The organism is Micromonospora sp. NPDC007230 (assembly GCF_042869115.1).
In the GTDB taxonomy this organism is placed as follows: Bacteria; Actinomycetota; Actinomycetes; order Mycobacteriales; family Micromonosporaceae; genus Micromonospora.
Genome location: NZ_JBIAFE010000013.1, coordinates 173,015 through 229,664 on the forward strand (window position 1 = coordinate 173,015; position 56,650 = coordinate 229,664).

General features: G+C 70.5%; 57 protein-coding genes (2 of these 57 cut by a window edge). 27 read left to right on the top strand and 30 right to left on the bottom strand.

Annotated features, from left to right (window positions below):
- The 11 genes from ACFYML_RS20090 to ACFYML_RS20140 all read left to right on the top strand — a co-directional run.
- On the top strand, positions 1 to 150 hold the 3' end of the coding sequence (locus tag ACFYML_RS20090; RefSeq protein ID WP_387422063.1) for an ABC transporter permease. 912 nt of this gene lie to the left of the window's left edge; only the last 150 of its 1,062 coding nucleotides appear in the window; its start codon lies beyond the left edge, outside the window; it ends in the stop codon at positions 148 to 150.
- Complete coding sequence (locus tag ACFYML_RS20095; protein WP_387422064.1) at positions 140 to 1,201, top strand: ABC transporter permease; 1,062 nt, start codon at positions 140 to 142, stop codon at positions 1,199 to 1,201. Before ACFYML_RS20090 ends, ACFYML_RS20095 begins: the two co-directional genes overlap by 11 nt.
- 35 nt (positions 1,202 to 1,236) lie before the next feature.
- Entirely contained in the window at positions 1,237 to 2,319 is a 1,083-nt protein-coding gene (gene rhaS / locus ACFYML_RS20100; RefSeq protein WP_073838427.1) for a rhamnose ABC transporter substrate-binding protein, read from the top strand.
- Between the two features lie 64 nt (positions 2,320 to 2,383).
- Positions 2,384 to 2,737, top strand: a complete 354-nt coding sequence (locus tag ACFYML_RS20105; protein ID WP_387422065.1) for an L-rhamnose mutarotase — start codon at positions 2,384 to 2,386, stop codon at positions 2,735 to 2,737.
- Complete coding sequence (gene rhaI / locus ACFYML_RS20110; RefSeq protein WP_387422066.1) at positions 2,734 to 3,915, top strand: L-rhamnose isomerase; 1,182 nt, start codon at positions 2,734 to 2,736, stop codon at positions 3,913 to 3,915. The genes ACFYML_RS20105 and rhaI overlap by 4 nt, the downstream gene beginning before the upstream one ends.
- A 27-nt stretch (positions 3,916 to 3,942) precedes the next feature.
- Complete coding sequence (locus ACFYML_RS20115) at positions 3,943 to 5,985, top strand: bifunctional aldolase/short-chain dehydrogenase (RefSeq protein ID WP_387422067.1); 2,043 nt, start codon at positions 3,943 to 3,945, stop codon at positions 5,983 to 5,985.
- A gap of 17 nt (positions 5,986 to 6,002) precedes the next feature.
- Positions 6,003 to 6,221, top strand: a complete 219-nt coding sequence (locus ACFYML_RS20120; RefSeq protein ID WP_083673034.1) for a helix-turn-helix domain-containing protein — start codon at positions 6,003 to 6,005, stop codon at positions 6,219 to 6,221.
- Positions 6,218 to 7,648: a rhamnulokinase family protein gene (locus tag ACFYML_RS20125; protein ID WP_387422068.1), complete on the top strand. Its 1,431-nt coding sequence runs from the start codon at positions 6,218 to 6,220 to the stop codon at positions 7,646 to 7,648. The genes ACFYML_RS20120 and ACFYML_RS20125 overlap by 4 nt, the downstream gene beginning before the upstream one ends.
- Before the next feature lie 2 nt (positions 7,649 to 7,650).
- Positions 7,651 to 8,424, top strand: coding sequence for a (Fe-S)-binding protein (locus ACFYML_RS20130; protein ID WP_387422135.1), 774 nt, complete (start codon positions 7,651 to 7,653; stop codon positions 8,422 to 8,424).
- Between the two features lie 17 nt (positions 8,425 to 8,441).
- Positions 8,442 to 9,842, top strand: coding sequence for a lactate utilization protein B (locus tag ACFYML_RS20135; RefSeq protein WP_387422136.1), 1,401 nt, complete (start codon positions 8,442 to 8,444; stop codon positions 9,840 to 9,842).
- Positions 9,839 to 10,462, top strand: coding sequence for a lactate utilization protein C (locus ACFYML_RS20140; protein ID WP_387422069.1), 624 nt, complete (start codon positions 9,839 to 9,841; stop codon positions 10,460 to 10,462). The genes ACFYML_RS20135 and ACFYML_RS20140 overlap by 4 nt, the downstream gene beginning before the upstream one ends.
- A 13-nt stretch (positions 10,463 to 10,475) precedes the next feature.
- Here ACFYML_RS20140 and ACFYML_RS20145 read toward each other — a convergent pair whose 3' ends face one another.
- The 6 genes from ACFYML_RS20145 to ACFYML_RS20170 all read right to left on the bottom strand — a co-directional run bounded on the left by ACFYML_RS20145 (position 10,476) and on the right by ACFYML_RS20170 (position 14,653).
- Positions 10,476 to 11,405 (bottom strand): ion transporter, encoded by a 930-nt coding sequence (locus tag ACFYML_RS20145; protein WP_387422070.1) that lies wholly within the window; start codon positions 11,403 to 11,405, stop codon positions 10,476 to 10,478.
- Positions 11,406 to 11,624: 219 nt separating this feature from the next.
- Positions 11,625 to 12,599, bottom strand: coding sequence for an ABC transporter permease (locus tag ACFYML_RS20150; protein ID WP_387422071.1), 975 nt, complete (start codon positions 12,597 to 12,599; stop codon positions 11,625 to 11,627).
- Between the two features lie 319 nt (positions 12,600 to 12,918).
- On the bottom strand, positions 12,919 to 13,227 hold the full coding sequence (locus tag ACFYML_RS20155; RefSeq protein ID WP_387279684.1) for a BON domain-containing protein: 309 nt from the start codon (positions 13,225 to 13,227) through the stop codon (positions 12,919 to 12,921).
- Positions 13,221 to 13,844: an STAS domain-containing protein gene (locus ACFYML_RS20160; RefSeq protein WP_387422072.1), complete on the bottom strand. Its 624-nt coding sequence runs from the start codon at positions 13,842 to 13,844 to the stop codon at positions 13,221 to 13,223. The genes ACFYML_RS20155 and ACFYML_RS20160 overlap by 7 nt, the downstream gene beginning before the upstream one ends.
- Entirely contained in the window at positions 13,841 to 14,200 is a 360-nt protein-coding gene (locus tag ACFYML_RS20165; RefSeq protein WP_387422073.1) for a GlsB/YeaQ/YmgE family stress response membrane protein, read from the bottom strand. The genes ACFYML_RS20160 and ACFYML_RS20165 overlap by 4 nt, the downstream gene beginning before the upstream one ends.
- A 30-nt stretch (positions 14,201 to 14,230) precedes the next feature.
- Complete coding sequence (locus ACFYML_RS20170) at positions 14,231 to 14,653, bottom strand: STAS domain-containing protein (RefSeq protein WP_387422074.1); 423 nt, start codon at positions 14,651 to 14,653, stop codon at positions 14,231 to 14,233.
- 152 nt (positions 14,654 to 14,805) lie between these two features.
- Here ACFYML_RS20170 and ACFYML_RS20175 point away from each other — a divergent pair, with 152 nt between their 5' ends.
- From ACFYML_RS20175 to ACFYML_RS20190, 4 genes are all read left to right on the top strand, one after another.
- A complete protein-coding gene (locus ACFYML_RS20175; protein WP_073838441.1) occupies positions 14,806 to 15,480 on the top strand; it encodes a response regulator transcription factor in 675 nt (224 codons plus the stop codon).
- Positions 15,477 to 16,829 (top strand): sensor histidine kinase, encoded by a 1,353-nt coding sequence (locus ACFYML_RS20180; protein WP_387422075.1) that lies wholly within the window; start codon positions 15,477 to 15,479, stop codon positions 16,827 to 16,829. The genes ACFYML_RS20175 and ACFYML_RS20180 overlap by 4 nt, the downstream gene beginning before the upstream one ends.
- Positions 16,826 to 17,389, top strand: coding sequence for a GerMN domain-containing protein (locus ACFYML_RS20185; protein ID WP_357436373.1), 564 nt, complete (start codon positions 16,826 to 16,828; stop codon positions 17,387 to 17,389). Before ACFYML_RS20180 ends, ACFYML_RS20185 begins: the two co-directional genes overlap by 4 nt.
- Before the next feature lie 689 nt (positions 17,390 to 18,078).
- Positions 18,079 to 19,665, top strand: coding sequence for a DHA2 family efflux MFS transporter permease subunit (locus tag ACFYML_RS20190; protein WP_387422076.1), 1,587 nt, complete (start codon positions 18,079 to 18,081; stop codon positions 19,663 to 19,665).
- 268 nt (positions 19,666 to 19,933) lie between these two features.
- Here ACFYML_RS20190 and ACFYML_RS20195 read toward each other — a convergent pair whose 3' ends face one another.
- Together ACFYML_RS20195 and ACFYML_RS20200 are read right to left on the bottom strand one after the other, a co-directional pair.
- Entirely contained in the window at positions 19,934 to 20,584 is a 651-nt protein-coding gene (locus tag ACFYML_RS20195) for a TMEM175 family protein (RefSeq protein WP_387422077.1), read from the bottom strand.
- Positions 20,585 to 20,746: 162 nt separating this feature from the next.
- Positions 20,747 to 21,118 carry a DinB family protein gene (locus ACFYML_RS20200; RefSeq protein WP_387422078.1) on the bottom strand — a complete coding sequence of 124 codons (372 nt, stop codon included), beginning with the start codon at positions 21,116 to 21,118 and terminating at the stop codon, positions 20,747 to 20,749.
- A 375-nt stretch (positions 21,119 to 21,493) separates the two neighbouring features.
- Between ACFYML_RS20200 and ACFYML_RS20205 the strand changes: the two genes are divergently transcribed.
- Positions 21,494 to 22,327, top strand: coding sequence for an alpha/beta fold hydrolase (locus tag ACFYML_RS20205; RefSeq protein ID WP_387422079.1), 834 nt, complete (start codon positions 21,494 to 21,496; stop codon positions 22,325 to 22,327).
- A gap of 160 nt (positions 22,328 to 22,487) precedes the next feature.
- Here the strand turns inward: ACFYML_RS20205 and ACFYML_RS20210 are convergent, their stop codons facing one another.
- Together ACFYML_RS20210 and ACFYML_RS20215 are read right to left on the bottom strand one after the other, a co-directional pair.
- On the bottom strand, positions 22,488 to 23,264 hold the full coding sequence (locus ACFYML_RS20210; RefSeq protein WP_387422080.1) for a Stf0 family sulfotransferase: 777 nt from the start codon (positions 23,262 to 23,264) through the stop codon (positions 22,488 to 22,490).
- 56 nt (positions 23,265 to 23,320) lie between these two features.
- The gene (locus ACFYML_RS20215) at positions 23,321 to 24,427 is read right to left on the bottom strand and encodes a GNAT family N-acetyltransferase (RefSeq protein WP_387422081.1); all 1,107 of its coding nucleotides are present in this window, start codon (positions 24,425 to 24,427) and stop codon (positions 23,321 to 23,323) included.
- A 153-nt stretch (positions 24,428 to 24,580) separates the two neighbouring features.
- On the opposite strand from ACFYML_RS20215, the gene ACFYML_RS20220 reads away from it, so the two are divergent.
- From ACFYML_RS20220 to ACFYML_RS20230, 3 genes are read left to right on the top strand one after another with little or no spacing between them, the layout of a single operon-like run.
- On the top strand, positions 24,581 to 24,997 hold the full coding sequence (locus tag ACFYML_RS20220; RefSeq protein ID WP_387422082.1) for a GntR family transcriptional regulator: 417 nt from the start codon (positions 24,581 to 24,583) through the stop codon (positions 24,995 to 24,997).
- Positions 24,998 to 25,007: 10 nt separating this feature from the next.
- Positions 25,008 to 25,898, top strand: coding sequence for an ABC transporter ATP-binding protein (locus ACFYML_RS20225; RefSeq protein ID WP_387422083.1), 891 nt, complete (start codon positions 25,008 to 25,010; stop codon positions 25,896 to 25,898).
- On the top strand, positions 25,895 to 26,884 hold the full coding sequence (locus tag ACFYML_RS20230) for a transporter (protein WP_387422084.1): 990 nt from the start codon (positions 25,895 to 25,897) through the stop codon (positions 26,882 to 26,884). Before ACFYML_RS20225 ends, ACFYML_RS20230 begins: the two co-directional genes overlap by 4 nt.
- An 86-nt stretch (positions 26,885 to 26,970) precedes the next feature.
- Here the strand turns inward: ACFYML_RS20230 and ACFYML_RS20235 are convergent, their stop codons facing one another.
- Positions 26,971 to 28,113: a YncE family protein gene (locus tag ACFYML_RS20235; protein WP_387422085.1), complete on the bottom strand. Its 1,143-nt coding sequence runs from the start codon at positions 28,111 to 28,113 to the stop codon at positions 26,971 to 26,973.
- A 203-nt stretch (positions 28,114 to 28,316) separates the two neighbouring features.
- On the opposite strand from ACFYML_RS20235, the gene ACFYML_RS20240 reads away from it, so the two are divergent.
- Complete coding sequence (locus ACFYML_RS20240; RefSeq protein ID WP_387422086.1) at positions 28,317 to 28,877, top strand: RNA polymerase sigma factor; 561 nt, start codon at positions 28,317 to 28,319, stop codon at positions 28,875 to 28,877.
- Positions 28,870 to 29,589 (top strand): hypothetical protein, encoded by a 720-nt coding sequence (locus ACFYML_RS20245; RefSeq protein ID WP_387422087.1) that lies wholly within the window; start codon positions 28,870 to 28,872, stop codon positions 29,587 to 29,589. Before ACFYML_RS20240 ends, ACFYML_RS20245 begins: the two co-directional genes overlap by 8 nt.
- Before the next feature lie 369 nt (positions 29,590 to 29,958).
- Here the strand turns inward: ACFYML_RS20245 and ACFYML_RS20250 are convergent, their stop codons facing one another.
- Together ACFYML_RS20250 and ACFYML_RS20255 are read right to left on the bottom strand one after the other, a co-directional pair.
- The gene (locus ACFYML_RS20250) at positions 29,959 to 30,195 is read right to left on the bottom strand and encodes a hypothetical protein (protein ID WP_387279749.1); all 237 of its coding nucleotides are present in this window, start codon (positions 30,193 to 30,195) and stop codon (positions 29,959 to 29,961) included.
- 598 nt (positions 30,196 to 30,793) lie between these two features.
- Complete coding sequence (locus ACFYML_RS20255; protein WP_387422088.1) at positions 30,794 to 31,237, bottom strand: hypothetical protein; 444 nt, start codon at positions 31,235 to 31,237, stop codon at positions 30,794 to 30,796.
- A gap of 288 nt (positions 31,238 to 31,525) precedes the next feature.
- Between ACFYML_RS20255 and ACFYML_RS20260 the strand changes: the two genes are divergently transcribed.
- Positions 31,526 to 33,907 (top strand): hypothetical protein, encoded by a 2,382-nt coding sequence (locus ACFYML_RS20260; RefSeq protein WP_387422090.1) that lies wholly within the window; start codon positions 31,526 to 31,528, stop codon positions 33,905 to 33,907.
- Here ACFYML_RS20260 and ACFYML_RS20265 read toward each other — a convergent pair.
- Positions 33,860 to 34,852, bottom strand: coding sequence for a helix-turn-helix domain-containing protein (locus ACFYML_RS20265; protein ID WP_387422091.1), 993 nt, complete (start codon positions 34,850 to 34,852; stop codon positions 33,860 to 33,862). The genes ACFYML_RS20260 and ACFYML_RS20265 overlap by 48 nt on opposite strands.
- Positions 34,853 to 34,914: 62 nt before the next feature.
- Positions 34,915 to 35,871, bottom strand: coding sequence for a LysR family transcriptional regulator (locus tag ACFYML_RS20270; protein ID WP_387422092.1), 957 nt, complete (start codon positions 35,869 to 35,871; stop codon positions 34,915 to 34,917).
- A 122-nt stretch (positions 35,872 to 35,993) separates the two neighbouring features.
- On the opposite strand from ACFYML_RS20270, the gene ACFYML_RS20275 reads away from it, so the two are divergent.
- Positions 35,994 to 37,241, top strand: a complete 1,248-nt coding sequence (locus tag ACFYML_RS20275) for an MFS transporter (RefSeq protein WP_387422093.1) — start codon at positions 35,994 to 35,996, stop codon at positions 37,239 to 37,241.
- A gap of 527 nt (positions 37,242 to 37,768) precedes the next feature.
- Here ACFYML_RS20275 and ACFYML_RS20280 read toward each other — a convergent pair.
- On the bottom strand, positions 37,769 to 37,927 hold the full coding sequence (locus ACFYML_RS20280; protein WP_387422094.1) for a hypothetical protein: 159 nt from the start codon (positions 37,925 to 37,927) through the stop codon (positions 37,769 to 37,771).
- A 65-nt stretch (positions 37,928 to 37,992) separates the two neighbouring features.
- On the bottom strand, positions 37,993 to 38,298 hold the full coding sequence (locus ACFYML_RS20285) for a hypothetical protein (protein WP_387279767.1): 306 nt from the start codon (positions 38,296 to 38,298) through the stop codon (positions 37,993 to 37,995).
- A gap of 150 nt (positions 38,299 to 38,448) precedes the next feature.
- Here ACFYML_RS20285 and ACFYML_RS20290 point away from each other — a divergent pair, with 150 nt between their 5' ends.
- The 3 genes from ACFYML_RS20290 to ACFYML_RS20300 are packed head-to-tail and all read left to right on the top strand — an operon-like array spanning position 38,449 to position 41,050.
- A complete protein-coding gene (locus ACFYML_RS20290; protein WP_387422137.1) occupies positions 38,449 to 39,393 on the top strand; it encodes an ATP-binding cassette domain-containing protein in 945 nt (314 codons plus the stop codon).
- Positions 39,393 to 40,133 carry an ABC transporter permease gene (locus ACFYML_RS20295; protein WP_387422095.1) on the top strand — a complete coding sequence of 247 codons (741 nt, stop codon included), beginning with the start codon at positions 39,393 to 39,395 and terminating at the stop codon, positions 40,131 to 40,133. Before ACFYML_RS20290 ends, ACFYML_RS20295 begins: the two co-directional genes overlap by 1 nt.
- Complete coding sequence (locus ACFYML_RS20300; protein ID WP_387422096.1) at positions 40,100 to 41,050, top strand: DUF4097 domain-containing protein; 951 nt, start codon at positions 40,100 to 40,102, stop codon at positions 41,048 to 41,050. The genes ACFYML_RS20295 and ACFYML_RS20300 overlap by 34 nt, the downstream gene beginning before the upstream one ends.
- On the opposite strand, the gene ACFYML_RS20305 is transcribed toward ACFYML_RS20300, so the two are convergent.
- The 13 genes from ACFYML_RS20305 to ACFYML_RS20365 all read right to left on the bottom strand — a co-directional run bounded on the left by ACFYML_RS20305 (position 41,020) and on the right by ACFYML_RS20365 (position 56,016).
- Positions 41,020 to 44,154, bottom strand: a complete 3,135-nt coding sequence (locus ACFYML_RS20305) for a BTAD domain-containing putative transcriptional regulator (RefSeq protein WP_387422138.1) — start codon at positions 44,152 to 44,154, stop codon at positions 41,020 to 41,022. The genes ACFYML_RS20300 and ACFYML_RS20305 overlap by 31 nt on opposite strands.
- 187 nt (positions 44,155 to 44,341) lie before the next feature.
- Complete coding sequence (locus ACFYML_RS20310) at positions 44,342 to 44,656, bottom strand: hypothetical protein (protein WP_387422097.1); 315 nt, start codon at positions 44,654 to 44,656, stop codon at positions 44,342 to 44,344.
- A 442-nt stretch (positions 44,657 to 45,098) separates the two neighbouring features.
- A complete protein-coding gene (locus tag ACFYML_RS20315) occupies positions 45,099 to 45,422 on the bottom strand; it encodes a hypothetical protein (protein ID WP_387422098.1) in 324 nt (107 codons plus the stop codon).
- Positions 45,423 to 45,615: 193 nt separating this feature from the next.
- The gene (locus ACFYML_RS20320; protein ID WP_387422099.1) at positions 45,616 to 46,380 is read right to left on the bottom strand and encodes a phosphotransferase family protein; all 765 of its coding nucleotides are present in this window, start codon (positions 46,378 to 46,380) and stop codon (positions 45,616 to 45,618) included.
- A 181-nt stretch (positions 46,381 to 46,561) separates the two neighbouring features.
- Positions 46,562 to 47,170: a class I SAM-dependent methyltransferase gene (locus ACFYML_RS20325; protein ID WP_387422100.1), complete on the bottom strand. Its 609-nt coding sequence runs from the start codon at positions 47,168 to 47,170 to the stop codon at positions 46,562 to 46,564.
- Between the two features lie 142 nt (positions 47,171 to 47,312).
- The gene (locus ACFYML_RS20330; protein WP_387422101.1) at positions 47,313 to 48,170 is read right to left on the bottom strand and encodes a hypothetical protein; all 858 of its coding nucleotides are present in this window, start codon (positions 48,168 to 48,170) and stop codon (positions 47,313 to 47,315) included.
- A gap of 349 nt (positions 48,171 to 48,519) precedes the next feature.
- Entirely contained in the window at positions 48,520 to 49,398 is an 879-nt protein-coding gene (locus tag ACFYML_RS20335) for an alpha/beta fold hydrolase (RefSeq protein WP_387422102.1), read from the bottom strand.
- Between the two features lie 91 nt (positions 49,399 to 49,489).
- The gene (locus ACFYML_RS20340) at positions 49,490 to 50,080 is read right to left on the bottom strand and encodes a DinB family protein (protein ID WP_387422103.1); all 591 of its coding nucleotides are present in this window, start codon (positions 50,078 to 50,080) and stop codon (positions 49,490 to 49,492) included.
- Positions 50,081 to 50,188: 108 nt separating this feature from the next.
- Complete coding sequence (locus ACFYML_RS20345; RefSeq protein ID WP_387422104.1) at positions 50,189 to 51,178, bottom strand: BtrH N-terminal domain-containing protein; 990 nt, start codon at positions 51,176 to 51,178, stop codon at positions 50,189 to 50,191.
- A 16-nt stretch (positions 51,179 to 51,194) separates the two neighbouring features.
- A complete protein-coding gene (locus ACFYML_RS20350; RefSeq protein ID WP_387422105.1) occupies positions 51,195 to 52,019 on the bottom strand; it encodes a MerR family transcriptional regulator in 825 nt (274 codons plus the stop codon).
- Between the two features lie 25 nt (positions 52,020 to 52,044).
- A complete protein-coding gene (locus ACFYML_RS20355) occupies positions 52,045 to 54,018 on the bottom strand; it encodes a zinc ribbon domain-containing protein (RefSeq protein WP_387422106.1) in 1,974 nt (657 codons plus the stop codon).
- 388 nt (positions 54,019 to 54,406) lie between these two features.
- Positions 54,407 to 55,147, bottom strand: a complete 741-nt coding sequence (gene pepE / locus ACFYML_RS20360) for a dipeptidase PepE (RefSeq protein WP_387422107.1) — start codon at positions 55,145 to 55,147, stop codon at positions 54,407 to 54,409.
- Positions 55,148 to 55,191: 44 nt separating this feature from the next.
- Positions 55,192 to 56,016: an IclR family transcriptional regulator gene (locus tag ACFYML_RS20365; protein ID WP_073838485.1), complete on the bottom strand. Its 825-nt coding sequence runs from the start codon at positions 56,014 to 56,016 to the stop codon at positions 55,192 to 55,194.
- A gap of 163 nt (positions 56,017 to 56,179) precedes the next feature.
- Here ACFYML_RS20365 and ACFYML_RS20370 point away from each other — a divergent pair, with 163 nt between their 5' ends.
- Positions 56,180 to 56,650, top strand: the 5' portion of a protein-coding gene (locus tag ACFYML_RS20370; protein WP_387422108.1) for an ABC transporter permease. It continues 537 nt past the right edge of the window; the window shows 471 of its 1,008 coding nt (coding positions 1-471); it begins with the start codon at positions 56,180 to 56,182; the stop codon falls past the right edge of the window.

Below are 56,650 nucleotides of genomic sequence, written 5' to 3' on the forward strand. Positions count from 1 at the left end.
ATCGGCAGCTCGCTGGCCGTCCTGCGCATCGACCCGTTCTGGCAGCAGGCCGTGGTCGGCGCGCTCATCCTCGCCGCCATCGGCCTGGACCGGCTCCTGGCCCTCCGGATGGCGGCCCGGCTCCGAGGGAGAAGCGCCCATGGCGCATGACAGCCTGTACGCCGCACCGCCGTCCGCCGCGGACACCGAGCGGGAGGCGGGCCGCCTGGCGGGCCTGCGCGGCGCGCTCGGTTCCTGGGACGCGGCGATCGTGGCCGCCCTGGTGGCGGCCGTACTGCTGGCCGGCCTGTCGGTGCCGAACTTCGCCACCGGCCGCAACGCCCAGTTCCTGCTGCTCGACCTGGTGCCGCTGGCCCTGCTCGCGCTGCCCATGACGCTGATCGTCATCACCGGCGAGATCGACCTGTCGGTGGCCAGCATGGTCGGCCTGGGCAGCACGCTGATGGGGCAGCTGTGGCTGTCCAGCGGCCTGTCGCTGGAGCTGATCTGCGTGCTGGTGGTGCTGCTCGGCGCCGCGCTCGGCGCGGTCAACGGCCTGTTCGTGACCGGGTTCGGCCTGCCGTCGCTGGCGGTGACCATCGGCACCCTCGCCCTGTACCGGGGACTGTCCTTCGTCGTGCTCGGCGACCAGGCGGTGGCCGACTTCCCGGCCAGCTGGACCGCTGCCGCGGTGCAGACCATCCCCGGCACGTCGATCCCGGCCGCGGTCGTCCCGGTGCTGCTGCTGGCGCTGGTGTTCGGCGTCGTGCTGCACGCCACCGCGGCCGGCCGGGCGCTGTACGCCATGGGCAACAACGACGAGGCCGCCACGTTCGCCGGCGTGTCAGTGGCCCGGACCAAGTTCTGGCTGTTCGTGGTCTCCGGCGCGGTCTGCGGGCTGGCCGGGGTCTTCTGGACCCTGCGCTACGCCAGCGCCCGCGGCGACAACGCCACCGGCCTGGAGCTGACCGTGGTGACCGCGGTGCTGCTCGGCGGGGTGTCCATCTTCGGCGGCCGCGGCGGGCTGCTCGGCGTGGTGGCCGGTGTCCTGCTCCTCGGGGTCCTGCGCAACGCCCTGCAGCTCGCCGACGTGGACGCCAACGCGCTGACCATCGTCACCGGAACCCTGCTGATCGTCTCCGTGGTACTGCCCAACGCGGTCGCGGAACTCCGCGCCCGGCTGCACCGCCGACGGCAACGCGCGCACCTCACCGCGTCGTGACCGTCTCCGCACCCCACCTCCCTGGAAGGATAACGATGTCCACGTACAGACGGCTCCGCGTCGGGGCCACCGCCGTCACCCTCGCCGCGCTGCTGCTCGGCTCCGCCGCCTGTGGCGGCACCACCCGGGAGAACTCCGGCAACGACACCGGCGGCGGCGCGCAGGCCAGCGGCGCCGCCAACCCGGACGCCAAGCTCAAGGAAGGGCTCAAGATCGCCTTCCTGCCGAAGCAGGTGAACAACCCCTACTTCACCACCAGCGACAACGGTGGCAAGGAGGCGATCACCGAGATCAAGGGCGAGTACAAGGAGGTCGGCCCCTCCGAGGCCAGCGCCTCGTCCCAGGTCAGCTACATCAACACCCTGTCGCAGCAGGGCATGGACGTGATCGTCACCTCGGCCAACGACCCCAACGCGATCTGCGGCGCGCTGAACCAGGCGAAGGCGGCCGGCGCCAAGATCGTCACCTTCGACTCCGACACCAAGCCGGAGTGCCGCCAGATCTTCGTCAACCAGGTGACCGCCGAGGGCATCGCGGAGAACCAGGTCAAGCTCATCTCCGAGCAGATCGGCGGCGCGGGCGAGATCGCCATCCTGTCCGCCACCGCCAACGCGACCAACCAGAACGCCTGGATCGCGCTGATGAAGGAGGAGCTGAAGAAGCCCGAGTACAGCAAGCTCAAGCTGGTCACCGTGGCCTACGGCAACGACGACGACCAGAAGTCCTTCCAGGAGACCCAGGGCCTGCTGCAGTCCTACCCCAACCTGAAGGGCATCATCTCGCCGACCACCGTCGGCGTGGCCGCCGCCGCCCGCTACCTCAGCGGGTCGCAGTACAAGGGCAAGGTCAAGCTGACCGGCCTGGGCACTCCGAACCAGATGCGCGAGTACGTCAAGGACGGCACCGTCGACGGGTTCGCCCTGTGGAACCCCGCCGACCTGGGCTACCTCGCCGCGTACGCCGGCGCGGCCCTCGCCTCGGGCCAGATCACCGGCGCCGAGGGCGACAAGTTCAAGGCCGGCAAGCTCGGCGAGTTCACCGTCGGCAAGGACGGGGTGGTCGTCCTCGGCCCGCCCACCGTGTTCGACAAGAACAACATCGACCAGTTCCAGTTCTGACCGCCCTGGCGGTGCCGGCGCCGGTCGCGCCGGCACCGCCCCGGGGGCGCCCGACGGGAGAACCATGCCCCGCATCTGCTTCACCCTGCAGGTCGACCCGGCCCGCCTCGACGAGTACCGCGCCCGGCACGAGCGGGTCTGGCCGGAGATGCTCGCCGCCCTTGCCGAGTGCGGCTGGCACGACTATTCGCTGTTCCTGCGCGAGGACGGCCTGCTCGTGGGGTTCCTGGTGACCGACGACTTCGCGGCGGCCCAGGCCGCCATGCAGGCCCGTGACGTCAACGCCCGCTGGCAGGCGGAGATGGCGTCCTACTTCCTCGACCTCGACCAGCGCACGGCCGACCGGGCCATGCGGCCGCTGGACGAGGTCTTCAACCTCGAGGCGCAGCTCGCCGCCCAGACGGGAGAGTCACGATGACCCAGTCCGACGCGCAGACCCACGACCGGGTCAAGCAGGCCCTGCGCACCCAGCGCATCGAGACCCCGTCCTGGGCGTACGCGAACTCCGGCACCCGGTTCAAGGTCTTCCCGCAGGAGGGCGTGCCGCGCAACCCGTACGAGAAGATCGCCGACGCGGCGGTGGTGCACCGGCTCACCGGGGTGGCGCCCACGGTCGCCCTGCACATCCCGTGGGACCGGGTCGACGACTACTCCGACCTGGCGAAGTACGCCGCCGACCAGGGCGTCGCCCTCGGCGCGATCAACGCCAACGTGTTCCAGGACAACGACTACAAGCTCGGCAGCGTCACCAACCCGGACCCGGGCGTGCGCCGCAAGGCGATCGACCACCTGCTCGAGTGCGTGGACATCATGGACCGCACCGGCTCCCGCGACCTCAAGCTCTGGTTCTCCGACGGCACCAACTATCCCGGGCAGGACGACATCCGCGCCCGGCAGGACCGGCTCGCCGCCGCGCTGCGCGAGACGTACGACCGGCTCGGCGACCACCAGCGGCTGCTGCTGGAGTACAAGCTGTTCGAGCCGGCCTTCTACGCCACCGACGTGCCGGACTGGGGCACCGCGTACGCGCACTGCCTCGAACTCGGGCCGAAGGCGCAGGTCGTCATCGACACCGGGCACCACGCGCCCGGCACCAACATCGAGTTCATCGTGGCGTTCCTGCTACGGGCCGGGAGGCTTGGAGCCTTCGACTTCAACTCCCGCTTCTACGCCGACGACGACCTGATGGTCGGCGCCGCGGACCCGTTCCAGCTGTTCCGCATCATGTACGAGATCGTCCGCGCCGACGCGCTGCGCCCGGCGGCCGGGATCGCGTTCATGCTCGACCAGTGTCACAACATCGAGCCGAAGATCCCCGCGATCATCCGCTCCGTGCTGAACGTGCAGGAGGCCACCGCCAAGGCACTGCTCGTCGACGCCGCCGCGCTGGCCGCCGCGCAGCAGGCCGGTGACGTGCTCGGCGCCAACGCGGTGCTGATGGACGCCTACCACACCGACGTGCGGCCGCTGCTCGCCGAGCTGCGCGCCGAGCTGGGCCTGGACCCCGATCCGATGGCCGCGTACGCCCGCTCCGGCTACTTCGACAAGATCCGCGCCGAACGCGTCGGCGGCCAGCAGGCCGGCTGGGGCGCCTGACCACCACCGAGAACGCAGACAGGGGACATGAGGACGATGCATTCCGAGGTTCAGGCGCTCATCGCCCGCAGCAACCGGCTCGGCGCCGACCCGACCACCACCAACTACGCCGGCGGCAACACCTCGGCCAAGGGCGAGGCCACCGACCCGGTGACCGGCGGCCCCGTCGAGCTGCTCTGGGTCAAGGGCTCCGGCGGCGACCTCGGCACCCTCACCGAGGCCGGCCTGGCCGTGCTCCGGCTCGACCGGCTGCGCGCCCTCGTCGACGTCTACCCCGGCGTCGAGCGGGAGGACGAGATGGTGGCCGCCTTCGACTACTGCCGGCACGGCCTCGGCGGTGCCGCCCCCTCGATCGACACCGCCATGCACGGTCTGGTCGACGCCGCCCACGTCGACCACCTGCACCCCGACGCCGGCATCGCGATCGCCACCGCCGCCGACGGGCCCGAACTGACCAAGGAGATCTTCGGCGACCGGGTGCTGTGGGTGCCGTGGCGGCGCCCCGGCTTCCAGCTCGGGCTCGACATCGCCGCCGCCGCGTTGGCCAACCCGCAGGCGATCGGCGTCATCCTCGGCGGGCACGGCATCACCGCCTGGGGAGCGACCAGCGAGGAGTGCGAACGCCACTCGCGGGAGATCATCCGCACCGCCCAGGCGTACCTCGACGAGCACGGCCGGCCCGAGCCGTTCGGCCCGGTGATCCCCGGCCACGAGCCGCTGCCCCCGGACGAACGGCGCGCCCGCGCGGCGGCCCTGGCGCCGGTCATCCGGGGCCTGGCCTCCACCGACCGCCCCCAGGTGGGGCACTTCACCGACAGCGACGTGGTGCTCGACTTCGTCACCCGCGAGCGGCACCCCGCGCTCGCCGCGCTCGGCACCTCCTGCCCGGACCACTTCCTGCGCACCAAGGTCCGCCCGCTGGTGCTCGACCTGCCACCGACCGCCCCGCTGGCCGACACGGTCGCCCGGCTCCGGGAACTGCACGCCGCCTACCGCGAGGACTACCGCGCCTACTACGAGCGGCACGCCACCGCGGACAGCCCCCCGATGCGCGGCGCCGACCCGGCCATCGTCCTGGTGCCAGGCGTGGGCATGTTCAGCTTCGGGGCCAACAAGCAGACCGCCCGGGTCGCCGGGGAGTTCTACGTCAACGCCATCAACGTCATGCGCGGCGCCGAAGCCGTGTCCCGGTACGCCCCGATCGACGAGGCCGAGAAGTTCCGCATCGAGTACTGGGCCCTCGAAGAGGCCAAGCTGGCCCGGATGCCCAAGCCGAAGCCCCTCGCCACCCGGATCGCCCTGGTCACCGGCGCCGGCTCGGGCATCGGCCGGGCCATCGCCCACCGGCTGGCCGCCGAGGGCGCCTGCGTGGTCGTCACCGACCGGGACACCGCCGCCGCCGAGACGGTCGCCGCTGAGCTGGGCGGCCCGGACGTCGCGGTGGCCGTACCGGTGGACGTCACCGACGCCGACGCGGTGGCCGACGCCGTCCGCGCGGCGGTCCTCGCCTACGGCGGCCTGGACCTGGTGGTCAACAACGCCGGACTGTCGCTGTCGAAGTCGCTGTTGGAGACCACCGAGGCGGACTGGGACGTGCAGCACGACGTGATGGCCAAGGGCTCCTTCCTGGTCTCCCGGGAGGCCGCCCGGGTCCTCATCGACCAGCAGATGGGCGGCGACATCGTCTACATCGCCAGCAAGAACTCCCTGTTCGCCGGACCGAACAACGTCGCCTACGGCGCGGCCAAGGCCGACCAGGCGCACCAGGTCCGCCTGCTCGCCGCCGAACTGGGCGGCCACGGCATCCGGGTCAACGGCGTCAACCCCGACGGGGTCGTACGCGGCTCCGGCATCTTCGCCGCCGGCTGGGGCGCCCAGCGCGCCGCCGTCTACGGCGTGCCCGAGGAGAAGCTGGGCGAGTTCTACGCCCAGCGCACCCTGCTCAAGCGGGAGGTGCTGCCCGAGCACGTCGCCAACGCCGTCTTCGTGCTCACCGGCGGCGACCTGTCACACACGACGGGTCTGCACATCCCGGTGGACGCCGGCGTCGCCGCGGCCTTCCTCCGCTGATCCGGCCCGGTGCGGGAATGAGGACCAAGATGCTCGTGGAGAATCCGGTGCTCGACGAGGAGGACCTGCGTCTGCTGCGGTTGCTGGCCACGGGGGTGCCGCTGGAGACGGTGGCGCGGCGGTCCGGGCTGTCCGAGCGGACCGTGCGCCGCCGGATCCGGGCGATCTGCGACCGGCTCGGCGTCACCGCCCCGATCCAGGCGGTGGTGTGGGCGGCCCGGCGGGGGATGTTGTGACCGACCTGCACCTCGCCGCCGTGGACCTGGGCGCGTCCAGCGGCCGGGTCATGCTTGGCCGCGTCGCACCAGGCCGACTGGACCTGACCGAGGTGCACCGGTTCCCCAACGAACCGGTACGCCTCGGCGACACCCTGCACTGGGACGTCCTCGCGCTGCACCGGGGCGTCCTCGACGGCCTGCGCGCCGCCGGCCCGGTGACCAGCATCGGCATCGACTCCTGGGCCGTCGACTACGGGCTGCTCGACGACACCGGGGCGCTGCTCGGCAACCCGGTGCACTACCGTGACGCCCGCACCGACGGCGTCGCCGAGCGGGTCGTCAAGCAGTTCGGTGCGGAGCGGCTCTACCGCACCACCGGGCTGCAGCAGTTGCCGTTCAACACCCTCTACCAGCTCGTCGCGGCGGCCGGCACGCCGCAGCTGACCGCGGCGCGGTGGCTGCTGCTGATCCCCGACCTCATCGCGTACTGGCTCACCGGCGAGGTCGCCGCCGAGGTCACCAACGCCTCCACCACCCAGCTGTACGACCTGCGCCGCCGGGCCTGGGCCACCGACCTGATGGCCGACGCGGGCATCCGCGCCGACCTGTTCCCGCCGCTGCGCGAGCCAGGCGCCCGGATCGGCCCGGTCCGGCCCGGCCTCGGCCTACCCGGCACCCCCGACGTGGTGGCGGTCGGCTCCCACGACACCGCCTCGGCGGTGGTGGGCGTGCCGGCGGCGGGGGAGCACTTCGCCTACGTCTCCTGCGGCACCTGGTCGCTGGTCGGCGTCGAGCTCGACGCCCCGGTGCTCACCGAGGCGAGCCGGCAGGCCAACTTCACCAACGAATCCGGCGTCAACGGGACGATCCGCTACCTGCGCAACGTCATGGGCCTGTGGCTGCTGCAGGAATCGCTGCGCACCTGGGGCGCCACCGATCTGCCCGACCTGCTGCGCCGGGCGGCCCGGGAGCCGGCCTTCCGCTCGGTCGTGGACCCCGACGACCCGCGGTTCCTGCCGCCCGGCGACATGCCCACCCGCATCGCCGACGCCTGCGGCCACGCCGGCGAACCGGTACCCGCCACCCCCGCCGCGACCGTCCGCTGCATCGTCGACAGCCTGGCCCTGGCTCACCGCCGCGCCGTACGCCAGGCGCAGCAGCTGTCCGGCCGGCACGTCGACGCCGTGCACGTCGTCGGCGGCGGCGCCCGCAACGAACTGCTGTGCCAGTTGACCGCGGACGCCTGCGGACTACCGGTGTTCGCCGGGCCGGTCGAGGCCACCGCGCTCGGTAACATCCTGGTGCAGGCCCGTGCCGCCGGCGCCGTCAGCGGCGATCTGGCGGCCCTGCGGTCCGTGCTGCGCGACACTCAGCGCATCGTGCGGTACGAACCGCGCGGCGACGAGGCGGCCTGGCGGGCCGCCGAGGACCGGATGGGCGGTTGAGGATGCGGATCGCGCTGTTCGTCACCTGCCTCGCCGACACGCTCTTTCCCGAGGCGGCGAAGGCGACGGTGCGGCTGTTGGAGCGCCTCGGCCACGAGGTGGTCTTCCCGGCGGACCAGACCTGTTGCGGGCAGATGCACGTCAACACCGGTTACCCGGACGACGCGCTGCGGCTGGTCCGCCGGCACGTCCGGGTCTTCGCCCCGTACGACGTGGTGGTCGCCCCCTCCGGTTCCTGCGTCGGCTCGGTCCGGCACCAGCACGCGATGGTGGCCCGCCGGGCGGGGGACGAGCGGCTGGCCAGCCGGGCGGAAGAGGTCGCCCGGCGCACGTACGAGCTGTCGGAGCTGCTGGTGGACGTGCTCGGGGTGGCCGACGTGGGGGCGTACTTCCCGCACCGGGTGACCTACCACCCGACGTGCCATTCGCTGCGGATGCTCCGGGTGGCGGACAAGCCGCTGCGCCTGCTGCGGGAGGTCCGTGGCCTGGAGCTGGTGGAGCTGCCGCAGGCGGAGCAGTGCTGCGGGTTCGGTGGCACGTTCGCGGTGAAGAACGCGGACACCTCCACGGCGATGCTGGCGGACAAGATGCGCAACGTCCTCGCCACCCGTGCGGAGATGTGCACGGCGGGGGACTCGTCGTGTCTGATGCACATCGGCGGTGGGCTGTCCCGGCTCAGGGCCGGCGTGCGGACCGTGCACCTGGCGGAGATCCTGGCCAGCACCGAGGGGGCCGAGACCGCGGGGGAGCGGGACCGGTTGGAGGTGGGGTCGTGACGCGGACGTTCCTGGGTATGCCGGCCACCGCCCCGCGCGGGGTGGGCAATCTGCGCGGTGAGGAGTCCTTCCCGGCGGCGGCCCGCCGGGCGCTGGGGGACGCGCAGTTGCGCCGGAACCTGCGGCATGCCACCACCACGATCCGCGCCAAGTCGGCAGCGGTGATCGGCGAGCTGCCCGACTGGGCGCAGCTGCGCGCCGCCGGCTCCGCGATCAAGACCGACGTCATGGCCCGCCTGCCGGAACTGCTCGAGCAGCTCGAAGCCGCGGTCACCGCGGCCGGCGGCACCGTGCACTGGGCCGCCGACGCGTTGGAAGCCAACCGCATCGTGACCGGCCTGGTCCGGGCCACCGGCGCGCAGCGGGTCATGAAGGTCAAGTCGATGGCCACCCAGGAGATCGGCCTGAACGAGGCCCTCGAGGCCGCCGGGATCGAACCGGTGGAGACCGACCTGGCGGAGCTGATCGTGCAGCTCGGCCGGGACCGGCCCAGCCACATCCTGGTCCCGGCGATCCACCGCAACCGGGCGGAGATCCGGGAGATCTTCCTGCGCGAGATGCCCGGCGTCGACCCCGCCCTCACCGACGAGCCGGCCGTCCTGGCCGCCGCGGCGCGCCGGCACCTGCGCGAGACCTTCCTCAGCACCCGGGTGGCCGTCTCCGGGGCGAACTTCGCCGTCGCGGAGACCGGCACCCTGGCGGTGGTCGAGTCGGAGGGCAACGGCCGGATGTGCCTCACCCTGCCGGAGACCCTGATCACCGTGATGGGCGTCGAGAAGGTCATCCCCACCTGGGCGGACCTAGAGGTGTTCCTGCAGTTGCTGCCCCGGGCGTCGACCGGGGAGCGGATGAACCCGTACACGTCGATGTGGACCGGGGTCACCCCCGGGGACGGGCCGCAGCAGGTGCACCTGGTGCTGCTGGACAACGGCCGCAGCGCGGTGCTCGCCGACGCCGTCGGCCGGCAGGCGCTGCACTGCATCCGCTGCTCCGCCTGCCTCAATGTGTGCCCCGTGTACGAGCGCACCGGCGGGCACGCCTACGGGTCGGTCTATCCGGGGCCGATCGGGGCGGTGCTGTCCCCGCAGCTCACCGGGGTGCCGGACAACGCCTCCCTGCCGTACGCGTCGTCGCTCTGCGGCGCCTGCTACGACGCCTGCCCCGTGATGATCAACATTCCGGAGCTGCTGGTGCACCTGCGCGGCCAAGCCCCCCACCCGGCCGGCGAGAAGGCCGCGATGGGCGCCGCCGCGTACACCATGGACCATCCCCGGCTGTACGCGGCCGCGCAGCTCGCCGCGGGCCTGGCCCGGCTCGCCGGCCCCGCCCTGCCCCCGCCGCTGAACGGCTGGACCGCCAGCCGTGACCTGCCGGCTGCGCCACCGCAGACCTTCCGCCAGTGGTGGGCCGAGCGGTGACCGCACGTGACCTCATCCTCGGCCGGCTCCGGGTCGCCCGCGGTGAGCCGCCGGCGGACCCGGCCGCGGTACCCCGGGACTACCGGCCGGCCGGCGCCGTCGCCGTCGACCTCGACCTGCTGGTGCACCGGCTCACCGACTACCGGGCCACCGTGCACCGGTGCGCGGACGCCGACGTCGCGCAGGTCGTCGACGAGGTGCTCGGTGGCCGGCGCGTCGTGGTCCCGCCCGGGCTGCCCCGGCACTGGCTGCCCGCCACCGTCGCCGCGGTGACCGACGAGAACCTCACCGCGGCGCAGATCGCCGCCGTGGACGGGGTGGTCACCGCCGCGGCCGTGGCCGTCGCCGAAACCGGCACCATCGTGCTCGACGGCGCCCCGGATCAGGGCCGGCGGGTCATCAGCCTGCTGCCCGACGTGCACGTGTGTGTGCTGCGGGCCGACCAGGTCGTCGCCACGGTGCCGGACGCCGTGGCCCGGGTCGACCCGCGTCGCCCGCTGACCTGGATCAGCGGACCCTCGGCCACCAGCGACATCGAACTCAACCGGGTGGAGGGCGTCCATGGCCCTCGACATCTGCACGTGGTCGTCGTCTCGGCTGGTGCGGCGCAACACGGGTGACGGGGCCGCCGCGTCACCGGTCCCGGCTACCCGCCCTGGGCTGCCCGGCGTCGCGGTCGATCCGCAGTTCCCGCTCCAGGTCGGCCACCAGCGCCCGTAGGTCGTCGAGCCGCTGGCTGATCATGATCCGGTCGATCTCGTCCGGTACGCCGTCGCGGTCCTCGTCCACCGCCATCCGTTCGGTCATCTCCAGCCGGCGAGCCTCCTCCATCGAGTTGACGATCACCGCGATGAGGATGTTCACCAGCAGGTTGACGGTGATGAGCACGAAGCTGACGTAGTAGACGAGGGTCCACGGCGACAGCGCCATGCCCTGCTCGATCAGGTCGGGCAGCGTCTCCAGGGACAGCAGCACGAACAGGGTCAGCGCGGCCCGCCCGATCGTGCCGTAGTCGTCGGGATACGCCTCTTTGAAGATGAGCCACCCGGCCATGCCGTACACGTACAGGGTCACCAGGGCGAGGGCGAGGAACCCACCGACCCCGGGAAGGCTGCGCAGCAGCGCCGTCACGATGGTGCGCAGCCCCGGCGAGAAGCGCACCAGCCGCACCACCCGGGCGATGCGGATCACCCGCAGCCCAGCCGACTCGCCGTGCAGGCCGGGGATGAACGCCGCCGCGGTCACCACGAAGTCGAAGACGTTCCACCCGCGCCGGAAGAAGTCCTGGGGCCGACGACCGTGCGCCAGCAGCCGGATGGCGATCTCGACGATGAACACCGTGCGGAAGAACCACTCCAATGCCCGCAGCAGTGTCCCGAGCGACCCCGGGTGCGGGTAGGTCTCGACGCCGAGTACCACCGCGTTCGCCCCGATGACGACGACGATCGCCACCTCGAACCAGCGTGAACCCTCGACGCGGGCACACCACCGGGCCAGCCGCGACCGGCGCGACGCGGACGCCGGCGGGACAGCCCGCTGCCCGGGTACGGGCAGCCCGCTCACCACGGCGCCCTCGCCGCGCCCGCTCCGGCCGCTGCCACGACGGACCGCCAGGCGGCCGCACTGCCCTTCCTTTCGGACGGCACGTCGGGCGACCGGCGACGTGCCGCGGTGTCGGCGAGGCGCGGCGTAAAGATCACCGACCCAGCGTACGAGGACCGACGCCGCGCCTCGACCCGGCTACGGTCCGCCCAGACCGAAGCCGACGCCGATCGCCTGCGGTCACCGCAGTTTCGGGTCGAGGGCTTCGCGGACCGTCTCGCCGAGCATCACGAAGCTGAGTACGGCGGTGACGAGGAACGCGGCGGGGAAGAGGAGCAGGTAGGGCGAGACCCGGATGTAGTTCTGCGCCTCACTGATCATGATGCCCCAGGACACGACCGGGGTCTTCAGGCCGATGCCCAGGAAGGACAGGGTCGCCTCGGCGCCGATGAAGGAGCCGATCATGATCGTCCCGTACACCAGCAGCGGTGCGACGCAGTTCGGCAGCAGGTGCTTGAGGACGATTCGGCCGGTGCCGGCACCCAGGGCCCGCGCGGCCAGGATGTAGTCGGCCTCCTTGGTGGCCAGCACGGAGGAGCGCATCAACCGCATCACCACCGGCCACAACAGGACCACGAGCGAGACGATGACCAGGCCCATGATCTGCGCCTCGCTGTTGTCCGTGCCCGAGCCGTTGAAGGTGGTCAGGATGACGATGGCGCCGAGCATGAACGGCAGGCCGAAGAAGACGTCCGCGATGCGGGAGAGCAGACTGTCGACCCAGCCGCCGCGGTAACCGGCGACCATGCCCATCGCGCCGCCGATGAGTAGCGTGCCGATGGTGGAGAGCAGTGCCACCAGGATGGAGGCCCGGGCGCCATAGATGGTGCGGGCGTAGACGTCGCGCCCCTGTACGTCGTAGCCGAACCAGGCGGACGCCGAGGGTTCGACGCGGCTGTGTGCCAGGTCGCCGTTGACCGGGTCGCCGGAGGTGAACAGCCAGGGGAAGGCCGCCATCAGCACGAAGACCAGGATCAACGTGGCGGAGATCCAGAACAGTGGCTTGCGGCGCAGGTCCCGCCACGCGTCACCCAGCAGGCCACGTGGCTGCTGCTGTCGCGCGGATTCCGGCGGGCCGGCGGCGGTCGGTGTCCCGGTCTCGCTCGGCTGCTCGGGACGCGGGGTGCTGACCAGCGAGGCACTCGGGTCACTCATCGCGAATCCTCCGGTCCAGGCCGGTGGCGTGCCGCTACACCGGCAGGTCGTCGAGAACAGCCGAGCCTCAGGAATCGACCACGATGCCCACACGGTAACGGCGTAGTGGACGCTGCGCATCGGACGAACGTTTGACAACCATCAGCAGTGGGCAGCGGCGAGTCGGGCAGCGCGTTCATCACCGCCACCGCCATCGGTGGACCGGCCCGCCCCCGCCGACTTCGCCGCCCGCAACACGGGCGCGTTCAGCCCGGCACCGGTCAACCAGTCCGCCGGGACCGTTTCCTATCCGCGGCGCGACGGTTGACCGGCCGACCGGTCAGCGGCGGCTTCGCCGCTGACCGTACAGCTGCAGCGCGTTGCAGACGTCGACGACGCCGGGAACCTCCCACGCCAGCTCGCCGGCCGCCCGGCGGGTCTCCACGTTGGCCACCATCCCGGCAAGGATCACCACCCGGTTCTGCACCGTGATGGTGATCTGCTGGCGCCGGGTGATCCAGTCGATGCTCAGCCGCTGCGCCACCAGAGCCGCGAGGCGGAGATCCTCGCTCTCCTGCGCCGACTCCTCGTTCGTCGGCCGGGACGGGTTGTCGTCGGGGAACGGCGGAAATGCCCAGGGCATCACCATGGCGACTCCTTGACTGTCGATGGCGCAACTGCCTCGCGGCCCACCGGCGCCGTGCCGGCCGACGCGGGGTCGGCCAGGTCGCGCAGGGCGGCCGCCCGGCTCTCGTAGAGCGGAAAGACGTCGTCCAGCCGCATGGTGTGCAGCACCGTGAGGACGAACCGGGTGGGCGCCACCAGACACAGCACCGCGGCCCGCTGCCTGGCCTCCTGGTGCGCCCGGACCAGCAGACCGAGCCCGGCCGGGTCGACCACCTCCACCTCGCTGAGGTCCACGAGGACGTGGTCACCGAGGTGGATCGCCTCCGCCAGCGCCCGGCGCACCGCCTCGGCCGGATCGGCGTCCCGTGCAGCGGGTGCGGCAGCGACCTCGTCGAGGTAGTCGATGCCCAGGCCGGCCGTCGACCTGCCGGCACCGTTCGCGCCGCCCAGCTCGGCAGCGAGGGTGCAGCGGGGGCAGTGGTGCGGGCCGGAGGCGAAGGGCGAGCCGACCCAGCCGTTGTCGAACACCAGCGTCCAGACGACCTCCGCGTCGGGCAGGACACTTGCCGCCGCGGTGACGGTGTCACCGCAGCCGTCGCAGATCAGAGTCATCAGGTGATCGGCCGGTACGACCGTCATAACCCATCCTCTCGTTCTCTCCGCTCGCCGGCGGCGCTGGAGGGCGGCGGCGCCGGAGCGGACGTGCGGAACAGCGGTGCGTACCCGTCACGCCGCGACTGCCGCTCGGCCGTGACCACGGCGAGGACCACCGCGACACCTGCGAAGCCCGACTGCGCGACCAGCCGCAGGACCGTGAGTTCGGCCAGGTCGGCGCCGAGGAGGCGGATGACGACCGAACCGAGCAGCGCGGCGGCCACGCCGAGTGCGACCGTCAGCCAGACCGGCGCCACCTTGCGCCCCGGCACGAGCAGGCGACCGGCCAGGCCGACGGCGAGCCCGATGGTGAGTGCGCTGATGAGCGCGCTGCCACTCACTGCTGCCTCCTCGCCGGGCGCACGCCGGCCTCAGGAACGTACGGTGACCGTCGCTCGTCCTTGAGCGCCCGGAACCCCCGCCGGACGCTGCGCGGGCGGGGCCTGGTCGACCACACCCGAGCGGGACCGCCCGGGCGGATCCAGGATCGGCAGGACCTGGTCCAGCCGGGCCGTTTCCAGGATTCGACGGATGCGCGGGTTGGGGCTGCGCAGCTTGACCGCGCCCTGTCGACGGAGCATGCGCCGGTGCACGTCGAGCAGCAGTCCGATGCCCGCGGCGTCGATGTGCCGGCACCCCGACAGGTGGATCACCACCTCGGCGGGTCGCAGGGACAGGATTCGATCGAGGACGTGACTGACCTCGGAGAGGCGCGCCAGATCCAGTTCCTCGGTGATCTCCACCTCGACCAGCGGCACGGCGCATTCCGGCGGAGGCGGTTGCGGCCCGGTCATGTCTCCTGCTTTCGTGCGCGTTGTCCGGCTGGTTCACCAGCCTGTGCGGCGACCTTGGAGGGGAGCCCGCAGTTTCATGACAGTTGTGTGACAAAACCCGGGAACGGCTGACACGGTTGGGCCACGGCCACCGGTCCATGGATGATGCCCGTATGACGGCCGTACTGGTGATCGAGGACGACGACCGGATCCGGCTCGCGCTGCTGCTCGCCCTGGAGGAGGAGGGCTACACCGCGCACGGCGCGGCGACCGCGGAGGAGGGACTGCGGCGGCAGCGGGAGAACCCGGCCGACAACGTGCTCGTGGACCTGATGCTGCCGGGGCTCGACGGCTTCGAGTGCATCCGGCAGATGCGCCGCGACGACGACGTGCCCATCGTGGTCGTGAGCGCCCGGGACGACACCCACGACATCGTCGCCGCGCTGGAGGCAGGCGCCGACGACTACCTGGTGAAGCCGGTGGCGATCAAGGAACTGTCGGCCCGGCTGCGGGCGCTGCGGCGGCGGGGACGGGCGCTCGTGGCGCCGGTCCCCGCGCAGGTCTTCGGTGACCTGGAGATCAGCCCGGACGCCGGCGAGGTACGCCGGGCCGGCCAGCGGGTGGCGGTGACCCGCACCGAGTTCCGGTTGCTCTGCGAACTGGCCGAGCACGCCGGTCGGGTGTTGTCCCGGCAGCAGTTGCTGCAACGGGTCTGGGGATACGACACGGGCGACGAGCGGCTGGTCGACGTGCACGTGGGTCGGCTACGGCAGAAGATCGAGGCCGACCCGGCGAACCCGCGGCACCTGGTCACGCTGCGTGGCCTTGGCTACAAACTTCAGCGATGACCCGGCTCGGACTCCGCGCCCGGGTCACCGCCGCCTTCGCGGTCGGCGCGTCGCTGCTCGCGGCGTCGATGGCGTTGTTCTCCTACGACCTGACCCGCCGGTCGCTGCTGGACGAGCGGGAACGGGCGGCGGTGCGGGCGGCCTACTTCGACGCGGCCGTGGTGCGGACCGGGCTGGACACCGACGCCCCCGACGTGGTGGAGGTGCTGCGCTCCCTGGACACCGGCAGCATCCGCCGCCCGCTGCTGCACTTCAACGGCCGCTGGTACGGCCGCTCGGCGGACATCGGCGCGAGTTCGGTCCCCGGCGAGTTGCAGCAGCTGGTCCGCTCCGGGGAGGCGGGCGTGCAGCGGGTACGCCTCGACGGGCAGCCCACCCTGCTCGTCGGAGTTCCCTTGTCGGCGTCCACCGGCTACTACGAGCTCACGTCGCTGCGCGAGGTGGAGCAGACCTTCCAGGTGATGGCGTTGACCCTCACCGCGGTCGGCATCATGGTCGCCGGCGCCGGCGCCGCCCTCGGCTGGTACGCCACCCGCCACAGCGTGCGCCCGTTGACCGCCGTCGCGGACGTCGCCGAGCGGATCGCCGCCGGTGACTTCACCACCCGCCTCGACCCCACCACCGACCCGGACCTGACCCGGCTCTCCACCTCGTTCAACGACATGGTCGACCAGCTGGTCCGGCGGATCGAGCGGGACCGCCGGTTCGCCGCCGACGTGAGCCACGAACTGCGGTCGCCGCTGCAGACCCTGGCCGCCGCCGCGGACGTGCTCACCCGCCGCCGCGACCACCACGACGAGCGCACCGCCACCGCGGCCGGCCTGGTCGCCGACGAGGTCGCGCGCTTCCAGCGCCTGGTGGACGACCTGATGCAGCTGGCCCGCACCGAACGGCCCGCGCAGCGCGAGACCGTCGACCTGGCGGCCCTGGCCGGGGAGGCGTGCCGCAGCCGCTCCCTGCCCGGCGACCTGGTCCGCATCCCGCCCGGCACACCGAGCCGCTGGCTGGTCGATCGGCGCCGGGTTGAGCAGATCCTGCTGAACCTGCTGGACAACGCTGTCCGCTACGGGGGCGGCCCGGTCGCCGTGCACCTGCGGGTGCAGGACGGCGCCGGGGTCATCGAGGTCGACGACGAAGGCCCCGGCGTGCCGGTGCAGGACCGCGAGATCATCTTTGACCGCTTCGTCCGCGGCCGCGCCGCCCACGCCCGGGCGGACACCAACGGCACGGGTCTCGGCCTGGCACTTGTCGCCCAGCACACCGCCGCGCACGGCGGCCGGGCGAGCGTGACGGACCGGCCGGGCGGCGGCGCCCGGTTCCGGGTGGAGCTGCCCGGGAGCCTGCCGTGAGCCGGGCGTCGCGAGCCCTGCTGCTCGTCGTGGTCCTGCTCGCCGGGTGCGGGGTGCCCATCGACGAGTCCCCCCGGCCGGTGCAGGCACCGCGCGGACGGCTGCCGGCACCGGTGACCGGCACCCCGACCGGATCGGTGGGCCGGGTGGACGAGACGCTCTGCTTCGTCCGCGACGACCGGCTGTACCCGATGGTGCGCCGGATCGACGCGCTTCCCCCGGTCGACGTCCACCTGCAGCACCTGCTCGCCGGGCCGTCGAGCACGGAACGGGACAGCGGAGTGACCAGCGCCCTGCCAGGCACGGTCGTGGTGGCCGGGGCCCGGGTGAACGGCCGACTCGTCGAGGTCGACATCCAGGAAGCCGTCGACGAGACGGGTCGGAGCGACGAGATCCTCGCCTTCGGTCAGATCGTCTGCACGCTCACCAGGCGGCAGGACGTGGACGGGGTGTCCTTCCAGCGGGCCGGGCGGCCGTTGGACGTGCCCCGCGCGGACGGTTCCCTGTCCCGACAGCCGCTCACCGCCGCCGACTACCTGCCGCTGACCCGGCAGCGGTGACCCGCGCCGGGACGACCCGACCGGCGGAGCTGGCGGCCGATCGGCCGACCGCCTGCCGGGCGGACGGTGGCGGCGGACCGGCGGCACGGGGACGGTGTGGGTACCCGAACCGCCGCTGTGCTGAGGATCACGATGGCGGTGTCGCCCCGGAACCCGGCGGGACACGGGCGCGTCTATGGTCGTCCCGCCCGCCCTCCGCCCCGCGTCATCGGCCGCGAGCGGAGACCTGAGGCGCCGGTGCCGGCGGTGGCCCGCGGCCGCGCGCACCCCCGGCCGGGCCTGCCTCCGGCGCCGGGTCGAGGTTGCCGGTGCGCTGCGAACAGCGCTCTGACCAGCGCGGTCTGCCACCGATGCGCGGTTGCGCCGGACGGCACGACAAGGCCCGGCATCGATGTCGCACAGCCGGCGCGGAGCGCGGTACGGCGGACGGCTGTGGGTCCGCCTCGGTGCGGTGCCGGCCTGAGGTGGGGCGTCCAGACCCGGGGGCGCGGCGACGCGCAGGGCGTGGGCTTGTCGGCGACCGGCGCTGACCGGGCCAACCAGTGTGGGTGGTCACGGAGAATCCGAGCGCGAATTGTCGCCCGCAGTCGCTACTGTGCCAGCGGACGTCGCCCCTCCTCGTGACTTCCCGTGCTCGCCAGCGCGGTGCCGCCACCGCCCCCGATCAACACGAACCCAGGAGACTGTTAGTGACCCAGCAACCCGCCGCGACATCGGACAAGCTCGACGCCGCGGTTCTCACGGTGGCGGGAGTCGTCGTTCTCGGTGCGATCATGTCGATCCTCGACGTCACCGTCGTCAGCGTGGCGCTGCCGACGTTCCAGAACGAGTTCGACGCCACCTACGCCCGAGTCGCGTGGACCATGACCGCCTACACGCTCGCGCTGGCCACGGTGATCCCGCTCAGCGGGTGGGCCGCCGACCGGTTCGGCACCAAGCGCCTCTACATGATCGCGCTGGCGCTGTTCACGATCGGGTCCGGACTGTGCGCCACCGCCGACTCGATCACCCAGCTGATCACCTACCGCGTCCTCCAGGGGCTCGGCGGCGGCATGCTCATGCCGCTGGGCATGACGATCATGACGAAGGCCGCCGGTCCGCACCGGATCGGCCGCCTGATGGCCGTCCTCGGCATCCCGATGCTGCTCGGGCCGATCGGCGGTCCGATCCTCGGCGGCTGGCTGATCGACACGGCGAGCTGGCACTGGATCTTCCTGATCAACCTGCCGATCGGCGCCATCGCGCTCGTCTACGCGCAGCTGGCCCTGCCGAAGGACAACCCCGAGCCGTCCGAGTCGTTCGACTTCATCGGCATGCTGATGCTCTCCCCGGGCCTCGCCCTGTTCCTCTACGGCATCTCCTCGCTGCCCGAAGCCGGCACGATCGCCGAGACCAAGGTGTGGGCGCCGATGCTGGTCGGCGCCGCGCTCGTGGTGGGCTTCATCATCTACTCGTTCAAGCCCCGGCACCCGCTGCTCGACCTGCGGCTGTTCGCCAACCGCAACCTGACCATCGCATCGGTGACCATGTTCGTGTTCATCATCGCGTTCATGGGCGCCGGCCTGCTGTTCCCGAGCTACTTCCTGCAGATCCGCGGTGAGTCGACGCTGACCGCCGGGCTGCTGATGGCGCCGCAGGGCATCGGCGCGATGCTCACCATGCCGATCGCCGGGATGCTGGCCGACCGGGTGCCCGTCGGCCGCACCGTGCCGTTCGCGCTGGTGCTCATCGCCGCCGGGTTCTTCACCTTCACCCAGGTCGACCCGCACACCTCGTACTGGCTGCTCTGCGGTTCGCTGTTCGTGATGGGTCTGGGCATGGGTGGCACGATGATGCCGATCATGACCTCGGCGTTGAAGACCCTGCACGCGCAGGAGGTGGCCCGCGGCTCCACGCTGGTCAACATCCTCCAGCAGATCGGCGGGTCCGTGGGTGCCGCGGTGATGTCGGTGATCCTCACCAGCGAGCTGAACGGCTCCCAGCCGATCCCCGGTGCGGTGGACCCCACCAGCGGCAAGCCGATCACCGAGTCCGGGCTGGCCATCGCGGCGCAGCTGCAGCCGGAGCTCCTCCGGCAGTTCCCGGTGCCCGCGCAGCTCATCGAGCGCGGGCTGGACTTCGCCGCCAGCTCCTTCGGCACCACATTCTGGGTCGGGTTCGCGCTCGTGCTGACCACATTCATCCCGGCCGCGTTCCTGCCTCGCCGGCGCAAGCCGTCGCAGCCGCTCGACGGGCAGCAGCCGGAGCAGACGCCGACGCCGGTCGTCATCCACTGATCCGCCGTCGGGCCGCCCGGCGCCCCCGGGTGGACCGACGGTCGGGCCCGATCCACGCTGCGGCCGGGGCTGCCAGGGATTCCTGGCAGCCCCGGCCGTCTCACTGTGCGGCTGCCGGCGGACTCCGGCACGGCTCGGCCCCCGGCGGCTCGAGGCGATGGTGGCGTGCCCGGTGGCGTGGGGCCCAGCACTGACCGACGGCGCATGGTCGCACCAGCCCGCTGATCGTGGCCGGGACGGATCCGCCTACCCGATCCCGCCGTCGCGCTCAGCCGGCCGACGACCTGCCGAGCCGGGCGGCCGCGAACTGCACCACCGGCACAAGGAAGATCAGCAGCAGCCCGGCGGTCGGCGAGACGACCGCGACCAGAGTCGCCACCGCGAAGACTACGGACAGCGCCACGGGCGGCAGCAGTGCCGGAGCCGTTTCCGGGCCCGGCGACGTACGCAGCTGGGGGCGGCGGCCGATCCACCAGCTCTGCGCGAGCGCGAGGAGGCTGATGGCCAACATGTTGGCGACATAGAAGGCCGCGGAGTCGGCGCGCAGGTGGGTCTCCACGAACAGCCGCGCGGTGGGAAACGGCAGGAAGACCACCAGCATGATCCAGATCGAGTTCAGCACGACGAGGACCTCGTCGTAGTCGACGAGCCGTTCGTACAGTTGCCGGTGAGTTCGCCAGAACAACGCGATGACCAGGAACGACACGGCGAAGGACAGAATGTCGCCCAGGTGTTGGTGGACCAGGTCGGCCACCGACTGCCGGGCGCTGCTCTGGTCGGCGAAGTCGACGAGGGGGAGCGCCAGCAGGGTCAGGGCGATCGCCACGGCCGCGTCGGTGAACGCGATGACCCGTTGCAGGGTACTCCGGCGTTGATCGCCGTCCACGGGCTGCCGTCGACCGGCTGGCTCCTGATGCATGCCCTGATTCTGGCGAATCAGGCCGATTCTTCGGGCCGGCCTCGACGAACCCGGCGGCGTGCTCCGGAACCGCGTCGGCAGCCGTGGTCGACGACCACGGTCGCGACTCGGAAACGGGCCCGCCGATTACCGGTCCGGCCGGGCGGTGGACGGGGGAGCGGCTCAGCCCTGGCCGGCGGCCTGGGCCCGGGCGGCCCGGCGGATGTCGAGCAGGTGGTGTTCGCCCTCGTGGATCGTGTGCTGGCCGAGCCAGAGCAGCGTCCGGGCCTGCGGCTGCGGCCAGGGGTAGCCGCCCGTGCGGGCCAGCTCCGACGGACCGAGCACGCCGAACCGGGCGGCCAGGTCGTCGGCCGCCGCAGCCAACTCGTCGAGCACCACCGCCGGGTCCTGCTCGTTGTACGCGTCGGCGACAGCGCGCTCGTCCCGCCCCATCGGCGTGAACTCCGGCGCCTCGACGGTGAGCCAGCGCCAGTCGCTCACCCTGGACGCGGAGCACGTCCGCACGTGGCAGGTGTACTCCAGCGGCGACCACACCCCCCGGGGCGGGCCGCCGGCGCAGGTCCGGCACCTCGCTCAGCGCGGCCGCGTACCGCGCTCGCCACTCGCGCAGCAGTCCCGGCAGCTCCGGGGCGGCCACGCTCGCGTAGACGAATGTGCACTCGTCGCACCGATCCACCGGCCCAGCGTAACGGCGTCTCCCGCCACGCAGTGGGGTGCGAGCGTGCGGGGAACGTCCGGCCAGCGCGCCATCGGCAAATGGCGGACGGCGCCGCCTTCCCCCCATGCCCGGCGGCGCGTGCGTAAGGTGAGGTGACCGCCTGCGCCGGAAGCGTGTCGACCGGCCCTTCCGAGCTTGCCGGGCGGACGGACATCCGCACCGCACCCAGTAGTCAGGACGGAAGGATCACCGTGACCGCCACCGAATGGACCACCGAGGCCAAGGGCGCCGGCCAGTACGCGGAAGTGAACGGCATCAACCTCTACTACGAGACGCACGGGTCCGGGCGACCGCTGATCCTGCTGCACGGCGGTCTGGGGTCGGGCGAGATGTTCGGAGCCGCCCTGCCCGTGCTGGCCGCGCGCCATCAGGTCATCACCGTCGACCTGCAGGGGCACGGGCGGACCGCCGACATCGACCGGCCCATCGACATCTGGTTCATGGCCGACGACATCGCGGCGCTCATCGACCACCTCGGGCTGGACAAGCCGGACCTGGTCGGCTACTCGCTCGGCGGTGGGGTGGCGTTGCGTGCCGCAGCCCGGTACCCGGGCAAGGTGGGCCGGATCGTCGCCGCCTCGGCGCACATCCGGTCCGACGCGATCTACCCGGAGATGCGGGCACAGCAGGGACAGGTGAGCGCCGCCGCCGCTGAGTTCATGAAGGACACGCCGATGTACCAGCTCTACCAGCGGGTGGCGCCGCGCCCCGAGGACTTCCCCCGGCTACTGGACAAGATCGGCGAGGCCATGGCGCAGGACTTCGACCTCACCGAGGACGTCCGCGGCCTCCAGGTGCCGACGATGATCGTCGCCGCCGATGCCGACATGGCGCCGCCGAGCCACTACGTCGAGGTCTTCAAGCTGCTCGACGGCGGTCTGCGCGACGGCGGGTGGATGGGGGAAGGCCGGCCGAAGGGCGGGCACGCTCTCGCGATCCTGCCCGGTCTGACCCACTACAACATCTTCAGCTCGCCGTTGTTCGCCGAGGCTGCCCTCGCCTTCCTCGACGATCAGCAACGCTGAGGGAGGAAAGGCGCGGCCGCGAGGTCGGGCGCCACCGCGTTGTCGATGTGAGCGAGCGCCCTCACGATCGGGTGGTGTTGGCCCGCTCGCCCGCCGGGGCGCGGCGGTGGGCGGGCACCACCATCGGTCGCCGTCCGGCCGCGCATCGCGGACCAGCAGGTCAGCGTTCCGCCACCGCCGCGCGGTACCGCTTGATCCACTGTCGGTTCAGGTCGTCGGCCTGCCGGTGATGCTGGGCAGTGATGGAGCGTCCGGCCTCCGGAAGGTCGAGGCCGAGAAAGCCGAGGATGCCGCGTGTGATGGCGACCATGTCCCGGTCCAGGTCCTCGTAGCGCACGACGTGCGGTCGGATTCCCCACGAGGCGAACCACGCTTCCCAGGCCGCGTTGTGCTGCCGGATCACGGTGAGGTAGTGCGTGATCCCGTCCGCGTCGAAGTGGGGTGGGGCGCCGGTGCCGGTGTTGCCGCTGATCTCTCCGTTCCCGCCCTTGAACCAGGTGCCGGTCTGCTCGGCGCGTAGCCAGGACACCGCCTGTGCCAGGACGTCATCCCGTCGTAGGAAGACGAAACGGGTGCGGCCGAATGCCCGGTCGAGCAGCGTGACCGGGCTGGCGTGAAGGCCGGGATACGCCGCTGCGAGCTTGTCGACCAGTTCGTCCAGCGTCCCCCACATGAGTTTCGCGCCGAACACGCCGTTGTCCGTCCGACCCGCGGCGAGCGCGGCCCGCACGTAGTCCGCGTAGTCGAAGCGGCCCTCCGCGGTGCGGGGAATCCCCCACCGGTCGGCCCACAGCAGCTCGTCGGGCGAGCGGAAGTAGGCCTGGGGGTGACCGGCGACGCCCGTGGACGCGAGCAACCCCAGCAGAAGGGAGCTGCCGGTGCGAGGGGTCGCGCACACGAAGTACGAGTCGACACCGTCGGCGCGGTCCGTGAGCATGACCGTAGGCAACCGCACTGCCCGCCAACCGGCAACTGAATTGCGTACCAGCGGTGTCAGGTGCCGTCAGGTGCGAGCTTCTTCTCGAACCAGTGGTGGGCGTAGTGCTCCGTGTTGTAGGGCTCGATCTCACGGTAGCCGGCGGCGCGGTAGAGCGCGATCGCCTCGGTGAGGTTGCGATTGGTGTCGAGCCGGACGGCGGTCCAGCCGCGCTCGGCGGCATAGCGTTCCAGTTCGCCCAGTATCCGCCGGCCGAGCCCGAGCCCACGCACCGCGTCGGAGACCCAGACACGCTTGATCTCGGCGGGTGCGTCGCGATGGAGTTTCACCGCGCCGCAGCCGACGGGCTCGTCGTTGAGCGTGGCGAGCAGGAACACGCCGGCGGGTGGGACGAGCGCATCGTCGTGGACGGGGTTGCTCAGGGCCGGGTCGAAGCCGTCGTCGAACCGTCGCGCGACCTCTCGGGCGTAGGCCCGCACGCACGCCCGGGCGCGCGGGTCGCTCGGCGGGCATGGTGCGATGGCCACCATCGACGCGACGAGCAGCCGCTCGACCTCGGCCATCGCTGCGACGAGTCGCTGGCGGCGGTGCGCGGTGAGCGGCTCGAGGATGGTCCAGGCGAGCTCGTCGGAGCGTTTGTCGAGCTCTGTCCACTCGGCCTGGCCGGTCTCGGTGAGTGCGGCGGACCGTACCCGCCCGTCGCCGCCGATCTGGTCGGCCGGCCCCACGGTCACGAGCCCGTCGCCCTCGAGGGTGCGCAGGAGTCGGCTCAGGTAGCCCGAGTCCAGGCCGAGCCGCGCGCGCAGCGCGGCGACCTCGGTGCCGTCGGGGCCGATCTCCCACAGCAGGCGCGCCTGCGCGAGGGGACGTCCGCGGGCCATGTACTCGTCGTCGAGCGCCCCCACCCGCTGGGTCACCGTCCGGTTGAACCGCCGTACGGCGGCGATGAGCTCCGCATCCATATACCTGACCTTAGTCAGGTATCTCCGGCGTCGCCAACCTGAACCGTCAGACCTCGGGGAACTCGTCGACCATCGGGACCAGCGATGCCGCCGCTGGCGGCGTCGGCCGGTGGTGGCGGGCAGCGTGGCGTAGCCGCGCAGCACCAGGTCGGCGAGCAGCTCCGTGTCGGTCAGCCGGGCACCGGCAGTGTTGTCGTGCACGGCGACGAGCGCGCTGGGCAGGTCCTCCTGCGGGGCACGCCGGCGCTCCTCGCGAGCCGCGACACGCGGGCGCCGCGCTTGACAGCGGCTGATTTCGCGATGATGCTGCCCACTAGTCCTACTGTCGTAGGACAATAGAGAGGATCGTCTCGAGTGATCGAGTTCGTGCTGGACAGTCGGTCGAAGGTGAACACCTACCTGCAGCTGGTGCAGCAGGTGAAACAGGCGCTCCGGGTCGGCCTGCTGGCCCCGGGCGACCAGTTGCCGAAGGTGCGTGACGTCGCGCAGTCGTTGGCGATCAACCCGAACACGGTGCTCAAGGCGTACCGCGAACTGGAGATCGAGGGTCTGGTCGCCGGGCGGCCGGGGGTCGGCACGTTCGTCGAGCGGAGCCTGGCGGGCGCGTCCCTGCCCAACCAGGCGGAGCTGCGCGAGGACCTGGTGGCCTGGCTGCGCCGGGCACAGGCGGCCGGGCTCACGCCCGAGGACGTCATCGCCCTGGTGGAGACCACCCTGCGGGCCGCCCTCGCCAACGACACACCACAGAAGGAACCCGCGCGAGCGGAATGAGAGGACAGCGATGGACGTGGCTCTGGAGGCCGACCAGCTCGGCAAGAGGTACGGGAGCACCTGGGCGCTGCGGGACTGTTCGCTGCAGCTACCGACCGGGCGAATCGCCGCCCTGGTCGGCCCGAACGGGGCGGGCAAGAGCACCCTGCTGCACCTGGCCGTGGGCCTGCTCCGGCCGAACGCCGGGACGGTGCGGGTGTTCGGCGAATCGCCGTACGACAACACGAAGGTCCTGGCCGACATCGGGTTCGTCGCCCAGGACACCCCGCTGTACCGGGACTTCAGCGCGGCGGAACTGGTCACCGCCGGTGGGAAGCTGAACCGGCGGTGGGATGCGGCGCTGGCCCGCAACCGGCTGGCCCAGTTGGGCATCCCGCCCGACCGGCCGGTCGGCAAACTCTCCGGCGGGCAACGCGCCCAGGTGGCCCTCGCGCTCGCGTTGGCCAAGCGGCCCCGGCTGCTGCTGCTCGACGAGCCGGTCGCCAGCCTGGACCCGCTGGCCCGGCGGGAGTTCCTCCAGTCGCTGATGGGCAGCGTCGCCGACGCCGGCACCACCGTGCTGCTCCCCTCGCACCTGTTGGCGGACCTGGAGCGGGTCTGCGACTACCTGATCGTGCTGCACGGCGCCCGCGTGCAACTCGCCGGCGCGGCTGACGACCTGGTGGCCGGGCATCGGCAACTCGTCGGCCCCCGCCACGACGGCGCCCCGATCGGCGGCGTCGCGGCGGTCGTCCGGGCCAGCCACACCGACCGGCAGTCCACCCTGCTGGTCCGCACCGACGGGCCGATCAACGATCCCTCCTGGACGGTCCGGGACGTCGGCCTGGAGGACGTCATCCTCGCCTACCTGGCCGACGGCGATCCGGCTGCGAGCCACACCGAATGGGGGGTGCCGGCATGATCTGGCTGGCCTGGCGACAACACCGCAGACAAGCACTGTTCACCCTCCTCGGGTTCGCGGCGCTCGCCGCCCTGATGATCCCCATCGGCCTGTCGATGCGGCACACGTTCACCGACTTCGGGCTGCCGGACTGTGTCCGCCAGCTGGCCGACGCCGACGTCGCCCGGACGACCCGGGACTCCTGCGATGCGGCGTTCCGCCGCTTCGCCACCCGGTACGGCAGTTTGAACCTGGTGGCCGTCCTGCTGCTCGTCCTGCCGATGCTGGTCGGCCTGTTCTGGGGCGCCCCACTGGTCGCCCGCGAGGTGGAGCACGGCACCCACCGGTTCGCCTGGACCCAGGGGGTGGGTCGCACGCACTGGGCGCTGGTGAAGTTCGGTCTGGTCGGCGTGGCCACGGTCGTCCTCGCGGCCTGCTACGGACTGGGCATGTCATGGTGGGTCAGCCCGCTGACCCAGGCCGCGCACGAGGGTCGGATGGGCGTCATGGTCTTCGACCTGCAGGGGATCGTGCCGATCGGCTACACCCTCTTCGCCGTGGCGCTCGGCATCTTCGCCGGCACCGTGTGGCGCAAGATGCTGCCTGCCATGGGCGTCACCCTCGTCGGGTTCGTCGGCGTACGGGCGGCGGCGGCGATCCTGGCCAGGCCGCACTACCAGCCCGCCCGTACCCTCACCTTCCCGATCGAAGGGACGGCGGGGCCGAGGATCAGCCGGGGCGACTGGATCCTCGCCAGCGGCATCCGGGACGCCGACGGCAAGATGGTGCTGGCCGACTCCCAGATCGTCTGCCCGCCCGGCACGAAGGGACCGGATGGCAGGGCCTGCGGCGCCGAACTGGGACTCGGGCCGGGCGCCTACAACTGGCAGCTCTACCAGCCGGCCGACCGGTTCTGGCTGTTCCAGAGCATCGAGACGGGCATCTTCGTGGCCCTCGCTGTGGTCCTGCTCTATCTCGCCATCCGCATGATCCGCCGGATCGCCTGAGGCGCATCAGCGGTGATCGCCGGTCCCTGCGGGGTCCGGCGATCACGCGCGTCGGCGGGTGCCGGCCCTGACCGGCCATCGGTGGATCAGCCGCGTCCGGCCAGACCCCGGACAGCGACCAGCCCAGGCACCGCGACGCGGCCGAGCTCGTTGCCGGTGACGGGATCGTGCCAGCTCACGGCCCCGGTCTGGCCCACGTAGAGACGCTTGCCGTCGGGGCTCAGCACGAGGCCGGTGACCGGCTCGCGGACCGACCAGTCGGTGGCGGGGCGCAGTTGCTGGAGATCCACCCGCCGCACCACCGTGCCGGCGCCGAGGAACAGGCTCTCGCTGTCCGCGGCGGCGTGCCCGGTGCCGCTGCCGCTGGCCACGGTGGCCGTGCGGCGTACCGTCAGCTCCTCGGTGGAGATCTCCGCGACGGTGCCGGACGTGACGTCGGCGACGAAGAGCCGACCGCCTTGGGCGCTGATCGCCATGGCGTGGCCGCTCGCCGGCGCCTCCCCGAACGGGTGCGGCAGGTCCACGCAGTACGCCCACCGCTCGGTGAGGTTCAGCGTGTGGACGAACGCGTGTGCGTTGCCCGGCCGCCCGCTGACCAGGTCACGGGTGTGCTGGTGGCCGGGCTGGTGCGTGTAGAGGGTGTAGAGGGTTTGGCGGTCCGGCGCGAGCACGGCCTGGCGCCCGTCGCCGCGCATCTCCTCCTCGGCGCCGGGCGGGATCGCCGCCTTGTCCCGGGTGGTGAGCGGGCCGGGAGCCTTGGTGGCGAGATCGACGACGCGGACCCGGTACCGGTCGGGCGCCGCCGCCGGGAGCCACTCGAGGACGAAGAGTCCGGCTTGATCCCCGGTGAACGTCTCCGGCACGAAGTTGCCCCGTAGTTCAAGCTGGTGCCGCACCCCGGTGACGTCGGCGACCAGCACCGGCGTCATGTCCCGGCCGTCCGGGCGTCCCAGCGCCGCATTCACCGCATCCGAGGTGAGCGCCACCAGCGCGCCGTTCGCCGAGACAGCCTGCGGCAGCCAGCGCCCGGGCAGCCTGACCCGGTCCGACGTGCGGCCGGTGGCAGTGTCGATCCGCCAGAAGGCGGTGTCGGCGCCGTCGGGCGCGGTGGCGTAGATCGCTGACCCGTCGGCGGTGGCGACGGAGCGCGGGATCGACAGCCGGTCGGGGCCTCGGAGCACGCCGAGCGCGTCGTCCAGTTCGACAAGCAGGGCGTCGGGAAGCGACACGGCGGGCGCTGTGTTCCGCACCGGATCGCAGCCGACGAGCGTGGCGGCGCCGGTGCCGGCAAGGAGGGCCAGAACGGTGCGACGCGAGATCCTTGTCGTTGCCATCATGCCCGGATGACACCGGCGGAACCGCCGCAGTTCCACCCGGAGCGGGGATGGAACCCGCCCGGCGTGAGCGGTGTCATGAAGGGTGATCGGGGAGGTTGTCACTGGACGACGGAGAGCTTGTCACCCGCGCTCGGGCTGGTGACCTGGAGGCGTACGAACTCCTGGTCGCCCGGCACACCGCGTCCGCGCATCGGACGGCGGTGCTGCTCGGCGCCGGCCCAGACGCCGAGGACGTCATCCAGGAGGCGTTCGTGAAGGGATACCGCAGTCTCGCCCGCTATCGGGGAGAGTCTTCCTTCCGTTCCTGGCTCCTGGCGATCGTCGCCAACGAGACGCGGAACCTGCACCGGTCCCGCGGCCGGCGGGACGGGCTCGTCCTGCGGGCGGCCGAGGCGAACCAGGGATCGGAGGTCGCCGAGGACAGCGCGGTCGGCGCCGTCCTCGCCGGCGAACGCCGCGCCATGCTGGTGCAGGCCCTGCGCCGGCTGCCGGTGAAGGACCGCGAGGTGATCGTCTGCCGGTTCTTCCTCGACCTCAGCGAGGACGAGACGGTGACGATGCTGGGCTGGCCCAGGGGCACCGTGAAGTCGCGGACCTCCCGGGCCCTGGCCAAGCTCCGCGGCCTGCTCAGCGTCGAGGAGGTCCACCATGGATGACCTCGAACGGGAGCTGCGCGACCTGTCCGCCTGGCTGGACACCCCCGAACCGCCCGACGTGACCGCCCGGGTACGCGCCCGCCTCGCCGCACCCGCGCCGCGACGGCACCGGTGGCGCTACTACCTCGCCGCGGCGCTCGCCGCCATGCTCGTCGCCCTGCTCCCGCCCGGGCGGGCCGCCCTCGCCGACGCCGTGACGGGGCTGCTGCGCTTCGCGGGCATCACCATCGCCACATCGCCCGCACCGACCCTGCCCACCGGCGAACCGTCGCCGCTGCCCTCGCAGCGACCCGCCGCCCTGCACGAGGCGCAGCGGCTGGTGCACTTCCCGATCCGCCTGCCGGCGAAGCTGGGTTCACCGGAGCAGGTGCTGGTCGCCGACCCCGACCGGACCGGCGCGTACCGGGTGGCCACCCTGCTCTATCGCGGCGGCACGCTGCGGATCGATGCCTTCGACGGTCGTCTCGACCCGGCGTTCCACAAGCTGGCCATGGGGCCGGGCGTCGAGTTGATCGAGGTCGATGCCGGGTACGCCATCTGGGTCGCTGGCCCGCACGCGCTGACCTACGTGGATCGCACCGGCACGGCCCGGGAGGAGACCGCGCGGCTCGCCGCGTCGACCCTGATCTGGGAAGAGGCCGGGGTGAGCTACCGACTCGAAGGTGACCTCGCCAAGCCCGACGCGATCGAGATCGCCAACTCGCTGCGGTAGGGGACACGTGTCGGCTCGGCGCCTCCTCGGCGGCGTTGCGCACTGCACTACAGGTGTGGACACGCTGGTGTTCGTGTCCAGCGACGGTGAGGCGGCGCGCGTGCTTGGCCTCCGACCGGCGAGGATGGCACTGCATTGCGCAGCGTCGAAAGCCGACGCGTCGTCGCACCGTTGGTTCCCCGTGTTGGCCGGTGTGTCGGGCGTCGGGCACAACGTGCGGGGTTGCGGTGCGGGCAGTTGGTACGACGGCGTGCAGTCGGCCCTCAACGCCGCGAGGTCCGGGGTGAGTATGCCTCTCCTGATAGATGTTGCAGGAGCAAATGAGGCCGGGCGCCCGTGAAGGCTAAATGCCCACCACGATGTGGACGGCTACTGGCGGAGTGCCCGGGCGATCAGCCTGCCGATGACCAAGTACACCAGCGCGGCGAGTCCGTAGTTGAGAACGAGCCCAACTTTGGCGTCGTTCGGCGTGAACACGTCCCCGAATCCCAGTACGAACGCCTTGGCGAGCACGTAGACGAATTGAACGAAGCTGTTGCTCTGGTTGGCCCCCGCCAAGGAAAAGAGAACGTGCAAGGCGAAGATGAGAGCGACGCTGCTGGTCACGCCGACCGTGACGCGGGCGACGATGGTAGCGGTATCGGTCTGATTCCGTTGTCGTGGCGCTGGCGCCGGCGGGGCCGGGTAGGGCTGTGATGGGTAAGCAGGTGGCGTGTACGGCGTCGGGGGTTGGGGGTAGGGCGTCGATGGTTGGGGAATGGGTGGCGCGGGGTGGGGGTACGGCGCCGGGGGTTGGTTGCGCGGCGTGGGGTGGGGGTAGTGCGCCGTGGGTGCCAGGCCGTCGCCGTGGTGTACGTCCACGTACGCGATCCGCTGTGTCGGTGGGGGGTCGGGCACCGTGGGTTGGGTGGGGAACCGGTGGTGTTGGTCGTCGGGGTCGTAGTTGCTGTACGACATGGATGGGCAGTCTAACTGTCGGTCGGGAGTCGGCAAAACCTCTCTATCCGATTAATCGGATCTCTCTACATCGTGTCTCTTGTTCACCACAATGCGTGAGTGTCCACTGCGCCCCACCTCGATGTCTGACACATCACGGCGACTGTCAGTGACTGCCGTGGTGAAGGTTGAGGTGGACCGCCGGCCGGGTTGGTGCTCACCCGGCGAGGACGTGATGCGTGTGGCCGCGATTCAGGCCGGATGCGGGCTACTTCCGGGAGGCGAAGACCACGATGGCGAGGACCCAACCGACGAACAGTCCGTAGATCCCACCAGCGGCGGCCCAGCCGAAGGCGCCGCGCAGGCTGGCATCCACCTGGATGAACGCGGCCAGGAGGCCGGCGGACGCCGCAGCGAAAACGTAGGCTCCCCAGCTCGAGAAGAACAGCCTCGCGCTGCGCGATGACGCTGCCGCAACCATGAGCGACACGAAGACGCCGGTCAGCACGATGAGCAGGATTGCCTTGATGTCGTTGGCGAGGATGGTCCGCACCGAATCATCCGAGCTGAACGACCAGGTCGGCCATGCCAACTGCTTGAGAAAGAATCCCCACGCGTCGTTCGAGGTGTGGTTCTTCGCCCAGTCGGTGTAGGCCGGGTTGCCGAATGCGATCACCAGGATCAGGGCGGCGAGTACTGCGGTGCCCGTCACGGTACGGACCCGCCCGGCTGCAGTGGTAGTCATACGCACAGTGTGAGGCGTGACGCCTGAGCAAAGCAATCCACGAGGATAAATGGCCACCCCTCAGGGAGCCAGGATGACCGCCAACACCAGCCCGTCCGTCGCCAACTGTCCGTGAACACTCCGGACCGGTTGGTTGAGCCGGGCCAGCCGATGGCGGGCGGTCGCCATTTCTGGTAGCCGCCAGCGATCATGCTGTCCGCCGCCGGTACGGCTCGACTATGAAAGGGGGACGCATCTCTGATCACTGGGAGTCCCATGACCATGCCACTCTCGGCCCTGCACCGGGCGAGCGCCGCCTCCGTCACCTCGCTCGCCGTCGTGGTCGGCCTGCTCACCGCGGCGCCGTGGTCCACGGCGAACGCGGCGGCCCCCGCCGATGGCCTCGCCCCGGCGCCGGCCGCGCGGGTTGTCTCCGTGGGCGGCGGAGCCGAGGTCGCCCTGACGCCGCTCGGAGACACCGGCGCCACCTCGCTCGCCGCGCTGCCCGGCCCCGACGGTGTGACTCCTGGCCTTGTTGTCGCGACGAACAAGACAGGCACGACCGTGCAGACGACCGATGCCGCCAGCACGCCGACCGTCATCGAGGGCCACGCCGCACCGCTGGCCGCCAGCGCTGCCGGCACCGTGCCGCTGCGCTTCTCCGCGGTGGGCCGGGACGGCCGGGCCGCCCAGGCCTACATCACGGTGTTCGACCTTGAGCACGGCGCGGCGTGGACCCGGCAGTTGGTCACCGACCCGGCTCCGGGCAACGAGTGCTCCGAGGTCACCTTCGCCCGGACCACCTGCGTGCTCGTACCGCCGGGCGAGTACTCGGTGATGGCGTTCGTCACCACTCTGCCCGCCGAGAAGCCGACCATCGGAAGCAGCCGCACGGTCCAGAACATCTCGCTCGTGGGCGAGCCGGAGACGACGGTGAGCGGAGAGCGAACCTTCGCGTTCGACGCCCGCGATGCCCGGCAGCTCACGATCAGGACCCCGGGGCGCAGCACCAAGGTGCCGCCGCAGGGTGCCATGCTCATCGGCTACGACCGCACCGCCGCGGACGGGTCCGCAGTCCACCTGGACATGCGCCCGGCATACCTCCTCGACCAGCACTTCTACCTCCAGCCGACACCGCAGGTGTCCATCGGGACGTTCCAGGCGCGCACCCGGGTCCGGCTGGAGGCGCCCGACATCACCCTGTCCGCGCCGACCGCGCCGGCCCTGCACCCCGAGTACGTCGACCGGACCTGGTTCTCCGACGTCGCTTCGGACTTCCCGGTCGTCGACGGCCGGTCCCGCCTCCCCGTGGTGGACGTCGGCCACGCCACGGTGGCCGAACTCGCCGGCCAGCAGCTGCACGGCGCGCTGGCGCTGGTCACGCACTCCGCCGACATGTCGATCGCCGAACAGTCCAACAATGCGGCCGCACACGGTGCGGGCGTGGTCGTGATCCGCAACCAAGGCCCCGGTGACATCAGCGATCCGGGCGGCACCGGAGTAAAGCTGCGGGTGCCGACGATCCGGCTGAACCGGGCGGAGGGCCTCGCGCTCTCCCGACTCCCTGAGGGAGCCAGGGTGACCGTCGAGGGAGAGCCCGCCAGCCCCTATGTCTACGACCTCTACGTGAAGGTGAAGGACCGGATCCCCGAGGATCCCACTTACGTCGCCCTCCCCGAGCAGCTCGCCACTCAGGTGCGTCAGGTGTACGGGCAGCCGACGCTTCCCTCGACATTCTCCGAGGCGGCGTACCCGTGGCAGCCCGGCAACTCGTTCGTCGTCTCGACGACGTTCCCCTTCGAGGGCGGGCCGCGTACGCGCGCCGAGTATCGCATCCCCGACCCGGACACGGCATGGAGCTACGCGGTGTTCGCTCCGGAGTCCGCTTACAACACGATGTTCCCCAAGGCGCCGGTGCTGCCGATGAGCCTGAGCATGCCCGGGCGCCAGGCGTACTCGGACCGCGAACAGGACCAGCTGCCCTTCGGCCGGGCGCCGATCACGGCGGCCCCGAATCCCGCTCGGCCCGTCCAGCGCTCCGGTGATCAGCTGCGCGTGGCCATCGACGGCTTCATCGACGCGGACGGAAACCACGGAACGGAGTACACCCACCCGAGTGGGGTGCGCACGCATCTCGAGATCAGGGCCGACGGCGCCCTGGTCGGGGAGACGGACAACCTCCCCTCCGGCACGGTCCGGCTTCCGGGCGGCGAGTCTCGCGTCTCGATCTCGTTCACCGCGGACAACCCGCAGGCGTGGAACGAGCTGTCGACACACACCGACACCGCCTGGAGCTTCCCGTCCACGACGACCGCCGCAGATGCGGCGGAGACCCAGCCGCTGCTGCTGCCCGACTACGACGTCGGCGTCGACCTGCACAACCGGGTCCGGGCCGACCGCCAGGGCCGAGTGGCGTTCGACCTGCGGCTGCGGCGCCCTGACGGCGTACCGTCCACGCTGGGCGGCGAGCCGAGCCTCGACGCGTCGTACGACGACGGTGCGACCTGGCGGCCGGCAGTCGTCACCCGCGGTACGGAGGGCTGGCGCGTCGAGCTGCCGGCGGGCAGCGGCCTGGTGTCGCTGCGGCTACACGCGGAGGACACCGGCGGCTCAGTGGTCGACCAGACGATCGTCCGGGCCTTCGACGTCGGGCACTGAGCTCTCGAGCCAACCGAGCCGGACCGCCTGCACGCCCGCCTGGAAGCGCGTGCGGACGTGCAGGTGGTCCATCAGCTCGGCGATCCGGCGGCTGAGCGTGCGGGTGCTGGTGCCCAGCCGGCGGGCAACCGCGTCGTCCTTCGCCCCGGATGCGAGCAGCGCGGCGAGCTGGCGATCGCTGAACCCGCCCTCCTCTGCCGGAGCGACGATCGGCGTCGCCTGCGCCCAGAGCAGCTCGAAGAGCTGGACCAGTGCGTCGAGGAGGGCGGAAGGTCGGATGCAGACCGCCACATCGGCGCTCTGCACGCCGACCGGCAGGATCGCCAGCCGGCGGTCGCCTATCGCCAGCTTCATCGGGAGGCCGGCGTGCACCCGGGACTGCTCACCCACGCCGGCTGCGTCCTGGACCTCCTCGAGCGCACCCGGCAGCTCCAGCGCCTCTGGGGCGTAGATGCCGCGCACCCGCACCTTCGCGCGCAGGAGCCGGCGGACCGAGTTGTCCGACCGCCGGGGATCGGCGACGTATGGCGGGCGATCGAGCACCATGAGCTCGTGCCGGGTGGTGCTGAGCAGCTGCTCGAACCGGGCAGCGATCGCTGCCCGGCCGACCAGCACCTCGACGATCTCCTCCGGGCGGTACCGCTCCTCGGCGGGCATCTCGGCGAGCAGGGTGCGCGCGGCGAGCTGCGTGCGGGCCAGCTCCTCGCGGCGTCGGTCGACCAGCGCGTCAACCGCGACGTCGGGACGCGCCGCGCGCATCCTGGCGGGCTGGCCGGGCAGCCGGTGCACCAGGCCCAGCTCCTCGAGTCTGGTCAGCGAGCTGCCCACCTCGGCCGCACCACGACCAAGTGCCGCGGCGAGGTCGCGCTGAGACGCCTCCGGGCGGGACAGAAGTTCGCGGTAGACCATCTCGTCCTCGGGGCGGACACCGATCGGCTCGAGCACCCGCCCATCTTGCCCCGGCCGGCCGGGCGGCCACCCAGGCACCCGTCTGCTGGTGGCGAGGTCTACGCGCGCCCGGGGCGACAACGGCGTGGTGTCGTCGCCCAGGACGGGAGCCAGACCGTCTCGGGGAGCGGTGCCAGGCTTGCGAAGTGGTTGATGATCGCCCGAAGTCCCGGGTGCGGATTCGTTCTGGGGAACATGAGGGAGAGCGGGTAGGCGAGCGTCGGGTTCACGATCGGGATGCGGCGTAGGTCGTAGTTCGTCGGCCAGATGTACCGGTCGCGCGCGCCGACGAGGGTGGCCACGTCGGCGGAGTCCGCGAGGGCGTCGAGGAGTACCTCGTTACCGAAGTTCGGGCCCGCCGCGTCGATGCGGAGGTCGAAGGCGGTGGCGAGCTGATCGTAGAACTCCGCCCATTCGCTTCGAGGCACGATACCCGGCACCCAGATCCGAAGCTTGCGCAGCTGGGGTGGTGTCACTGTGCGCGCGGAGGCAAGCGGATGCCTGGGGCCGACGAGGAGTTCCAGCGGGGACTCGAAGGCGTGGATCATCTGCACGTCGCGCGGCAGCGTGGCCGGATCGGTGACGGTGCGGAACGAGGCGTCGACATCGCCTGCCTGGACGGCGGCGGCCGCCACATGAGGGTCGTTGACCCTGAGGGTCACCACGTCGAGGTCGGTTCCGGGATGCGACCGCCAATAGTCGTGCAGAACGACGGCCTGCGCGCTTCGCAGGCCTAGAACGTCGATCCGAAGGGCCCGCGAGCCCGGCCTGACCGCGGTGACGGCGCGATCAACACCCGCGACGATACTCCGTGCGTGTGGGAGGAATGCCTGGCCGTCGAGCGTCAGTTCGACCCCTCGGGCGGTACGGGTGAACAGGCGGACCTCCAGCTCGCGCTCCAGGGCGGCGACCCGCTTCGAGACCGCCTGCTGAGTCACGCCCAGCTCGTCGGCCGCGTGTTGCAACTGCCCGAGCTCGGCCGCGCGGACGAACGATCGCACTGCCTCGGTATCCATCGGCCCAGCTTATGCCCGCCCAACTGATCGTTGTGGCTCGCCGAACGGCGGTTGTTTGATCCCGCCCTCGTGTGGCCGATGGGATTCAGGGACCCAAACATCGGTTGTTGCGGGGGAGTCATGTGCGCGTGAACCTGGGGTCGAGTTTCGGCTGGCTCTGGTCGGCCTACGCGGTCAGCACGTACGGCACGTGGATCGCCTTCGGAGCGTTCCCGCTCATCTCGGTTCGAGTGCTGCACTCGTCGGCATCCGCGGTTTCGCTGCTGGAGGCAGCCGGGCTTGCCGTCGCGGCGATCATTGCGGTCCCGCTCGGGCCGTGGGTCGAGCGTCGGTCCAAGCGCCCGGTGATGATCGCGATGGACCTGGCGCGGTTCCTCGCGATGGCGAGTGTTCCGCTCGCGTACTTCTTCGGCGTGCTGTCCTACGGCCAGTTGCTGGCCGTCTCGGTCATCTCCGGAACCGCAGCCATCGCCTTCACCGCCGCCTCCGGCGCGTACCTGAAACACCTCGTCCGCAGTGACCATCTCCTTACCGCGAACGGGAGATTCGAGGGCACGAGTTGGGTGGCGACCGCGGCCGGACCGCCCCTCGGCGGCGCGCTCGTCGGGCTGCTCGGCCCGGTCATCACCATCATGGTCGACGCCCTCAGCTACCTGCTGTCCGCGCTCGGGGTCCTCCGCATCTGCGGCGGCGACGTCGCGGCACCCCGTGACCCGGCCACCGCGTTGTGCGGAGCCGACCTTCTTGGTGGCTGGCGGTTCATCCTCCACGACCGCGCACTACGGTGCCTGTTCCTCAACTCGATCCTGGTCGGCGGCCTGATCATGGCCACCGTCCCGCTGCTGGCCGTCCTGCTGCTGGGCGAATACCACTTTCCGGCCTGGCAATACGGTCTCGCCTTCGGCATCCCGGCACTCGGCGGCTTCGTGGGCGCCCGCCTCTCCGCACGCCTCGTGAAGCGTTACGGCCGGCACCGGGTCATGACCGTCTCCGGGTGGCTGCGATCGCTCTTCCCGCTCGGTCTCGCGTTCGTCCATCCCGGCATCACCGGACTCCTCACCGTGATCATCGTCGAGGCCCTGCTGATCACATGCATGGGCATCTTCAACCCGATTTACGCCACCGAACGCCTGCGACGGACTCCCGCGGATCACGCCGCCCGAGTCCTCAGCGCATGGAGTGTCAGCAGCAAACTCGTGCAGGCCACCCTCATGGTGATCTGGGGCATCCTCGCCACACTCACCAGCCCCCGCGCCGCGATCACCATTTCCGGCGTTCTCCTGCTCGCCACCCCACTCCTGCTGCCCAAACGGGCACACTTGTGCTACCTCGAACCCGTCTTGTCGGCCGAAGACGTCCCGGCCGCATGACTCACCGCAGGGCCCCGTTCACCTCGGAAGGGCGCCGCAGGCTCATCGAGCGCGCCAGGACCTGGGTGACCTCACTCCAGATCCTGATCGGGCGCGAGAATGCGGTCCGCCAAATCTGCTGTATCAACAGTGCCATCGGGGTCAACGCTGATGGGAGTAGCTCGACCATCAGATTGGATAAGCCAGGCAAGTACCGCCTCAGTTAGCGGCGTGCCGTCGTACCCGTCGTTCCAGTGGGCGCGCCATCCACCCCCAGGTATGACGCCCACAACACGCTCGCCACGTTCCAGGTGGGAGAAGTCCGGCCAGTCGGTGACGGGGCGGAGCGCACCACGTTGAGGATCCACGACAAGCGCCACCCCAGTAGTCGGATCCCACGCCTCCACTGGTCGCATGCGTCCGCTCTCGCTCTCCGTCCCGCTGAAGATCGCCGTCCAACCAGTCGCACTGAAGTACCGCATTGATCAAGTCTCGCACTAACCGGTGGGACTATTTCGCTAGCGGTGTAGCGGGTTCTACCGCCGCCGTCACTCCGCCTTGAGTCGATAGCAGGCCAATGCGGTGAGCGCGCCGTCCAAGGCGGCCTCAAGCGGCGCGATCGAGGTCGTGCCCCCCGGCGGCCCGCTCCACGCGGTCAGCTGATGCACGACCACCTCCGGCTCGGCCTTGGTCACGGCATCGGCCACCGAGTCGGGGTCCAGCTGCTCGGACGTTCGCGGCGCCCATCTGAGGAGTCCGGGTGGTGCGTGCTCTAGCGCGGAGCGCGGCGGTCTGCGACGGCGTACGAGGCGGCTGCGGTGAGCGCCGAGACGGCCAGCACGGCGGGCCAGGCACCGATGCGCTTGGCCAGCGGGTGCGACAGGCCGAACGCCCCGATGTAGGCCGCGACCAGGCCTGCGGTCACGGCCGGGCTGGTCCGCCGGGCCCACTCGCGTCCCGCCAGCACACCGCCGGCCGCAAGGACCACGCCGCCGAGGGGACGGTTACCGGTCCGGCGGGCGAGCTGCCATCCGCCGATAAGGGAGCCCGCGGTGGTCGCTGCGGTTGGGAGGCGCATTCCACGACCGTACCCGCCGCCGACGGTGTGCGCCTGAGATCAGGCGACGAGCAGCAACGCGCCGACGGCGGCGACGAGCGGCCGATCATGTCAGCTGCCGTGTCAGGGGCGTGTCAGGTGGGTGGCAGGGCCGGCGCCGATGGTGGTCGCATGACGAGTTCAGCGATTGCGGCTTCAGGGCTGCGGAAGGCGTACAAGGACAAGATCGTTCTTGACGGCATCGACCTCGATGTTGCCGCGGGCACGATCTTCTCCCTGCTCGGCCCGAACGGGGCGGGCAAGACGACGACGGTCAACGTGCTGACCACGTTGATGAAGGCCGACGGTGGCACGGTACGCGTTGCCGGACATGACGTGGCGACGGAGACCAAGGCCGTCCGCGCGGCCATCGGGGTCACCGGTCAGTTCGCCGCGGTGGACGATCTCCTGACCGGCCAGGAGAACCTCCAGTTGATGGCGGATCTCAAGGGTCTGCGCTCGGGCGAGAGCAAGCGGGTGGTCGCCGACCTGCTGGAGCGGTTCGACCTGACGGAGTCGGCGCAGAAGATGGCGGCCACCTATTCCGGGGGTATGCGCCGGAAGCTGGATCTGGCGATGACCCTGGTCGGCAAGCCCAGGATCATTTTCCTCGACGAGCCGACGACGGGTTTGGATCCGCGCAGCCGTCGGACGATGTGGGACATCATCCGTCAACTGGTGGCCGAGGGCGTCACCATCTTCCTGACCACCCAGTACCTGGAGGAAGCCGATCGGCTCGCCGACCGGATCGCGGTGCTCGATCAGGGCAAGCTGGTCGCCCAGGGCACTCCCGCCGAGCTCAAGCGCCAGATCCCCGGCAGTCATGTCCGGCTCCGGTTCGCGGGCGACCTCGAACTCGCCTCCGCGGTGCGGGTCCTGACCGACTCCGCGCGGGACGCCGAGGACGATCTGGTCCTGCGGGTTCCCAGCGACGGTGGGGCGAAATCGGTTCGCGCCCTGTTGGCGCAACTCGACGCACATTCGATCGAGGTCGAGGAATTCTCGGTGCACACGCCGGACCTCGATGACGTCTTCCTTGCCCTGACCGGCCGTACTCGCGCGAAGGTGAACGCATAATGAGCAACGCGACGACCATGCTGGGTCGCAACTTCAAGCACACGCTCCGGAACCCGGTCGCGGTGTTCAACGCCGTCCTGTTCCCGATCGTGATCCTGTTGATGTTCGTATACGTCATCGGCGGCGCTTTCGACATCGGCGGCAACTACATCGACTACGCGACGCCGGGCATGGTCGTGTTGACGATCTGCTACGGGTTGAGCGCGACCGCGTTGGCCGTCAACTCCGACATGACGAAGGGAATCATCAATCGGTTCAAGGTGATGGATATCTCCCGCAGTGCCGTACTGAGCGCTCATGTCGCCGCCAGCATGCTCCGCAGTCTGATCGCCATCGCGGCCATCATCGCAGTGGCGTACGCCGTGGGATTCCGACCGGCGGCGAGTTTCCTCGAATGGCTCGGCGCGATCGGCCTCATCGTGCTGGTCTCCTTCGCGACCAGCTGGATCACCGTCGCCCTGGGACTGGCCGCGAAAACCCCGGAATCGGCGGGCCTGATCTCCGTACCGCTGGTCATGCTGCCGTTCCTGAGCAGTGCGATCGTGCCGGCCGGAACCATGGGCGCGGGGGTGCGGCAGTTCGCGGAGTACCAGCCCTTCACCCCGATCATCGAGGCACTGCGCGGGCTGCTGACCGGTGAACCTGCTGGAAGCAAGGTGACCATCGCCGTCGTCTGGTGCGTCGGGATCGCCCTGGTCGGATATGTGTGGTCGCTGTCCACCTTCAAGAAGCGGGCCTGACCAACCGGGGCGGGCACACCAACAGATCACGTACCAAGCAAGAGGGAGAAGTTGTCATGCCTACCTTCGCCACCCCCGGGCCCATCGCCGTCACCGTGGAAGTCGCCGGTGCTCAGGTGCGGGTCACCGCGAGCGACCGCACCGACACCGCGGTGCTGGTCGAACCCATCAACGAGGCGAGCCGGTCCGACGTCAAGGTGGCCGAGAAGACCAAGGTCGAATGCGCCGGCGGTCAACTCTCGGTCAAGACGACCGTCCCCGGGCACAAGAACGGGTCGGTCGCCATCACGATCGAGCTGCCCACCGGCTCCAGTCTCGCCGCCTACCTGGCGCACTCCGACGTTCGTGCCGGCGGCTCGTTCGGCGGGTGCGAGCTGCACGTGGCATCGGGCCGGGTCCAGGTGGACCGCATCGACACGCTGCAGGCGAACATCGCGTCCGGTGAGGTCGCGATCGGCCACATCGCCGGGCGCGCCGACATCGAGGGCGGAGCGTTCGCGATGCGGATCGGAGAGGTCGAGGGCGCGGTGCGGCTCTCGAACTCCGGCGGGCAGGCCTGGATCGGCCACGCCTCGGCCGACCTCGATCTCAGCAGCGCCAGCTGCGACTTCGACATCGACCGCGCCGACGGCAGCATCGCCGCCATGACAGCCAGCGGCGCCATCCGGATCGGCCGGATGACACACGGTCAGGCGAAGCTGACGAACGGCTCGGGAAACATCGAGGTCGGCATCAGCGAGGGCACCGCCGCCTACCTCGACGTCAACAGCGAGCGAGGATCGGTGCGCGACGCCGTTTCCGCGCCGGGAAACCCTGGCTCGGCGAACAACAAGGTCTCGGTCCACGCCCGCACGCGGCACGGCGACATCGTCATTCGACGCGCAGGTCAGAAGGCGAGCGTGGTCTCGACCAGCTGAGCCAAGCTCGCCTGCGTACCCTCCTGCGACACCTCGGCGAACCGTGCTTCGCCGAGGTGTCGCCGTACGTCCCGCTCGATCCTGGCCGCATCCGGGTGGGCGAGATCCGGCACGCCACGTGCGCCGACGCTGGCCGCGAGCAGTCGCGCCGCCTGCTCGTACTGGTTGTGCCGGAGTGCGAGGTCCGCGACACCGACGAGGGTCTGGGCGATCATGGGAGCGTGTCCCGCCTCGGAAGCCGCCTGCCAGGCCGCCACGCGGTGGGAACGAGCCTCCCGAAGATCGTCGACCAGGTAGCCGAGCATGTCATGGATGCCCGCGCGGATGTCCGCTGTCTCCGCCTCGTCGCCGAGCAGGGCGGTCGCGACCCCGAGTTGGTGGCGTGCCTCCGCGGCGTTACCGACCCAACGCGCGAGATCGGCCTTGGCGAGCGCCAGCTCGACCAGCGCATGCGGCCAGGTAACCCCTTCGGCGCACCGCTCCGCCTCGGCGATGGCGGCCGCGCTGGCGTCCCGATCGCCGTGCAGCCAGTACAGCAGTGCCTGTTGGGTCCGCAGCCGGATGACATCTTCGACGGCGCCGACCTCGGTGACGAGCGTGACCGCCTGTTCGTATTGCGCACACGCACCGGTGAACTCACCGCGCAGGGCGAGTTGGCCCGCCAACTCGGACAGGGCGATGGACATGCCGAACCTTTCGCCGAGCGCGCGGAACTCAGCGAGCGCAAGTGCCAGGTTGGCCTCCGCATCCCGGCCGCCCTGACCGAGCATGATCCGCATCTTGCCGAGCTGGAACCGGGCCAGGGCGCGTACCCAGGGGTCGTCGTTGTCCAGCACCGACTCGAACGCGGTCACCGCGGCGTCCGGCTCCTGCAGCAGGCGTTCCAGGGCGTCGACCAGTCCCAGCAGCGGGTTGCGGTGCTGGCTCTGCTGGCTGAACCGGTACGCCTTGTGGATCCATTCCGCGCCCAGGTGTTCGTCGCCCCGCCCGGAGGTCACGAAGAGCACCACGATCCCGTACGCCATGGCCCGGACGTCATCGGTCACGTCGCCGGGGATGTTGGTGGCCGCGAGCATCAGCTCGAGGCCTTCGGCCCGGCGCCCGCCGAGCCACCAGTACCAGCCGGCGGCGGCCGCGAGCCGCATCGCCGCCTGTGCGTCACCGGCCGCGACCGCCGCCCGCATCGCGGCGCTGATGTTGTCGTGTTCGGCCTCGAGCGTGGCGAGCCAGGCCAACTGCTCGGCGCGGCGCAGATGCGGCTCTGCGGTCTCGGTGAGGTCGGTGAAGTAGGCGAGGTGCGCCCGGCGGGCCAGGTCCGATTCGCCTGCTTCGGCGAGCCGGTCCGCGGCGTACTCCTTGATCGTGCTGATCATCCGATAGCGCGGGGCGGCGTCCCCCTCGGTGACCAGCAGCGACTTCTCGGCCAGCGACGTGAGCAACTCCAGCACCTGATCCTGCTCGACGTCATCGCCGGCGCAGATCCACTCGGCCGCGTCCAGGCTCGCCCCGCCGGAGAACACCGACAGCCGGCGCAGGACCGTCCGCTCGGCCTCGGTGAGCAACTCCCAGCTCCAGTCGACCACCGCGCGCAGCGTCTTGTGCCGCGGCAAGGCGGTACGGCTCCCGCTGGTCAGCAGGCGGAACCGGTCATCGAGCCGGTTGGCGAGCTGATCGATGGTCATGGTGCGCAACCGGGCGGCGGCCAGTTCGATCGCCAGCGGCATCCCGTCCAGCGCCCGGCAGACGCGCACCATCGTCGACAAGGTGTGCTCGTCGACTCCAAGGTCCTTGCGCACCGCGCCGGCCCGGTCCCGCAGCAAACGGACGGCCGGGGAGGACGCGGTCTCGGCAAGGCCGGCGTCGGTTGGCACGGCCAGCGGCTCGACCAGCCACAGCGCCTCACCGGTGATGCCGAGCGGTTCCCTGCTCGTCGCCAGGATCCGCAGCCGTCGGCATTGCCCGAGCACCCGATCGGCGAACCTCGCCGCCGCCTCGATCACATGCTCACAGTTGTCCAGGATCAGCAGCGCCTCCCGCTCGCGGATCGCGGCAATGAGCCCGTCCGCCAGGTCCGCGCTCGGACCCGCGCCGAGCAGAGCATCCCGCAGCCCGAGCGCGGTGAGCGCCGCCTGCGCGACGTCACCGTCGGCGCCGATGGCGGCAAGTTCCACCAACCAGACTCCGTCCGGCAGGTCACCGATCAGCGTGCGTGCGGTTTCCGTGGCCAGCCTGGTCTTGCCGGAACCGCCCGGCCCGATCAAGGTGATCAGACGATGCTCCGCGATGATCTCGCGGACGGCAGCGACATCAGCGTGCCGGCCGACGAAACTGGTGAGCTCGGCACGCACGTTGGTCTTCCGGTGCTCCTCCCGCCGCCCCAGTTCGCCCCGCAGTAACGCGACGTGTAAGGCCGACAACTCCGGCGAGGGGTCGACGCCCAGCGCGTCGGAGAGCGCCTCCCTCGTACGTTCGTAGGCGAGCAGGGCCTCGGAGTCGCGGCCGGCTGCCACCAGGGCCCGCATCAGCGCAGCGACCAGCGGTTCCCGCAGCGGATGCGCGGCCACCGCGTCGGCCAGTTCCGCGACCACCTTCGCTCCGTGGCCCAGGCTGACCTCCGCTTCGAAGCGATCCTCCATCGCCGTCAGGCGCAGCCCCTCGAGCCGCGTCACCGCCGCGTCGAACGCCTCGCTGTCCCCCAACCCCACATCCTGCATAGCCGCACCGCGCCACAGGGCGAGGGCGTCGCGCAACAGCCGAACTCGCTGGAGGCCCTCCTCCTGGCGAGCCCGGCCGATGAGGCGTTCGAACCGAAGGGCGTCGACCGCGTCGGGGCCCACCATCAATCGGTAGCCGCCCGTCTGCCCCTCGATCACCCCGCCGGGCAGCGCCTTCCGTAGCCGGGAAGCCAAGCGTTGCAGGGCGTTCGCCGCATCGGCGGGCGGGTTATCACCCCAGATCCAGTCGATGAGCGTCGCCTTCGGCACGACGCGGCCTGGTTCGAGTGCCAGGGCGATCAACAGTGCGCGCAACCGGACGCCCGGCACGTCGGCCAGGATGCCTTCGTTCGTGCGAACTTCGAATGATCCAAGCATCCCGACCTGCACTCGCCGATTCTCCCACGGCGGCGTGCCCTTGCCGGACGCGCGGCCCGTCACCGGTGACGCCTCCAAGATCCGGGCCCGACCGGGTCGTTCAGGATGGCGACGGCGTCCCGCGTCGAGACCGCGCGGGAGCGGGTGACGGATCGGGGCGGCAAGTTGGAGGCGGAGCGGACCCGGTGCCGCGGTTCGGCTACCGCTTCACCAGGTTGCGCAGCGCGGCGAGCAGCGACCGGTCACTGACCTCGGCGTAGATCTTCTTGTCGGGACCGACCAGGACGACGTACGGGCAGGCCTGGTCGTCGCCGCCGATGGCCTTGTCGAGCAGCTTCCGGCCGGTCGCCACCTCGTACACCCGAAGGCGGTAGCTGGCCTTCAGCAGCGTCAACGTGTCCGGCTTCGGGTCGTCGTACTTGCACCGGCGGATCGTCGCGCCGGTGCTGACCCGGTCCAGGCAGGCGACCATCTGCACGTTCTTCGGATCCTCCGACGCCCAGGTCTGTTCCACCCGCTTCGACAGGCCCTCGTCGTAGTAGTAGCCGTTGTCCTGACGGCGACTGGCAGTTGCGTCCCCAACGGGATCATGGGCGGTCCGAACGGCTGGCCTGCTGTGGGTGGCACCTGCGGCGGTGGCGCGCCGTGGACCGGTGCCGGCTCGGGAGCCGCACCGCCCGGCAGCGGCGTGCATGCCGTTTCCGGACCGCGCACCCAGTCCGCCGTCGATCCTGAATCAGGTCCGGCCCCCGCGTCGGACATGTGCATCCCCTTGTCGATTCAAGCGAAGGGCGAATCTATCAAGATCCCGCCGGGTGGGGCCGGTGCAGGTTGACCCCGGGGGGAAACACGTCGCCGGACGTACGCTTCCGTCTCGGTGGCGGCTGCCCTGGTTGGTTGCCAGTTGGCGTCAGTTGGGATCAGGGAGACGTAGAAGCCGCTCACGGGCGTGATTCTCACCCGGTTGACTGGTTGAGCCCGTAGAGCTCGTTGAGGTCGAGCAGGTGGTGGCCGAGTACTGATGCTGTTCGGAGGTTGAGCACGAGCACCATGAACACGTTCGGGGTCTCGGACGCGATGAGGACGTGCTGATGCGTCCCGTCGGGCATCTGCCAGACGTTCGTTACCTCCTCGCGGCTGAAGTCGTGGCCGGCGAAGTGATCGTGGGGGATGGCGTCGAAGTAGGGCCAGAAGTCGAATGGAGGAGGCTCGTCGGCGTCGACTGGTGCTGGCGGTGTCCCGTACGTGGCCTTGAACTTGTCTGCCGTCAGTAGTCGCACCGGGCCATGGTGCCTGTTCTGTCGGGCGAGGTGCGAGGTGGGTGAAGGGTCCCCCCGCGATGTAGCGCCCAACCCAGGACGGCGCGCGACCAGCGGGCCGAGCATGTTGTCGCAGGTCACGCGTCGGCCCACCTAAGTTCCGCTTCAACGTCTGGCCTTCTGGCTGACCGACGTTTCGCGATCAGAGTGGTGTCTAAGAAGTGAGCCGTTGCTCAGCCGCGTTGAGCCGGCCGATCCATGCATGCGCCTCGGCGGACCCTTCCGCAGTGTCAGCGAAGCAGAGGAGCCCCTGTACGACGACGGCGGGTAGAACCGTCGTTAGGTGTTCGGCAGGTCCGTAGGCGGCGGTGACGGCGGCCCATTGGGAGGGGTCGACGGAGGAGAGCAGGAGCCAGCCAAGGTCGATGACTCCGGGGGCGGCGGAGACGTCTTCCCAGTCGAGAAGTGCCAACTCGCCGTTCGGGGCGGTGCGGGCGTTGCGTGCGGAGGCGTCGCCGTGTACGAGGGTGAGCGGGCCTGCCGAGGCGATGTCCTGCTCGACCTTCGGCACCCGTCCTACGAGCCGTTCAGCGAGCGTTCGTAGGTTAGCGGGCAGGTCAGGGCGTGCTGCCAGGGTCGGCATCGTCCGGTCGAACAGGTCGCCGACCAGGTCGGCGGCTGCACCTACCCGACGCAGCCACGGCCACCTCAGCGGAGCCTGCCCGGCCCAATGCTGATGCATGTGCGACAGCAGTTGGGCGTGTGCGATGGGGTCGGCTCCTGGTTGCCATGAGGAGAGGTCTTCGAGGACGAGTGTCGTGCCTTCCGGGGTGATCTCGGAGTGAAGGCAGGTGGGCACTCGGACGCCCACGGCCGGCGCGATCTCGCGATAGAAGCGCACCTCGGCACGGAACATGTCCAGGACCTCGGGAATCGAGCCTGGCTCTGGTATGCCGCGACGCTTCACAAACCCGTGCACGGCGCTCATGTTACGAGAACTGCCCGGAACAGGCTGACCGTGCGACATTCCGGTGACTACCGCTCCCAGGGCCGCCGCGAGAGGAGGCCGTCGACAGCAACGGTGACAGACGTCCGGCCCGGACGAGGACAGCCGCCATCGGCCGAGCGCGGTTCATAGCCGCAGGTCTACACGACCCAGCTCACCCTACGGTCGCGATTGCCGCGATGGCGGCATGTGGCCGATGAGTGCCTTCGCTGGGCCGCTGCAGACGCTCAACTTCCGTGAAGCCGGCTCGCGCCAGTCGTTCGGAGAACTCGTCAACGGGCCAGCGATAGGCGGTCACGACCTTGTGGTCGAAGGCGGCGACCTCGTCACCTACGAAGAGACCGAGCACTAACGTCCCGGCCGGGGCCATTACTCGCCGGAACTCAGCGAGCACGCCGTCGAGATCTTCCGGCGGCAGATGGATCAACGAGCCCCAGGCCAGGATGCCGGCGATGGAGTGGTTGGCGACGGCGAGATTTTCCATCGACCCGAGCTGGTACCTACCGTTCGGGTGGGCTGCCCGCGCATGGGCGATGAACTCGGGGACCATGTCGATTCCCGTTGCGTCAACGCCCAACGAGCGGAGGTAACCGGTGATATGGCCAGGCCCGCAGCCCAGATCAAGCACCGTGCCAGGTCGGCCCGCCAGGTGTCGCCCGATAAAGGCGAGGTCATCGGCGTGTACCTGCTGGCTTGTACCGAAGAGCTCGATGTAGAGCTCTGCGACGGACGCATATGCCCGCCGGACCTCCTCCATCTTCACCCCGTGACTATATGAGCTCTCGGATTGGCAGAGCAGGGCCGAGCGAGCGCTGGGTTGTTCCTCGCTCGGCCCAGCGCCTCTACATGCTTGCCGTTGGCGTCGGCCGGCTCGTGAGCGGGTGCCGCGGAGGCCGGCCATCCACTCAGCGACCGGGGCTAGGTCGCCGGTCGGCCTTCGGTCGAACTGCCGATGTGCGGACGGGTCGGCTGGGGCCGAATCGTGCTTCCTCGGGTTCGCTGGGCGGTCGGCGGGGTGTTGGGCTCGTCGTGGCCAGGGCCGCGATGGATGCCGTCATGTCCTTGACAAAGGCATCTCTGGTCGGAGCAGCAACGCGGTCCAGAGAGAGGTAGGGGTTGAGGTCCTCAAGTTCGACGAGTAGGAGTTCGCCGGTTCGGGTGCGACAGGCGTCGACGCGCTGAATGCCGTGGCTGATGTCGTTCCAGTCGATGAACCGCTGAGCGAACGCCAAATCGGCATCGGTCGGTTCGTAGGGCTCGAGCAGCCACCGTTGGTCGGCATGAGGCGCGTACAACGCGTATTGGAAGGTGCGGTCGACGAAGTAGAAGGAGACTTCGTACTCGAAATCGACACGTGGCTGGACCAGCAGGTTGTCGTAGGTCAGGTCCTGCAGCTGCTCGCGCTGAACGAACTGCAGACCAACGGAATCAGCGCCGAACTTTGGCTTGGCCACGTACTGGCTGGCCGGTGGCAGGCGTTCGATGTCCGGCAACCGGTCGACCGTGGGGATGACGGGGTAGCCCGCTCCGTACAGATCCAGCAGGTACTGCTTGCCGGCCATGTCGGCCTTGCCGGTCAACTCGGTAAAGACTCGCACACCCGTCTGCCGGGCACGAGCGCGGAACTCGTCGTGATGATCCTGGTAGTACAGGACGGGGCCGCTGTTGCGAACCACGACCACATCAAAGGAGTCCATCAACTCAACTGCATCGATCGGATGGCACAGGGCGATGTCGAAGTGCTCCCGCAGTTGGGTGGACAAGAAGATGTCCTCATCGCAGTAGCGACGCCCGCGCGCCTCGTATGCCAGATCGGTGACGTAAAGGACGCGGGTTCTACGGGGCGGCACGGCGGTTCTCCTGTTGGTCGGGCGTGAGTGCAGTCTCGCCGGATCCGGCGCGAAGGAGTCTAGGCCTGCGGACTCGGCCTGCCGCACGCTCGCGGCATACATCCAGCCGCGAACCGCTCGTCACCAACGGTGACGGCGCCCACTTGCCCAACATTCGGAACTGCCGATGACGGTGCGTTCGATCTTGGCATGGGAGCTACCGCTGGCCGGCGTACGCGGTCGATCTCTCCGACCTGGTCTGGTGCTGCCGGCGAGGCTGGCTTCAGTTAGCGTTGTCGAGCACGAACGCCCGCATGAGCTTGGCGCACTCGGCCGCGTGCGTCTCCAACAAGAAGTGCCCGCCGTCGTAGATGTGCGCGTCCATGCGCTCGAGGGCGCGGTGGTAGGCGAGGACCTCGTCAACGTCGAAGTACGCGTCGCGCCGTCCCCACAGCACGAGCGCCGGCGGCTGGTGAGCCCGGTGGTACTCGGCGATCTCATCGAAGCGGGCGACGTGGCTGGCGTAGTCGCTGAAGAGCGCGAACTGCGCGTCGATGTTGCCGGGTCGGCTCATGCGCTCCCAGTCGAGGTGCCACGACTCGGGGGGGTGCAGCGTGCGCAGGTACTCGGGCAGCCCGGCGAGGTACTGGTCGCGGGTGCCAGCGAAGTTCAACCAGTCCGGCAGCTCGGCGCGCTTGTCGTCGGTCGGGTCGGCCCAGTACGCCTTGGCGCTGTCCCACTGCTCGCCGAGGCCGTCCTCGTGCGCGTTGCCGCTCTGGACGATGAGGCCGCGGATGCGATTCGGGGCGCGGGTGGCCAGGTGGTACCCCACCGGTGCGCCGAAGTCGTGCAGGTAGACGAAGAAGCGCTCGACCCCGAGCTGGTCGAGTAGGTTCTCGATCGCCCGTGAGAGGTTCTCGAAGGTGTAGTCGTACTTGTCGACGGTTGGCGACGAGGACATGCCGAAGCCGGGAAGATCAGGCGCGACCACGTACGCGACCTCGGCCAGTGTGGGCATGACCTCCCGAAAGGTGTGCGACGAGCTCGGGAACCCGTGCAGCAGCAGTACGTTCGGCCGGCCGGGGCGCCCGGCCTCGCGGAAAAACACCTCCAGACCGTTGACGTCGGCCTGTCGATGGCGGACCTTCTGGATCGCCTGCATTGCGTCCTCCTCCTACGTCCGTTCCCGAGGTCCCCGCGCAACCACCCTCAAGCTGACCGAACTGGGGCGTGGCAGGGATTCGACCGGGCGGCTATCCGAAGCGGTCAGCCAGCCTCGTCAGCTTGGTGACGTACGCCGGCCAGTCATAGTCGTGAGGGATGTTGGTGTTCTCCCGCCGCAGGCCGATCGCCGTGTCGTGCTGCTCGCGCATGATGTCGGCGTGACCGGCGTGACGAGCCAGGTCGCAGGTCACGTGGACGATGATCCTTTGCAGCGTCACGGCCTGTCTACCTGGCCGCCACCACGGCACCTGCCCCGGCGCGTCGAGCGGTAGCTGTTCGATCGTCTGGTCCGCGAACACCCCGACACGGCGGTACAGGTCGATCAGCCCATCCTTCGTCTCGTCCTCCCGCGCGTACCAGTCTGCCTGCGGGTCCTCCTCGAACGCCTCCATGGCGACCAGTTTCTCCGGCGTCGGGAATTCGCGCCCGAAGGTAGGCCCGAAGTAGCCGGCTTCGACGTTGAGGCAATGCTTGAGGACTCCCAGCAGGTTGTTGCCGGTCGCGGTGCGGGGCAGTCTGGCTTCACGTTCGCTCAGCCCGTCGAGCTTCCAGATCAGGTCTTCGCGAGCCGCCTGAAGGTAGTGGTGCAGCGCAGCCTTCGCATCGTTCAACTCAGCCATGCCCGCCAGTCTTCCTTATGCGCCGAGCCATCGTGCGAGGTGTCGCTTTCAAGATCAGCGCCCGGCTGGGGGCGGTCGGCATCCTCGTCTGCGGCAGACCGAGCCGTATCAGTCGATGCCGATCGCGGTCAGGACCAGCATGGCGTGGTGTTCCCTGTCCGCGAGTTCGGTGAGGATTGCCGAGGCGCGGGTCAGGTGGTCTGGGCCGGCGGTTGCTCCGGCGGCCGCGATGTGGTGGGAGACCTCGGTCCATAACGGGGCGATCTCGGCGTACAGCTGGTGACCGAGGCGGAGGTTGTCGTCGTCGACGATCGTGGCGCATTCGGCGAGGAAGTCGCGGTACATGTTGCGAAACAGGGCGCCGCCGGTCCCGCCGCGTTCCATCAGCGCCGCGGCCAGCGGAAGGTCGCGGGACGGGTCGCTTGAGCGGTCGAGCCACCGCGCCACCTGTCGGGCTGCCTTGGCGATGCCGCGGTGACCGAGGTTGGCGATGGGTGGGTTGAGAAAGGCGTGTGCGTTGTTGCGGATGGCCGCCCGGATGGCGTCGCCCAGATCGGGCTGGCCGGTGGGGTTGGCGATGGTGTAGGAGAGGTTGCGGGCGGTCATCGGCCCGCGTTCGTCGCGGGCCCGTTGCAGGCTCGTCAGCGTGGTCGTCACGGTGCCGCCCTGCTGGGCGGTGTCGATGAGGTAGGCGTGGGTGTCGTCGTAGCCGTACATCGCGGCGAAGTGGCCGCCGAAGTGGACTTTCGTGGTGAAGTAGTCCAGGTGGTAGCAGTCCAGTCGCAGGCCGACCGGGCGTCCGGCGGTGAGGGCGGCGGCGACGTTCTGCCAGGCCTTTCGAGGCGAGGCGGTCTCCTGGATGTGCAGCGTCAGGCCCAGCCGGTCGGCCACGGTCCGGGTGATCGCGGTCGGCTTGGTGCGGCCGCCGAGGAATGGAAAGTCCATGTCCTTGGCGTCCCAGTAGACGAAGCCCAGACCCTCGCCGAGGCCGAACAGCATGGGCTCGGACAGGTCGAGGCCCTGGTGGCGCAGCAGGGCGCCGAGCGTGGTGGTCTCGCAGTGCTGACCGGCGGGGAACGCCACATTATCGATGATCATTCGGTGTCCTGATCTGCTAGTCGGGCGGGCCGGACGGGGGTCGGACCGGCCAGGCGATCTCCGTGCGGAGCGCCGCCGTGGGTACGCCGGGCGCGGGCGGGACGAGGTAGCGCTCCTCTGCCGGGCCCGCCAGCCCCCGGTCCTGCTCGGCGATCCAGCGCCCCAGGGACCGGTAGGCGGTCTCAAGGTCGTCGTAGCCACCCTCGTGGACGGCCGCGGCGAGCAGGCAGCCCGCCAGTTCCCCGGCCGCGATCGTCGCGGTCGGCCGGGGTGGGTGCCCCACCGGCACGAACACCTCCACCTCCAACTCCGCCGCGTCGAGGTCGTCGCTGAGGTAGCGGGTCCCGGCCGGACCCGCCGGGGCGATCCCCTGCGCGGCGAGGCCGGCGAACAGCCGCGCGAACCCGGGCGCCAGCGCCTCGGCCAGCCCGCTCAGCGGGGTACGCACCAGCACGCGGGCGGTGGGCTGGGCGGGGCGCCACCGTTCGTACACGTGCAGCCAGCCCGGCACGCGCCCCGGCTCGGCCAGCGCGGCCCCCAACTGCCAGGCGATTTCATCCAGCCGGGCCGCCCGCGCGGCCACGCGTTCCCGGTGCCGCTCGATAACGGCGCGTGCCTGCTCCGGGGTGTCGGCCGCCAGGATCACGGCGATCTCGGGCAACGGCACCTCCAGCTCTCGTAGCCGTCGGATCAGCCCCGCCCGGGGGAACTGGTCGACCCTGTACCGGCGGTAGCCGGTAGCCGGATCGACCCATGCCGGGACGAGCAGACCCAGCCGGTCGTAGTTGCGCAGCGCTCGAACGGACAACCGGGTCGCTCGCGCGAACACTCCGATCGGCATCCAGCGCCTCCAACAGCGTCCCTGATCAGCTTAGCGATCCTGAGCCGGATGGGGTTTCCGGGATCGTCTCCCACCGTGGCGGGGTCGCATGGACGTGGAGATGGAATCCCGCGCCCAGTGCGGCTCCTCGCGGCCGGTGGCCGGCGGTGGTGGGTGTGCTGATCGTGTTCACGCTCTGGTGCCGCTGGGCCGCGCGGGGCAGCTTCCGGTCCTTTGGTGCGTGTCCCTCCGGACGCTTGCCCGCTCGGCTGTGGGGTCGGGTGGGGGAGGGTGCCCTGCGTCGCCTGGGCGCGGGGCGTGGTGGCTTGTGCCGGGTGGGGCCGGTCTTCGACCGGTCGCTGCGGCTGCCTGTGGTGGTGGGGGTGACGACGGCGCTGGCTTCGAGTGTGTCCATCACCGAGCGGATCACCATCTGCCCGCTGGTCTTGTCGATGACGGTCTTGCCCTGGTGGGTGAGGCCGCGGGCGGCGATGCGCCGCCAGGCGCCGTGGTCGCGGTCGCCCTGCCAGCCGCAGCTGGTGTTGGGGCAGATGGCCCACTTCCATCCCGGTGTGGTGGGCCGGTCGGGGGCTTTACGGTGCTGTAGCGGGGTCAAACATTGGGGGCAGTGCTTGGACGTGTTGCGGGCGGGGACGGTGACCACGGCGATACCGTGCTCGGCGGCGAGGTGCCGCATCCGGTCGACGATCTTCCCGCGGACCTGCTGGGACAGCCGCGTGTTCAGGCTGTGCCCCATGCCCCGCGCTTCCATCGACCGCAGGTCTTCCAGGTAGATGACGGTCGCCCGGGCGGCGATCGCTTGGTCGACGGTCCAGCGGGCGGCGGCCCAGGCGAGCGCGTCGTTCAAGTTTTGGCGGCGGGAGGACACGTGGCGGATCTCGCCGGACAGCACCTCGTGTTTCGCTCTCAACTGCTCGTCGGGGCGGCCGCCGAGCAGCCGCGCGTACTGGTCGGCCTTCCCATGCAGCCGCTCTGACAAGCGCCGGAGCCGGTGCTGCTTGGTCAAGACCCCAGCGGCGCGGAACTGTCCACCAGCCCCCAATGCCGTGATCCGCCCGGTGTCGTGCAGTCGTAGGGCACCAGCGCTGAGGAGGGTGTTGAGGCCCCAGTCCACACCGACCGCCACGGTGTGACCGGTAGCCCGGGCTTTCGGCACCGGGTGCGTGTATGCCATGTCGGCGCGGACCGTGCCGTCGGTGAGGCGGAGGGTCGGCAGGTGCAGCACCGCCGAGGCGGGAACCGTGGACGGCAGGCTGATCCGACACTCGACCCACGTCCAGTCCCGATACGTCTGCGGATCCGGTCGTAAAGGCAACTGCAGCCGCAGCAGCGCCCTGCCCGGGTCGGTGTCGCAGCGCTCGATGGTGGCCTGCTGCCGGTCACACGCGGCCAGCAGCAGCATCCGCCCGATCCGCGGGACGCCTTCCAACTCGAACACGTCCACCGGCAGCCGACCAGTGGCCTTGACGAACGTGGCGGCCTGCCGGGTCCGGCCCTTGATAACGCTGGACGGCAAATACTCGCCGCCGGGGATCGAGGCCCGAACCTGATCCCACTCGGCCGGGGTGCGCTTGCGCGGATCGGCCGGCCACGTCGACAGGACCCCGGCGGTCACATCGGCACGCCACGCCGCCGAACGAAGCGCACGTCCCGCCTGCTCCTGGACCATCCGCACGACCCGGTCATTGACCCTCACACCCACCGGCGGGGCGACCGTCCACCCCAGACGTCGCAGCGCCATCCACACATTCGACGGCAACCGCCGCCCACCCGCATCCACCCCGCCAGCCAGGACCTCCACATCCACGCTGTTCCAATGCTCGCCGATCAGCGCGGCCACCATGCCCGCCACCAGATCGGCACACCAACCGACCCGCTGCGCCAGCACCGCCCGAGACAGCACCTCACCGGTTGCCTCATCCAGCCCCGCGCGCAGCACAGCACGGGCACACGCGGTCCGGGCCATCTCACCCTCGGCCAGTCGCAGCTTCCCGCTCACCGACTCAACGCCTCAACACCGATCCACAAAAACCGGCCCTCACCGACGACCCACGCCACCGGAACCCTCCCCGAGCCAACCCAAACGTGATGCGCCACAGGGTGAACACCGACACGCTTCCCGGCCTTAAAGAGCCGAAAACATTCCACACAGGCCAATCTATGATCACTGATCATCGATAATCAAATCGGTTAGCCTCGACTCTCTCCCTGCGAGAGGGTCAACCCCGGCGCGGCCCTGCCGCGCACCTGGAGGAAATCATCGTGGAACAGGTGCGGTCGTCCGCAGGTCCCACCCGCTTGCGGACTATTGCTTCCGCCGCGTGATCAGAGACGCAGGTCCGTCTGTCATGATCGAGGACATGGCTGACCTCGTCGACTGATTGGCCTCAACGGTGGATGTCGAACGCACCCACCCTCTCGACGAGCCAGGTCACGTCGGCGCCGCTCGGAACCTCGACCGGCTCGGATCCTCGGCGGAAGACTCGCGCGCCCGCGGCCACGCCATCGAGCCGCATGGCACCGTCGCTCACCCGCAGCCAGGTGCCCTCGCGCATGGCGAGCACCGGGACGTCGTTCTCCTCGAGGAACTGGGTGAGTCGCTCCTCCCGGGTCTCGCCCTGGTGCGTCGAGGCCGGATCCGGGTCGAGGTAGTGGGGGTTGATCTGGAAGGGCACGAGGCCGAAGGTCTGGAACGACGGCGGCTGGACGATGGGCATGTCGTTCGTCGTGCGCAGGCTCGGCGTCGCGGCGTTGGTGCCGGCACTCGACCCGAGGTAGGGCATCCCCTCGGCGACCCGGGCGCGCACGACGTCGATCAGGCCGAGCTCGTGGATCGCCTTGACGAGGCGGAAGGTGTTGCCGCCGCCGACGAAGACGGCCTCGGCACCGGCGACCAGGTCGCGCGGCGTGCCCTCGTGTGCTCCGCGGACGGTGATGCCCAGCGGCTCCATGGCACCCCGGACCGTCTTGGTGTAGGCGTCGTGGTCCGCCAGCGCGAACGGGACGAACACGATGGAGCGCAGGCCGTCGAGTGTCTCGAGGATCGCCTCGCGCGCGTGCTCGAGGTAGGCCCGCCCGGGGGCCGTCGAGTTGGACAGGAGCAGGAGGTTCTGGGGGCCCTGGGGCATTGGTGTCTCCTCGCGGTGGTCGGCCTGGCTCAACGGCGCGGCGCTCAGTGGGCTCGGGTCGGCTTGGTCTGCCGGGCTACGGCGGCCGAGTTCGCCCGGTTGTCGAGTAGGGCGGACAGTTGCTCCGCCGCCGCCTGCAGTGCAGGCAGGTGGTCTCGGATGTCGTCGGAACGCGCCGGATACTTGCTCTCGCCGAGACTGAGCGAGCCGACGGGCCGCCCTCTGAGCATGATGGGAACGGCGAGCGCCCGGGTGGCGTAGTCGTATTCGCCCTCGGAGTAGGCGTACCCCTGCGCGACGGCCTCGACGAAGAGGCGTTCGAGCTCATGCTCGTCGACCCTGGTCAGCTCGGTGAATGTCGCGAAGACCCGCCCCGAGATGAGGGCCCGCCGCTCGTTGCCGTCAAGGAAGGCGAAGTAGCCGCGGGAGGTGGCTCCCGCGTTGGCCGGGTACAGCTCGCCGACGAGCGGATGACTGCGCAGCGGTCCGCCGCCGTCGACGGCCGCGACGCACCGGACGTGGAGCCCGTCCGGGACGGCGAAGAGGGCCGTGCGATCGGTCTGGAAGGCGAGCGGCTCCAGCACCCGGTGCGCCAGGGCGGCCAGGCCTCCCGTGCGTTCCCAGACGGCGGCCATCCGCCACATCGTCGGGCCGAGGCTGTAGCGGCGGGACACCGGATCGGCGCTGAGGAAGCCGCGGGCGGCGAGCGCGGCGAGGATGCGCTGCGCGGTCGACTTGTCGATGGCGAAGGCCTCGGCAAGCTCCATGACGCCCCAGTCGCGGCGCCGCTCGGTGAACGACAGCAGGACCTCCAGGGCGCGGTCCACGGTCTGGAGCGGCGAGCGGGGGCGAGCGCCCGTGTCTGACATGGGTCCTCCGGGATGGGCGGGACGGGTGAGAACCTACCGCACCCGGAGCCGATCAGGGACGCCCTCTCAAATACAGAGAAAGTATTGCTCAGGGGTGACGGGCGAGCGAATCCTGGGCGCCGAGACCAGGTCAGACCCAACGAAGCGCAGATTGGAGGTGGCTGTGAACCACGTGGTGCGACGAGTCCTCGCGATGATCCCGGCACTCTTCGGCGTCGTGCTCTGCATCTTCCTGCTCACCCGCGTCCTGCCCGGCGACCCGGCCCGGACTCTCGCTGGGGAGCAGGCTGACCCGGCGACCGTCGACAAGATCCGTGCCGAGATGGGCCTCGACCAGCCGCTGGTCGCTCAGTTCGTCTCCTACGTGCGCGGCCTCTTCGCTGGAGACTTCGGATTCGCGTGGCACACCGGCCAGCCCGTCCTCGCGGACTTCACCTCCCGGCTGCCGGCGACGGTCGAACTCGCCATCGTGGCGATCCTCATCTCGCTGCTGCTGGGGGTCCCCATCGGTGTCATCAGCGCGACGCGTCGCGACCGGCCGATCGACCACGCCAGCCGCATCTTCTCGCTGATCGGGGCGTCGATGCCGCTCTTCTGGCTCGCCCTCATCGTGATCTTCGTCTTCTACAACAAG

Coding starts and splice junctions, on each gene's coding strand:
- ACFYML_RS20095 (WP_387422064.1), top strand. CDS start 140: ATGGCGCATGACAGCCTGTACGCCGCACCGCCGTCCGCCGCGGACACC.
- rhaS (WP_073838427.1), top strand. CDS start 1,237: ATGTCCACGTACAGACGGCTCCGCGTCGGGGCCACCGCCGTCACCCTC.
- ACFYML_RS20105 (WP_387422065.1), top strand. CDS start 2,384: ATGCCCCGCATCTGCTTCACCCTGCAGGTCGACCCGGCCCGCCTCGAC.
- rhaI (WP_387422066.1), top strand. CDS start 2,734: ATGACCCAGTCCGACGCGCAGACCCACGACCGGGTCAAGCAGGCCCTG.
- ACFYML_RS20115 (WP_387422067.1), top strand. CDS start 3,943: ATGAGGACGATGCATTCCGAGGTTCAGGCGCTCATCGCCCGCAGCAAC.
- ACFYML_RS20120 (WP_083673034.1), top strand. CDS start 6,003: ATGAGGACCAAGATGCTCGTGGAGAATCCGGTGCTCGACGAGGAGGAC.
- ACFYML_RS20130 (WP_387422135.1), top strand. CDS start 7,651: ATGCGGATCGCGCTGTTCGTCACCTGCCTCGCCGACACGCTCTTTCCC.
- ACFYML_RS20135 (WP_387422136.1), top strand. CDS start 8,442: ATGCCGGCCACCGCCCCGCGCGGGGTGGGCAATCTGCGCGGTGAGGAG.
- ACFYML_RS20150 (WP_387422071.1), bottom strand. CDS start 12,599: ATGAGTGACCCGAGTGCCTCGCTGGTCAGCACCCCGCGTCCCGAGCAG.
- ACFYML_RS20155 (WP_387279684.1), bottom strand. CDS start 13,227: ATGGTGATGCCCTGGGCATTTCCGCCGTTCCCCGACGACAACCCGTCC.
- ACFYML_RS20160 (WP_387422072.1), bottom strand. CDS start 13,844: ATGACGGTCGTACCGGCCGATCACCTGATGACTCTGATCTGCGACGGC.
- ACFYML_RS20170 (WP_387422074.1), bottom strand. CDS start 14,653: ATGACCGGGCCGCAACCGCCTCCGCCGGAATGCGCCGTGCCGCTGGTC.
- ACFYML_RS20175 (WP_073838441.1), top strand. CDS start 14,806: ATGACGGCCGTACTGGTGATCGAGGACGACGACCGGATCCGGCTCGCG.
- ACFYML_RS20180 (WP_387422075.1), top strand. CDS start 15,477: ATGACCCGGCTCGGACTCCGCGCCCGGGTCACCGCCGCCTTCGCGGTC.
- ACFYML_RS20195 (WP_387422077.1), bottom strand. CDS start 20,584: ATGCATCAGGAGCCAGCCGGTCGACGGCAGCCCGTGGACGGCGATCAA.
- ACFYML_RS20210 (WP_387422080.1), bottom strand. CDS start 23,264: ATGCTCACGGACCGCGCCGACGGTGTCGACTCGTACTTCGTGTGCGCG.
- ACFYML_RS20225 (WP_387422083.1), top strand. CDS start 25,008: ATGGACGTGGCTCTGGAGGCCGACCAGCTCGGCAAGAGGTACGGGAGC.
- ACFYML_RS20230 (WP_387422084.1), top strand. CDS start 25,895: ATGATCTGGCTGGCCTGGCGACAACACCGCAGACAAGCACTGTTCACC.
- ACFYML_RS20245 (WP_387422087.1), top strand. CDS start 28,870: ATGGATGACCTCGAACGGGAGCTGCGCGACCTGTCCGCCTGGCTGGAC.
- ACFYML_RS20260 (WP_387422090.1), top strand. CDS start 31,526: ATGACCATGCCACTCTCGGCCCTGCACCGGGCGAGCGCCGCCTCCGTC.
- ACFYML_RS20270 (WP_387422092.1), bottom strand. CDS start 35,871: ATGGATACCGAGGCAGTGCGATCGTTCGTCCGCGCGGCCGAGCTCGGG.
- ACFYML_RS20285 (WP_387279767.1), bottom strand. CDS start 38,298: ATGCGCCTCCCAACCGCAGCGACCACCGCGGGCTCCCTTATCGGCGGA.
- ACFYML_RS20290 (WP_387422137.1), top strand. CDS start 38,449: ATGACGAGTTCAGCGATTGCGGCTTCAGGGCTGCGGAAGGCGTACAAG.
- ACFYML_RS20295 (WP_387422095.1), top strand. CDS start 39,393: ATGAGCAACGCGACGACCATGCTGGGTCGCAACTTCAAGCACACGCTC.
- ACFYML_RS20335 (WP_387422102.1), bottom strand. CDS start 49,398: ATGCAGGCGATCCAGAAGGTCCGCCATCGACAGGCCGACGTCAACGGT.
- ACFYML_RS20340 (WP_387422103.1), bottom strand. CDS start 50,080: ATGGCTGAGTTGAACGATGCGAAGGCTGCGCTGCACCACTACCTTCAG.
- ACFYML_RS20345 (WP_387422104.1), bottom strand. CDS start 51,178: ATGATCATCGATAATGTGGCGTTCCCCGCCGGTCAGCACTGCGAGACC.
- ACFYML_RS20350 (WP_387422105.1), bottom strand. CDS start 52,019: ATGCCGATCGGAGTGTTCGCGCGAGCGACCCGGTTGTCCGTTCGAGCG.
- pepE (WP_387422107.1), bottom strand. CDS start 55,147: ATGCCCCAGGGCCCCCAGAACCTCCTGCTCCTGTCCAACTCGACGGCC.
- ACFYML_RS20365 (WP_073838485.1), bottom strand. CDS start 56,016: ATGTCAGACACGGGCGCTCGCCCCCGCTCGCCGCTCCAGACCGTGGAC.